General features: G+C 57.5%; 56 protein-coding genes (2 of these 56 only partly in view). 21 read left to right on the top strand and 35 right to left on the bottom strand.

Features of this window, described 5'->3' with window-relative positions; translation table 11 throughout:
- Both HY751_07380 and HY751_07385 read left to right on the top strand, forming a co-directional pair.
- Nucleotides 1-684, top strand: partial view of an ABC-2 family transporter protein gene (locus HY751_07380; protein MBI4666212.1) — the 3' portion only. 123 nt of this gene lie to the left of the window's left edge; the window shows 684 of its 807 coding nt (coding positions 124-807); its start codon lies off the left edge, out of view; the stop codon is at nt 682-684.
- A gap of 68 nt (nt 685-752) precedes the next feature.
- The gene (locus HY751_07385) at nt 753-1802 is read left to right on the top strand and encodes a mechanosensitive ion channel family protein (protein MBI4666213.1); all 1050 of its coding nucleotides are present in this window, start codon (nt 753-755) and stop codon (nt 1800-1802) included.
- Between the two features lie 7 nt (nt 1803-1809).
- Here HY751_07385 and HY751_07390 read toward each other — a convergent pair whose 3' ends face one another.
- The 7 genes from HY751_07390 to HY751_07420 form a co-directional block, all read right to left on the bottom strand.
- Nucleotides 1810-2661, bottom strand: a complete 852-nt coding sequence (locus tag HY751_07390; GenBank protein ID MBI4666214.1) for an ABC transporter ATP-binding protein — start codon at nt 2659-2661, stop codon at nt 1810-1812.
- 9 nt (nt 2662-2670) lie between these two features.
- Nucleotides 2671-3561, bottom strand: a complete 891-nt coding sequence (locus HY751_07395; GenBank protein MBI4666215.1) for a TauD/TfdA family dioxygenase — start codon at nt 3559-3561, stop codon at nt 2671-2673.
- Nucleotides 3562-3610: 49 nt separating this feature from the next.
- The gene (locus tag HY751_07400; GenBank protein MBI4666216.1) at nt 3611-4948 is read right to left on the bottom strand and encodes a methyltransferase domain-containing protein; all 1338 of its coding nucleotides are present in this window, start codon (nt 4946-4948) and stop codon (nt 3611-3613) included.
- A 25-nt stretch (nt 4949-4973) separates the two neighbouring features.
- Complete coding sequence (locus tag HY751_07405; protein ID MBI4666217.1) at nt 4974-5375, bottom strand: YbgC/FadM family acyl-CoA thioesterase; 402 nt, start codon at nt 5373-5375, stop codon at nt 4974-4976.
- Between the two features lies 1 nt (nt 5376).
- Nucleotides 5377-6150 (bottom strand): nucleoside triphosphate pyrophosphohydrolase, encoded by a 774-nt coding sequence (gene mazG / locus HY751_07410; protein MBI4666218.1) that lies wholly within the window; start codon nt 6148-6150, stop codon nt 5377-5379.
- A gap of 15 nt (nt 6151-6165) precedes the next feature.
- Nucleotides 6166-7131, bottom strand: coding sequence for a YpdA family putative bacillithiol disulfide reductase (ypdA, locus tag HY751_07415; protein MBI4666219.1), 966 nt, complete (start codon nt 7129-7131; stop codon nt 6166-6168).
- A 129-nt stretch (nt 7132-7260) separates the two neighbouring features.
- Entirely contained in the window at nt 7261-8610 is a 1350-nt protein-coding gene (locus tag HY751_07420) for an outer membrane protein transport protein (protein ID MBI4666220.1), read from the bottom strand.
- 358 nt (nt 8611-8968) lie between these two features.
- Between HY751_07420 and HY751_07425 the strand changes: the two genes are divergently transcribed.
- Nucleotides 8969-9199, top strand: coding sequence for a NifU family protein (locus tag HY751_07425; GenBank protein ID MBI4666221.1), 231 nt, complete (start codon nt 8969-8971; stop codon nt 9197-9199).
- Nucleotides 9200-9201: 2 nt separating this feature from the next.
- Nucleotides 9202-10329, top strand: coding sequence for an Mrp/NBP35 family ATP-binding protein (locus tag HY751_07430; GenBank protein MBI4666222.1), 1128 nt, complete (start codon nt 9202-9204; stop codon nt 10327-10329).
- 110 nt (nt 10330-10439) lie between these two features.
- Here the strand turns inward: HY751_07430 and HY751_07435 are convergent, their stop codons facing one another.
- The 10 genes from HY751_07435 to nifH form a co-directional block, all read right to left on the bottom strand.
- Nucleotides 10440-11330: an acetyl-CoA carboxylase carboxyltransferase subunit beta gene (locus tag HY751_07435; protein MBI4666223.1), complete on the bottom strand. Its 891-nt coding sequence runs from the start codon at nt 11328-11330 to the stop codon at nt 10440-10442.
- Entirely contained in the window at nt 11327-12850 is a 1524-nt protein-coding gene (locus HY751_07440; GenBank protein ID MBI4666224.1) for a 2-isopropylmalate synthase, read from the bottom strand. Before HY751_07440 ends, HY751_07435 begins: the two co-directional genes overlap by 4 nt.
- Nucleotides 12851-13103: 253 nt before the next feature.
- Nucleotides 13104-13988, bottom strand: coding sequence for an ADP-ribosyl-[dinitrogen reductase] hydrolase (gene draG, locus HY751_07445; GenBank protein ID MBI4666225.1), 885 nt, complete (start codon nt 13986-13988; stop codon nt 13104-13106).
- A gap of 5 nt (nt 13989-13993) precedes the next feature.
- On the bottom strand, nt 13994-14284 hold the full coding sequence (gene fdxB, locus HY751_07450; protein ID MBI4666226.1) for a ferredoxin III, nif-specific: 291 nt from the start codon (nt 14282-14284) through the stop codon (nt 13994-13996).
- Between the two features lie 24 nt (nt 14285-14308).
- Nucleotides 14309-14722, bottom strand: a complete 414-nt coding sequence (gene nifX, locus HY751_07455) for a nitrogen fixation protein NifX (GenBank protein ID MBI4666227.1) — start codon at nt 14720-14722, stop codon at nt 14309-14311.
- A 50-nt stretch (nt 14723-14772) separates the two neighbouring features.
- A complete protein-coding gene (gene nifN / locus HY751_07460) occupies nt 14773-16074 on the bottom strand; it encodes a nitrogenase iron-molybdenum cofactor biosynthesis protein NifN (GenBank protein MBI4666228.1) in 1302 nt (433 codons plus the stop codon).
- Nucleotides 16071-17426 carry a nitrogenase iron-molybdenum cofactor biosynthesis protein NifE gene (gene nifE / locus HY751_07465; GenBank protein ID MBI4666229.1) on the bottom strand — a complete coding sequence of 452 codons (1356 nt, stop codon included), beginning with the start codon at nt 17424-17426 and terminating at the stop codon, nt 16071-16073. The genes nifN and nifE overlap by 4 nt, the downstream gene beginning before the upstream one ends.
- A gap of 2 nt (nt 17427-17428) precedes the next feature.
- Entirely contained in the window at nt 17429-18958 is a 1530-nt protein-coding gene (nifK, locus tag HY751_07470; GenBank protein ID MBI4666230.1) for a nitrogenase molybdenum-iron protein subunit beta, read from the bottom strand.
- A 10-nt stretch (nt 18959-18968) separates the two neighbouring features.
- The gene (gene nifD, locus HY751_07475; protein MBI4666231.1) at nt 18969-20414 is read right to left on the bottom strand and encodes a nitrogenase molybdenum-iron protein alpha chain; all 1446 of its coding nucleotides are present in this window, start codon (nt 20412-20414) and stop codon (nt 18969-18971) included.
- A gap of 43 nt (nt 20415-20457) precedes the next feature.
- On the bottom strand, nt 20458-21339 hold the full coding sequence (gene nifH, locus HY751_07480) for a nitrogenase iron protein (GenBank protein ID MBI4666232.1): 882 nt from the start codon (nt 21337-21339) through the stop codon (nt 20458-20460).
- Between the two features lie 432 nt (nt 21340-21771).
- On the opposite strand from nifH, the gene HY751_07485 reads away from it, so the two are divergent.
- The 5 genes from HY751_07485 (at nt 21772) to HY751_07505 (ending at nt 27039) form a co-directional block, all read left to right on the top strand.
- On the top strand, nt 21772-22116 hold the full coding sequence (locus HY751_07485; GenBank protein ID MBI4666233.1) for a hypothetical protein: 345 nt from the start codon (nt 21772-21774) through the stop codon (nt 22114-22116).
- Nucleotides 22113-22568 carry a nitrogen fixation protein NifZ gene (locus HY751_07490; GenBank protein MBI4666234.1) on the top strand — a complete coding sequence of 152 codons (456 nt, stop codon included), beginning with the start codon at nt 22113-22115 and terminating at the stop codon, nt 22566-22568. Before HY751_07485 ends, HY751_07490 begins: the two co-directional genes overlap by 4 nt.
- Nucleotides 22569-22580: 12 nt before the next feature.
- Nucleotides 22581-23429, top strand: coding sequence for a peptidylprolyl isomerase (locus HY751_07495; protein MBI4666235.1), 849 nt, complete (start codon nt 22581-22583; stop codon nt 23427-23429).
- Nucleotides 23426-24934: a sigma 54-interacting transcriptional regulator gene (locus HY751_07500; GenBank protein MBI4666236.1), complete on the top strand. Its 1509-nt coding sequence runs from the start codon at nt 23426-23428 to the stop codon at nt 24932-24934. The genes HY751_07495 and HY751_07500 overlap by 4 nt, the downstream gene beginning before the upstream one ends.
- A 161-nt stretch (nt 24935-25095) precedes the next feature.
- Nucleotides 25096-27039, top strand: coding sequence for a PAS domain S-box protein (locus HY751_07505; protein MBI4666237.1), 1944 nt, complete (start codon nt 25096-25098; stop codon nt 27037-27039).
- A gap of 10 nt (nt 27040-27049) precedes the next feature.
- Here the strand turns inward: HY751_07505 and HY751_07510 are convergent, their stop codons facing one another.
- Nucleotides 27050-27547, bottom strand: coding sequence for a nuclear transport factor 2 family protein (locus tag HY751_07510; GenBank protein ID MBI4666238.1), 498 nt, complete (start codon nt 27545-27547; stop codon nt 27050-27052).
- The gene (locus tag HY751_07515) at nt 27544-28179 is read right to left on the bottom strand and encodes a TetR/AcrR family transcriptional regulator (GenBank protein MBI4666239.1); all 636 of its coding nucleotides are present in this window, start codon (nt 28177-28179) and stop codon (nt 27544-27546) included. Before HY751_07515 ends, HY751_07510 begins: the two co-directional genes overlap by 4 nt.
- Before the next feature lie 105 nt (nt 28180-28284).
- On the opposite strand from HY751_07515, the gene HY751_07520 reads away from it, so the two are divergent.
- Nucleotides 28285-29706: an aldehyde dehydrogenase family protein gene (locus HY751_07520; protein MBI4666240.1), complete on the top strand. Its 1422-nt coding sequence runs from the start codon at nt 28285-28287 to the stop codon at nt 29704-29706.
- Nucleotides 29707-29736: 30 nt separating this feature from the next.
- On the opposite strand, the gene HY751_07525 is transcribed toward HY751_07520, so the two are convergent.
- Genes HY751_07525 through HY751_07545 form a run of 5 tightly spaced genes read right to left on the bottom strand, consistent with a single transcriptional unit; the run spans nt 29737 to nt 34442 of the window.
- Nucleotides 29737-30063, bottom strand: a complete 327-nt coding sequence (locus HY751_07525; GenBank protein ID MBI4666241.1) for a hypothetical protein — start codon at nt 30061-30063, stop codon at nt 29737-29739.
- Between the two features lie 25 nt (nt 30064-30088).
- Nucleotides 30089-31276 (bottom strand): hypothetical protein, encoded by a 1188-nt coding sequence (locus HY751_07530; GenBank protein ID MBI4666242.1) that lies wholly within the window; start codon nt 31274-31276, stop codon nt 30089-30091.
- A complete protein-coding gene (locus tag HY751_07535) occupies nt 31273-31908 on the bottom strand; it encodes an MBL fold metallo-hydrolase (protein MBI4666243.1) in 636 nt (211 codons plus the stop codon). The genes HY751_07530 and HY751_07535 overlap by 4 nt, the downstream gene beginning before the upstream one ends.
- 22 nt (nt 31909-31930) lie before the next feature.
- Nucleotides 31931-32695 (bottom strand): peptidoglycan editing factor PgeF, encoded by a 765-nt coding sequence (gene pgeF / locus HY751_07540; GenBank protein ID MBI4666244.1) that lies wholly within the window; start codon nt 32693-32695, stop codon nt 31931-31933.
- Entirely contained in the window at nt 32685-34442 is a 1758-nt protein-coding gene (locus tag HY751_07545) for a radical SAM protein (protein ID MBI4666245.1), read from the bottom strand. Before HY751_07545 ends, pgeF begins: the two co-directional genes overlap by 11 nt.
- 62 nt (nt 34443-34504) lie before the next feature.
- Between HY751_07545 and HY751_07550 the strand changes: the two genes are divergently transcribed.
- Nucleotides 34505-35719: a tyrosine--tRNA ligase gene (locus tag HY751_07550; GenBank protein MBI4666246.1), complete on the top strand. Its 1215-nt coding sequence runs from the start codon at nt 34505-34507 to the stop codon at nt 35717-35719.
- Between the two features lie 506 nt (nt 35720-36225).
- On the opposite strand, the gene HY751_07555 is transcribed toward HY751_07550, so the two are convergent.
- Nucleotides 36226-36951, bottom strand: a complete 726-nt coding sequence (locus HY751_07555; protein MBI4666247.1) for a pyridoxine 5'-phosphate synthase — start codon at nt 36949-36951, stop codon at nt 36226-36228.
- A gap of 78 nt (nt 36952-37029) precedes the next feature.
- Between HY751_07555 and HY751_07560 the strand changes: the two genes are divergently transcribed.
- On the top strand, nt 37030-37656 hold the full coding sequence (locus HY751_07560) for a MarC family protein (GenBank protein ID MBI4666248.1): 627 nt from the start codon (nt 37030-37032) through the stop codon (nt 37654-37656).
- A 14-nt stretch (nt 37657-37670) separates the two neighbouring features.
- Here the strand turns inward: HY751_07560 and arsS are convergent, their stop codons facing one another.
- From arsS to rpsU, 4 genes are all read right to left on the bottom strand, one after another.
- The gene (arsS, locus tag HY751_07565) at nt 37671-38624 is read right to left on the bottom strand and encodes an arsenosugar biosynthesis radical SAM protein ArsS (protein MBI4666249.1); all 954 of its coding nucleotides are present in this window, start codon (nt 38622-38624) and stop codon (nt 37671-37673) included.
- Between the two features lie 29 nt (nt 38625-38653).
- Nucleotides 38654-38986 (bottom strand): carboxymuconolactone decarboxylase family protein, encoded by a 333-nt coding sequence (locus HY751_07570; GenBank protein MBI4666250.1) that lies wholly within the window; start codon nt 38984-38986, stop codon nt 38654-38656.
- 115 nt (nt 38987-39101) lie between these two features.
- Nucleotides 39102-40250: a DEAD/DEAH box helicase gene (locus tag HY751_07575; GenBank protein MBI4666251.1), complete on the bottom strand. Its 1149-nt coding sequence runs from the start codon at nt 40248-40250 to the stop codon at nt 39102-39104.
- Between the two features lie 78 nt (nt 40251-40328).
- Nucleotides 40329-40517 carry a 30S ribosomal protein S21 gene (gene rpsU, locus HY751_07580; protein ID MBI4666252.1) on the bottom strand — a complete coding sequence of 63 codons (189 nt, stop codon included), beginning with the start codon at nt 40515-40517 and terminating at the stop codon, nt 40329-40331.
- A 747-nt stretch (nt 40518-41264) separates the two neighbouring features.
- Between rpsU and tadA the strand changes: the two genes are divergently transcribed.
- A complete protein-coding gene (tadA, locus tag HY751_07585; protein MBI4666253.1) occupies nt 41265-43058 on the top strand; it encodes a Flp pilus assembly complex ATPase component TadA in 1794 nt (597 codons plus the stop codon).
- A 19-nt stretch (nt 43059-43077) separates the two neighbouring features.
- On the opposite strand, the gene HY751_07590 is transcribed toward tadA, so the two are convergent.
- From HY751_07590 to HY751_07605, 4 genes are all read right to left on the bottom strand, one after another.
- On the bottom strand, nt 43078-43470 hold the full coding sequence (locus tag HY751_07590; protein MBI4666254.1) for a hypothetical protein: 393 nt from the start codon (nt 43468-43470) through the stop codon (nt 43078-43080).
- On the bottom strand, nt 43460-43723 hold the full coding sequence (locus tag HY751_07595) for a type II toxin-antitoxin system RelE/ParE family toxin (GenBank protein ID MBI4666255.1): 264 nt from the start codon (nt 43721-43723) through the stop codon (nt 43460-43462). The genes HY751_07590 and HY751_07595 overlap by 11 nt, the downstream gene beginning before the upstream one ends.
- Nucleotides 43707-43919 carry a ribbon-helix-helix protein, CopG family gene (locus HY751_07600; GenBank protein MBI4666256.1) on the bottom strand — a complete coding sequence of 71 codons (213 nt, stop codon included), beginning with the start codon at nt 43917-43919 and terminating at the stop codon, nt 43707-43709. Before HY751_07600 ends, HY751_07595 begins: the two co-directional genes overlap by 17 nt.
- 134 nt (nt 43920-44053) lie before the next feature.
- Nucleotides 44054-44956: a DnaJ domain-containing protein gene (locus HY751_07605; protein MBI4666257.1), complete on the bottom strand. Its 903-nt coding sequence runs from the start codon at nt 44954-44956 to the stop codon at nt 44054-44056.
- A gap of 352 nt (nt 44957-45308) precedes the next feature.
- Here HY751_07605 and HY751_07610 point away from each other — a divergent pair, with 352 nt between their 5' ends.
- Both HY751_07610 and HY751_07615 read left to right on the top strand, forming a co-directional pair.
- Nucleotides 45309-45788: a DnaJ domain-containing protein gene (locus tag HY751_07610; protein MBI4666258.1), complete on the top strand. Its 480-nt coding sequence runs from the start codon at nt 45309-45311 to the stop codon at nt 45786-45788.
- Nucleotides 45789-45963: 175 nt separating this feature from the next.
- On the top strand, nt 45964-46302 hold the full coding sequence (locus HY751_07615; protein MBI4666259.1) for an RNA-binding protein: 339 nt from the start codon (nt 45964-45966) through the stop codon (nt 46300-46302).
- 53 nt (nt 46303-46355) lie between these two features.
- Here the strand turns inward: HY751_07615 and nadC are convergent, their stop codons facing one another.
- On the bottom strand, nt 46356-47246 hold the full coding sequence (gene nadC / locus HY751_07620) for a carboxylating nicotinate-nucleotide diphosphorylase (GenBank protein MBI4666260.1): 891 nt from the start codon (nt 47244-47246) through the stop codon (nt 46356-46358).
- Nucleotides 47247-47327: 81 nt separating this feature from the next.
- Between nadC and HY751_07625 the strand changes: the two genes are divergently transcribed.
- The 6 genes from HY751_07625 to HY751_07650 all read left to right on the top strand — a co-directional run bounded on the left by HY751_07625 (nt 47328) and on the right by HY751_07650 (nt 56530).
- A complete protein-coding gene (locus HY751_07625; protein MBI4666261.1) occupies nt 47328-48860 on the top strand; it encodes a radical SAM protein in 1533 nt (510 codons plus the stop codon).
- A 4-nt stretch (nt 48861-48864) separates the two neighbouring features.
- Nucleotides 48865-49992 carry a dTDP-4-amino-4,6-dideoxygalactose transaminase gene (gene rffA / locus HY751_07630; protein ID MBI4666262.1) on the top strand — a complete coding sequence of 376 codons (1128 nt, stop codon included), beginning with the start codon at nt 48865-48867 and terminating at the stop codon, nt 49990-49992.
- Nucleotides 49993-50085: 93 nt separating this feature from the next.
- Nucleotides 50086-52722: a hypothetical protein gene (locus HY751_07635; GenBank protein ID MBI4666263.1), complete on the top strand. Its 2637-nt coding sequence runs from the start codon at nt 50086-50088 to the stop codon at nt 52720-52722.
- Between the two features lie 193 nt (nt 52723-52915).
- A complete protein-coding gene (locus tag HY751_07640; protein ID MBI4666264.1) occupies nt 52916-53761 on the top strand; it encodes an electron transfer flavoprotein subunit beta/FixA family protein in 846 nt (281 codons plus the stop codon).
- On the top strand, nt 53758-54822 hold the full coding sequence (locus HY751_07645; GenBank protein ID MBI4666265.1) for an electron transfer flavoprotein subunit alpha/FixB family protein: 1065 nt from the start codon (nt 53758-53760) through the stop codon (nt 54820-54822). Before HY751_07640 ends, HY751_07645 begins: the two co-directional genes overlap by 4 nt.
- Nucleotide 54823: 1 nt before the next feature.
- A complete protein-coding gene (locus HY751_07650; protein MBI4666266.1) occupies nt 54824-56530 on the top strand; it encodes a 4Fe-4S dicluster domain-containing protein in 1707 nt (568 codons plus the stop codon).
- 93 nt (nt 56531-56623) lie between these two features.
- Here the strand turns inward: HY751_07650 and HY751_07655 are convergent, their stop codons facing one another.
- Nucleotides 56624-56818: the 3' portion of a hypothetical protein gene (locus HY751_07655; protein MBI4666267.1), read on the bottom strand. The gene runs 15 nt beyond the window's last position; 195 of the gene's 210 nt are visible here — the last part of the coding sequence; its start codon lies off the right edge, out of view — the gene reads right to left on this strand; it ends in the stop codon at nt 56624-56626.

Below are 56818 nucleotides of genomic sequence, written 5' to 3' on the forward strand. Positions count from 1 at the left end.
GGCGCGGTGCTGGTGGTGATGGACAAGTTTTCCGCCATCAACGGCTGGAACCTGGGGGACATGGCGTTCCTGTACGGCCTGCTCAGTTTTTCCCAGGGCGCCTCCATGCTCTTTTTTTCGCCCTTGAACTATTTTGAGGGGATGATCCAGCAGGGGCATTTCGACAGGTATCTTATCCGCCCCTTAAGCCCGCTTTTGCAAACACTGTCCTCCGGATTCGAGATAAGCTCGCTGGCCCATTTCCTTATCGGGTTTATAGCCCTCTATTTCGGTTCCACCCGGGGAGGGGTGGATTGGGACGCGACAAAACTGTTTTTCCTGCTCATGGTCATAGCCGGGGCGGCGCTTATCCATGGGGCGGTGCGGCTGGCGGTGTCGGCGGTGGCGTTCTGGACCATCCGCAACCGCTCGCTGGTGCATACCATCGTTTACAGCTCCAAGGAGTTCATCGTGTACCCCATATCAATCTACCGGGTGTGGATACAGGTGTTCCTCACGGTGGTCTTCCCCATCGCGTTCATCAATTTCTATCCCAGCCATTATTTCCTGGCGCGGGAGACTTCCGACATGCTGTTCCACCCGGCGCTCCAGTACCTAACGCCGGTCATCGGCGCCGTGGCGTTCTGGCTTTCGCACATGCTGTGGAAGGTGGGAATAGACCATTACCAGAGCGTGGGAAGTTAATCCGCCCGGGATTGGCTTAAAAGCCATCCCCCGGTGGTAGAATAGCGTCAAACAATATCAGCGCCAGAATGATGGAAAAACTGCTGAAAAGCCTGCTGGATGGGAATAGCGCCGCGGACCTGGCGCTGGCCGCCGCTATCATGCTGGGCGGCGCGCTGGCCATACGGGTCGGCGTCTCCATATACGAGCGCAGGCTTAAAAAACTCGTGCCCGTATGGGGGGATGAGCCAGCGAGGTTTATCGTGGGCGCCATCGAAAAAAACGTCACGCCATTCTTATACCTGACGGCCATATACATAGGCGTCAAAACCCTCGCCTTGCCCTCGCCGGCCGGAAGGTTTGTGGACGCCGCAGGTTTTGTGGCGCTCACCTTTTTCGGCGCCAGGCTGATTTCCGAGCTGGCGGTTTATTCGATAGAAAAACGGCGGATGGAACAAGGCGGCGAGATAACCGCAAAAGCCCCGTTTACCCCTTTGATCACAGCTGTCATATGGGCGCTGGCCCTTATCTTCCTGCTGGACAACCTCGGCTTCAACGTCTCCACCGTCATAGCCGGGCTTGGTGTTGGCGGCGTGGCGCTGGCGCTGGCTTCACAGGCGGTGCTGGGGGATTTGTTCAGCTATTTCGTTATCCTCATGGACAAGCCTTTCCTTGTGGGAGACGTGATCTCATTCGACGGGATGACAGGCGCGGTGGAGCGGGTAGGGATAAAAACCACCCGTGTGCGAAGCCTGGACGGGGAGGAGATAATTGTTTCCAACACGGCGCTAACTTCAGCGCGGGTGAAAAATTACAAGCGGCTGGAGCGGCGCAGGGTTTTAACCCGGCTTGGGCTTGTTTACACCACGCCTCCGGAACTGATGCGGCAAATACCGGAAATGCTCAAGGCTATCGTTGGGGAGCATGAAAAAACAAAATTCGAGCGCGCCCATTTTGTTTATTTCGGCGAGTCCGCCCTGATATTCGAGATGGTGTATTTCGTGGAAGACCAGGACTACCAGCTGTTCATGGACATTCAAAGCTCGGTGGGTATCCGCATAGCCGAGGAGTTCTCAAAGCGGGGCATATCTTTCGCCTATCCCACTCAAACGGTATATCTGGAGAAACGGGAGGGTTGATTGCGGCCTATGGCTGGGGCTCCTCCCCCACCTTTTTCCCCGTCATTTTTATAAACACATCCTCCAGGTTCACCCGGCGCACGGTGAACGCCCCCGGCTCCGAGGAGGCCGCTGAATTGGCGTCCCCCTTGGCCTTGAAATATTTCGTGCGTATCTCCCCTTCCACCAGTTCGTCCAGCGCCCAATCCCCAAGCCCAGCCATGAGGGCCTGGGGGGCGTCCACTGCCATTATTTCCCCCTCGTTCAAAAAAGCCACCCGTTCCGCCAGAAACTCCGCCTCCTCGATGTAATGGGTGGTCAGGAAAATGGTGGTTCCGCCCTGCTGGATTTTTCTTATGAGCGACCATATCTTCCGCCGGATGGAAGGATCCAGCCCCACGGTGGGTTCGTCCAGAAACAATATGCGCGGCTTGTGCATCAGCGCCCGCATTATCATGAGGCGGCGTTTGAATCCGCCGGACAGGTCCTTCACAGGGTCATCGGCCCTGTCCGCCATTTCGGCGTAATCCAGCAACTCCTCCGTCCGGGCGCTTATCTGCTTGCGGGGCATGCCGAAAAGCATCCCGTGGATAAGCAGGTTTTCCCGCACGGTCAGCTCCCCGTCCAGGTTAATGGCCTGGTTCACCACGCCGTTCTGCCGTTTGGCGTTGAGGGTGTCGGACGCGATGTCATGCCCGTTCAGCCATACCCGCCCGGAGCTGGGGGCGCAAAGGCCGGTGAGGATGTTTATGGTGGTGGTCTTTCCGGAGCCGTTAGGGCCCAGAAAGGCGAAAAGCTCCCCTTCGCGCACTTCCAGCGAGATGCCCTTTAAAGCCTGAAAGGAGCCATATTTTTTTGTGAGGTTTTCTATCCTTATCATGGCGCAAGGTCACGCAAGCCGGTTGAAAGAGCGGATGCGGTACAAAAGCCGTTTCGGCGCTTCCTGCCCGGTGGCGAAAGCGGACCGGGTGTGCAGGACGTTATTGCACAACAATCCCCATCCGGGCGCAAGCCTGGCGCGGAACATATAAGGATTCGGCCCAGCCAATATTTTCCGGATCGCTTCCACGGCCCCGCTGGTCATCACGTCATTTTTCCAGACAATGCTTTTCACCCTGTGGGTGTAACGCATGTACAGCCTGCCGTCCACCTGGTCCACGGTGAAAACCGGACCGGACTGTTCCGGCCGTACCGTAACGCCGTTTTCCACCCGGGCTGGAATGGTGAAAGCGTCTGGCCGCATGAGGGCCCGCACATGCTCCGGGTTCTCCTCGCGCAGGAGGATGTACATGACCTCATGGTCCAAAAGCTCGTTTTCTCCCCCTTCATCCGCCTGTTGGGCGCAGTGGAGAATCAGCGACCGCACCAGCCGCTCCACCGGGTTGTAATAACCGTCGGTGTGCCACTGGATGGCTTTTGAGCTGTACGGAATGTACTCGAAGGCTTTGCCCTCCCATTCCTCCTCGCTCCGGGGCGTAAGGGATGTAACCCCCTCATCGTCGGACTCCGGGTTGTGGTCGTACTCCGTGGCCCCGAACGACCGCATCATGGAGACGGGTATCCGTTTGTCGGCGCAGGTTCCTAATTGGCTTTGGTAGATGGCCATGTTGGCCCGGGAGAGCCGTTCCAGTATTGCGCCTTTTTCGGCGGGAGTGATACATCGCGGATCGGTTACGGAGACGATTAAATCCTCCACCCGGGCGGGATGGCGGGCCAGTTTTTCGTCCCGCCATTTTTCGTAGGCGGCCCGGTTCTCCGGATGGAAAGGGGAATTTTGCATATCACACAGCGTTCACCGGCCCTGTTTGGCGCCGGGACTCCCTCGAAAACTACTTGCGGGCCACCACCGCGTAATCGGTATGGCTGTAAAGGATACCGTTGAGTTTGTCCAGGTTGGCGTTGTATTCCACAATGAACGACGGCTCCACCCCGGATGGGAAATCCTCCGGCGCCACGGTCTTAAGACGCATGTGGGCCGGGTATGGATTCAGGTATTCAATACGGACTTCCGAGAACCCGATGCGCTCCAGCATGAACTGGACCGCCAGCGGATGCACAGGTTTGGTGTGGCTCATGTCCAGATAAAACGCGCCGCAGAAGGTGGTGAGGCACGTGGGGTTCACGGTTTCCGCCGCTATCTGGGCGCCGGGTTTCAGTTTGTCGTAGGCCAGCTTGAAAAACTCCCCCATCACATCCACGGGCATGTGTTCAATCACCTGCACCGCCGTGATTCCACCCAGCGAACCGCCCTGCCGGGATTTCAGGAATGATATGGCGTCCCCGCTTGTGGCGGAAAGCCCAAGGGCCGCGCATTCGGCCACCATCTCCTCGTTAATGTCCAACCCGGTGGCGGAAATGCCATTGGCGGCGAAAACCTCCAGAAGTTCGCCCCGGCCGCAACCGATATCAACCACATTTTGGGCGCCCTTGAACCAATGGGCGTAAACCTCCAGCCGTTTGCGGATTTCCTCACGGGAGCCGCGGTGGAGGTTTTCAAACAGGGTGTAGTCAAAAGATTCCAGTTTGGATTTTTCTTCCGCCACGTTTACCGCCGAGGGGGATTTTTTGGCGATATCCTCCAGCATATCCATCACCCGGTTTTTCAGGAACACACCCTGCCGGTCAAGGTCTTTCAACGCGCGGTCCAGCGAGGTCATTTTCTCCTCCAGCCGTTCCACTTTCAGCATGCGCCTGTCCATCTCGTCCAGCGCCTTCTCCGCCGCCAGCGTCCGCGAGGCCAGTTCCAGGTAACGGCGCCGCTGATAGGAAAGCTCCTGCTCGGCCCGTTGCAGAGTGTCACGCACCGCCAGGTTATAGTCCGACTGGCGCACGAGGGTTATGCGGATAAGGCGGTGGAGTGTTTTCTGATATATTTTCTTGAACAGAGTGACAATGTTCCCCGCCAGGCCGCCCCGGCCGGTCTGTATCTTTATGGGCCCCGCCAGGTCCCAATCCTCATGCAGGGCGCGGCTTCCCTGATGGCCGTCCAGCAGGGATACGCGTACAGGCTGGTCTGAAGGCTCAAACACCCTGCTCTTCAACCGGGTTAGCCGTTCCAGCTCGTCTTCGTTGTACAGCCCCGAGGCCATCTTTTGCCGGACACGCTCCTTGATGCGCTCCTCCAGCCCCGCAAACTCCCCAGCTTCCTGTTTCGTTCCGTTATCCATCACCTATCCCTTACGCTGGCCAATATCACTCGCCGGTTATCAATACCGGCGCAAGGCTTTCCTTAATCTCATGAGGCAAAGGCATGGGCCGCATTTTATCGTTAACACAGGCCATGTCCGTTTCGCCGGTGACGATCAACCTGCCGCCGCTGGCGTGGGCAATAAAATAATCGAAGCTTATCCTGGCGCCCTTAAGCTTTGTAAGCCGCGTCTCCACCGTTATGGCGTCGCCGTAAACGGCGGGGCTTTTATAGCTTACCTCGGCCCGGGTGACGGTGAAAAGCACGCCCTTGCGCATCCATTCGGACGGATCCACCCCGCGGGAGACAAGCAACCTGGTGCGGGCCCGCTCGAAATACTTCAGGTAATTGGCGTAGTATACTACGCCGCCGCAGTCGGTGTCCTCGTAATAGATATCAATGTCTATTTTAAACATACCTTTTCTTGGCCTCGTCCCACAGCTTGTCCAGCGCCTCCATGGGAGTTTCCGAAAGTTCCCCCCCGGCCTGCTCCAGCCGGGTCTCCATGTCCTGAAACCTGATGACAAATTTCAAAATCGTCTTGCGCAGAGCCTCCTCCGGGTCAACGCCGATATGCCTTGCCACGTTGGCCATGGAGAACAGAAGGTCGCCCAGCTCCATCTCCACCTTTTCATTCACATCCTCCTCGATGGCGGCGGAAAGCTCGGCGGCCTCTTCTTTTATCTTCTCGAACGCGCCTCGCCAGTCCTCCCAGTCGAACCCCGCCTCAGCGGCTTTCTTCTGGATCTTCACCGCTCGCATAAGCGCGGGCATACCCGCCGGGGCCGCGCCGTCCATTATGGAGGCGCGCCCCTTCTCCGCCTTCTTTATCTCCTGCCATTGGGTCATCACCTTTTCGGCTGTGTCCGCCAACGACTCCCCGAACACGTGTGGATGGCGGCGGATGAGCTTTTCGGATATACCCTCCAGCACGTCGTCTATATTGAACTCCCCCCGCTCCCCGGCTAACTGGGCGTGGAACACAACCTGCAAGATCAGGTCCCCCAGCTCCTCTTTCAAATGCTCCCGGTCGCCGGTATCTATGGCCTCGATAACCTCGTAGGCTTCCTCCACCATGTACGGTTTTAGCGACTCATGGGTCTGTTCCCGGTCCCATGGGCATCCCCCTTCGCCCCTCAACCGGGCCATGATCTCGCAAAGCTTGTCGAAAGATACTGACATGTTCAATCCGCCATATTACCGGATTATGAGTTTGCCGTGTTCCCGGCTGTTCTCGATAAACACCTTATTGTTGTTCAGCCCGGCCACGATGGAGCCGGCCACATAAATTCCAGGCACGTTCGTCTCCAGCGTTTCCGGATTATGGAGGGGGGCCAGGGTATACTGGTCAACCTCCACCCCGCACGATTTTAATAACGTTACGTCGGGGTGGTAGCCGGTAAGCGCGAACACGAAATCGTTGGGGATACCCTTAACCTCGCCGGTGGAGCGGTTCCTCACCATTATCCCCGCCGGATGTATCTCCGCCACCTCGCTCATGAACATGGCCTTTATCTGGCCCCCCTCCAGCCTTTTTTCGATATCCGGCCGCACCCAGTATTTCACGCTGTCCGAAAGAGACGGCCCCCGATGGATGATAGTCACCCTGGCGCCAGCCCTATACAGGTTTAGCGCCGCCTCCACGGCGGAGTTTTTGCCCCCTATTATGGCCACGTCCATGCCGCTGTAAGGATGGGCCTCGGAGTAATAATGGGAGACTTTCGCCGAAAAACCTTCGCCGTGGATATGGAGCATGTTGGGGTTGTCGTAATACCCGGTGGCGAAAACCACGTTACGCGCCTTATGCGCCCTCCGTTCGCCGTTGTGGCGCAGGGTTTCAACGGTAAAGCCGCCGTTCTCCCCCACCACCGCCGTAACCTTCTCGAAGGCGCTCACCTTCAACCGGTAATGGTCCGCCACGGCGCGGTAATATTTCAAGACCTCGGCGCGGGCTGGCCGGAAATTCTGGCTTATAAACACAAGTTCGCCAATTTGCAGAAGGTCCGGGGTGGAGAAAAAAATAAGGTCGGCCGGTAGGCTGTAAATAGTGTTGGCAAGACAACCTTTATCCAATACCAGGCAGGAGCGCCCAAGCTTTTCCGCCTCTATGGCGCAGGCCAGGCCGGCGGGCCCGGCGCCTATTATCACGTAGTCGTGGGTCATTCACCTAACCGCCTTTCCATCCGGGCCATTTTGCCACGGCGGCGCGGGATTGACGCCATAAAAAAAACGGCGGGGATTTTTAAAAACCCCCGCCGTGATATCGCTCCCGCCGAGAGGCGGGCTATAAAGTTACTTCGCGCCGTAGTTGTAGCTGATGGCCAAAATGAAGCTGGTCTCTTCCAGGGCGATTTTCGCGCCGGAGGTTTGCCCCATCAGGTCCCCACTGCCGGTGATCTCCTTCTTGAACGCCTTCACGTAGGAGAGCCCCAGGCCCCAGCCGTGGGCCAGCTTGAAGTCCACGCCCAACCCCAGATGGTCTTCCACGATGGCCGGGAATACCAGGTTGTTGAACACGTCCTCTTCCTTGATGGGGGAGTTGCCGTGGTTGTAACCGGCGCGCAGGGTGACTCCGTCTGTAGCCTTAAGCTCGGCGCCAACGGCTATCACCGAAACGTCATCCCATCCGAAAGCCAGCGGCAGGGCGCTGGCGGCGCCCACCATCTGCCCGGTGGTCTGGCTCACCACGGCGTAGTCGCCCTTAAGGTCTATGCTCTCGTGGGTCTTCTTGAAGTTGATCCACTTGTAATCCGCGGTGATCTTCAGGTTCTCCATGGGCTTTAAGGCCAGGCCAATGGCAATCTGTTGCGGGAAGTTCATCTTCATCTTGTACGTCCCGTCACCGCTCACGATGGCGGTGCCCTGCCCGGTGGGGAAGGCCACGTCGCCGGCGGAAAGGCGGTACTCCATATCACCGAAGTTCTGTTCGGATATATAGGTGGCGCCGAAGGAGATCATGTCGTTAACCTTGTACACGGCCCCGACGGTTACGCCATAACCCAACGTGCCCACAGCCCTTGAAAGGTCCGCCCCCATGTAGTTGGCGGAGTTGTTGGGGTCGGTGAACCAGTTCTTGAAAGCCATCTGCTGGTAGTCAATGTTCAACGCCACGCCCACCGAAAGGTTGTCGTTCACCTTTTTGGCCAGCGTAGGGGCCAGTTTCCAGAACTGGTATTGGCTGTAAAGGTTGGCTTTCCAGGGGGTGTAATCCCCATAGGCGGCGCTGAAAGGTATGGAGTTGATGGTGTCGTAATCCACGCCCATGCCGGACACCAGGAACATGCCGCCGCCGAAAACCAGGTCGCCAGTGTCATTCACCGGGCCAACCCAGCCTGCAGCCGGAACCAGATACAGGGGCGAGCCGCCCTGGTTGTCCTGTCCGCCGGCGCCTTTAAAATCCGCCGTGCGGGTGGGCATGAATCCCTCGAAGTTAAAATCCGCCTTTTTGTCGATCAACACCATGCCCGCCGGGTTGGATACCGCCGTTGTGGTGTCGTATGGAGCCGCGGTAACCGCGCCGCCCATGGCGTTTGCGTAGGCGCCCACGCCCATAAGTTGATGGCCGTTGGTGGCGTTGGCCTTCGGCGCCATAAAGGCAATGGCCGCCAAAAGAACAATCGCCCCGGATAAGAACTGCCTCATAAATTCTCCCTCCCCAAAAAGTTTACTAATTTCCCCTTAAGGCCTCAAGAAACATGGAAAGATGCTTTGCCAGAAACCGTAACCCCCTAACTAGTTGCAAATTATAGACAAATACTGCGCAACCCACGGAGCGGGGGTAAAATAAGCGACAAGATTGCCCTTTGTGGATTCCAAAATGTAAAAAAAGATTCACAATTAACGTAATTTTAAAGAATCTTTATGGATCAAGATTGAATCTATAAGAATACCTGAGTAAAACAGTATGACTTTGGTCCTGTCCTGTTGTACACTTAGGTGATAAAAAAAGACTGGGCATGTAACCGGTCATTAATAGATATTTTGATAAGGAGATACCCGGATGCTGGACAAAAATTCCATTGAATCTGCTTTGAACGACATCCGCCCGGCCCTGCTGGCCGACGGCGGCAACGTGGAATTCATAGACGTAAACGACGAAGGGGATGTGCTGGTGCGCCTTCAGGGGGCCTGCGCCGGATGCCCTTCGGCAACCATGACTTTGAAAATGGGCATTGAACGCGCCATACGGGAAAAAGTTCCGGGTGTCCGGAGCGTTCAGGCAATAATGTAAAAATGGCTGATAAAAAACAGGTTCTGGAAGCTTTAGCGAAAGTTCCATACCCCGGGTTTTCCAAGGATATCGTATCCCTAGGCGCCGTGCGTGATGTGGATGCCTCGCCGGATTCCATAGTAGTCTCGCTGAAAACCATTTCCGCCGACGATAGCGTTATTGACCGGCTTAAAGAGGCCGTTCGGGCCGCCTTGGCGGACATGGCCGGAAGGGCGGAGGTTTTCGTGCTGGTGGGTGACGAAGCCGCCGCGAGCAAAAAACAGGAAGCCCACACCCATGGGCATGGAGACTCTCCTTTTGTCCGACGCAAACTGCCCGGCGTGAAAAACATAGTGCCCGTGGTCTCCGGTAAGGGTGGCGTGGGCAAATCCACCGTGGCGGTGAACCTTGCGTACACCCTGGCCCAGCTGGGGAACAAGACGGGCCTTTTGGATTTGGACCTGTTCGGCCCCTCGGTGCACAGGATGCTCAACGCCCGGGCAAGCCTGGAGGTGAGCGGCAACCTGATAGTGCCGTTCGAGAGGGACGGGCTGAAAATAATCTCCATAGGAATGGCGCTGGAGGATGAGGAGGCTTTAATCATCCGCGGCCCCATGGTTATGAAGCTTGTGAACCAGCTTTTAAACCAGGTGAACTGGGGCGAGCTGGATTACCTTGTGGTGGACATGCCCCCGGGCACGGGTGACATACCCCTTTCGCTGGTGCAACAGCTGGATGTTACCGGCGCCGTGGTGGTCACCACCCCGCAGGACATAGCCCTGGTGGATGTGCGCCGGGCGGTGTCCATGTTCCAGCAGACCCAGACCAGCATACTTGGGCTGGTGGAGAACATGAGCCACTACGTTTGCGAAAAATGCGGCGACGTGGCCTATATCTTCGGCAAGGAAGGGGGGCAGAACGAAGCCGCCAAACTGGGGCTTCCCCTGCTGGCGCAGATCCCGCTGGTCAAATCCATCTGCGAGGAGGCAGACGCGGGCAACCCCATATTCGACCGCAAGAAAAGCCCGGAACTGGCCAAGGTGTTCGAACAGCTGGCCGGCAAGGTGAAAAGCCAGATAGCGGTGAAAGAAGAGCTTACGGCCGACCAGTGCGGAACGTTTGATTACTTCTCCCACACCGGCGGCGGGTGAGGCTAGTTAATTAACCCGGCCGTGCGCTGGGAATCAATGACCGGATTAAAAGCGGCCTTTGTAAAACGAAGGCCGTTTTTTTGAACCTGCATGAGCAGGGAGTAGGGATTTCACTCCGCCGTGTATAGCCCGCGTTTCTCCAGCCCGGCGCACATGCTGTCCAACAGGCGGGCGAGGGTGTCTTTCATGTCGTGCCGGTGGACCACCATGTCCACAAACCCGTGTTCCAGCAAGAACTCCGACCGTTGGAAACCTTCGGGCAGGGTTTCCCGGATGGTCTGGGCAATAACCCTCGGCCCGGCGAAACATATGAGCGCCTTGGGCTCGGCGATTATCACGTCCCCCAGCATTGCGAAACTGGCGGTGACGCCACCGCTGGTGGGGTCGGCCAATACTGAAATAAATGGAACCCCTTTTTCCGCCAGGGCGGCCAGGGCGGCGGATGTCTTGGCCATTTGGGCCAGCGAAAGCATCCCCTCCTGCATCCTGGCTCCGCCGGAGCAGGACACCACGATAACCGGCGCCTTGTTCGCGGCGCCCCGTTCGATGGCCCGGGTGATAAGCTCCCCCGCCACGGAACCCATGGAGCCGCCCATGAACTCGAAATCCATGGACGCAATCTCCACCGGCCTGCCGTTTATCTTGCCGGAACCGGCTACCACAGAGTCCCGGTTGCCGGTCTTCTTGAAAGACACCGCCAAACGGTCTTTATACTTCTTGCTGTCCTTGAACTTGAGCGGGTCGTTGGAATGCAGATTGGCGTCCTTTTGTACGAACGTCCCCTCGTCTATCAACAGCTCCACCCGCTTCTTGCCTGAAATGCGGTGGTGATGGCCGCACTTGGGACAAATGTTAAAGTTGCGTTCCAGCTCGGAGTTGTAAACAATCTCCTTGCAGGAGTCGCACTTGCGCCACAACCCCGCCGGGATGCTTTTGGTTGGGGCTTCGCCCTTCCCCGCCAGCTTCTCCAGCGGCTTTTTTACTTTGGTAAACCAGCTCATTTCCCGCCCATTTTCTTGTTTACCGCGCCCAGCCAGGCTTTAGCGGAAGCCTCAATAACATCGGTGGAGGCCCCTTTGCCCGCGTAAACCTCGTCGCCGATAGCAAGCCGCAGGGTAACTTCGCCCACCGCGTCCTTGCCCTCGCCCACCGAGCGTATATTATACGACAGCAGTTTGCCGGATACTCCGGTTATGCGCTCCATGGCGCGGTAAGTGGCGTCCACAGGGCCGTCGCCGGTGGAAGAGTCCGTCAGGGTATCTTTTCCCTTAAGAAGTCGCACCGTGGCCGTGGGGATGGCGTTGGTGCCGGAGGTGGACTGCATGGAGACAAGCTCATACACAGGTTTCACTCTGGCGGCCCGTTCCTCCCCCACGATTATCTCCAGATCCTCGTCGAATATCATCTTCTTCTTGTCGGCCAGCTCCTTGAACTTTGCGAAAGCGTGATCCAGCTCCGGGTCTGAAAGCCCGTAGCCGAGCTCCTCCAGCCGTTTCCTCAACGCGTGCCTGCCGGAATGTTTGCCCAGCACCAGCTTGCTTTTCTTCAACCCGATGGACTCCGGCGTCATGATCTCAAAGGTGGTGCGATCTTTAAGCATACCGTCCTGATGTATGCCGGACTCGTGGGCGAAAGCGTTCTCCCCCACTATGGCCTTGTTGGGCTGGACTGGCACGCCGGTGATGCTCACCAGCAGACGCGAGGTTTTATGGATCTCCTTGGTGTTCACTTTGGTGTCGGCCCCGAAAAAGTCCCGCCGGGTCTTGATGGCCATAACCACTTCTTCCAGCGAGGCGTTGCCCGCCCGTTCGCCTATGCCGTTCACGGCGCATTCTATCTGCCGGGCGCCGTTTTGCGCCGCCGCCAGGGAGTTGGCCACGCCCAGCCCCAGGTCGTTATGGCAATGGACGGAAATTATGGCGCGGTCTATGTTGGGGACGTTGGCCTTTATCTCGGCTATCAGCCCGCCGAACTCCTCGGGGATGGCGTAGCCCACGGTATCCGGTATGTTCACGGTGGTGGCGCCAGCGTCTATCACCGCCGCCAGGATGTCGTACAGGAATTGCCTTTCGGTGCGGGCGGCGTCCATTGCGGAAAACTCCACGTCGTCCACATGCCCCTTGGCGCGCCGCACGGCGGCCACGGCCATTTTCAACGCCTCCGCCGCCGACTTCTTCATTTGATATTTCAAATGTTGCTCTGACGTGCCGATGAACGTGTGGATACGCTTGCGTTTGGCAGGTTTCAGCGCTTCGGCGCAGGTGTCTATGTCCGCGTCTATGGCGCGGGCCAGCCCGGCTATCACCGGCCCCTCGATGGACTTGGCGATCTTCTTGACCGACTCAAAATCGCCAGGTGACGACCGGGGGAACCCCGCTTCGATAACGTCCACGTTCAGCCTGGCCAGTTGGGCGGCCAGCGCCATTTTCTCTTCTATGGTCATGGAAAACCCCGGCGCCTGTTCACCATCGCGCAGGGTTGTGTCGAATATGATTATGCTGTCTTTCGCAGGTCTTGCCATTGCGTTCCTATCCTTATATTTATCCTGCCGCCCGGCCCCGGGCATTAGCCCCGAGTGGCTGGCTGAACACGGAATACGACCGTTATATTAAAGTAAAACAGACGGTTTGTTAAATGTGAATGTATTATGCGCCTTGGGGCGCAAGAAGGGTAAGGAGCGACAGGCGGTTAAAGCTAGACTTTGAAAACAGGTTCATGAAGAATAATTTATCACCCATTATCCGGCGCGCGCAACTTTTTTCGCTAAACGGCCCTCATGGGAACGCAAGCTTCATCAAACCCTCCACCTGCTCTTCAATGCGCGTTTTCACGGCGGGATCCAGCTTTTTGAGCCACCTTGATGGTATGGAGTCCAGGCCGTAAAACGCCCCGGCCATCTGCCCCGCCAGGGCGGCGTTGGTATCCGCATCGCCCCCAAGGTTCACAACGCCGATAAGGCAGGATTCAAAATCTGTGGTATTGAAAAAATAGTTTAGCGCCACCCTTACGGTATGGACAATGTAACCGCTGGTGTCGGCTGTCTTGAACTTTTTCAGGTCAAACTCCGGGTAAAGCGTAACCCAGCCCCGCGCCAGCGTGTGGAGCGGAGCCGACTGGCCTTTTAAAATGGCCTGCCGGGTGATGTCCCCCAGCAGAAGGCAACCCACGTCCGACTGGGGATTGTTATGGGTGATGGTGGCCTGTGTGATGGTCCATTCGCGGAAAAGCCCGTCATCGTTCAAAGTGGCGATGGCCACCGGCAGGTTCCGCATGGCGGCCCCGTTCCCGGCGGACTGGTCTGAAGCCTCGGCCACGGTGGAGCCGTTTACTATATATCGCTGGATGCCCCGCCGCACCGTTCCGCCGATGTCCACCGGCTTTGAGCGCATCCATCCCACAAAAGCGTCGGCAACGGATTTGGCGTCCATCCCGCGGCGGGCCAGCAACGCGGCGCCTAGCGCCAGGGCCATCTCGGTGTCATCGGTGACCTTGCCCGGCTTGAGGCGCAACCAGCCGCCGCCAGTTATCTCTTTATGGATTCCGAAGGCCGACTGCACCTCCCTGGGCGTCATAAACTCGGTGGTGGCCCCAAGGGCGTCCCCCACCGCAAGCCCCAAGTAAGACGCCAGCGCCCTGCGGCGGACGTCTTCCCGAGTCATCGCCGTCAGGCCGCCAGGCCCGGCTTGAACGAATGGCAACCTTTCGCGCAGACCCTGGAGCATGCCTGGCAACCGATGCAAAGGCCATCGTTGGCTATGGTCATCACCATGGCGCCCTCGTCCTCGTAATCGTCCTCTTCCAACCCCAAAGACGCCCTGTCCACCAGGGTGAAAACCCCCTGCCCGCACACCTTGTAGCACCGGCCGCAACCTATGCAATCGGCGATGCTCATTTCGGTGAGGTACTGGGGAACGTAGCTTTCCCCGTTCTTTCTGTACGCGACGTTTGCGCTCATGGAAACCTCCAAATACTTATGCTGTCAGTCGCCGTCTTCTTCATCGAACCTGTCGAACCGCGACGGGTCGCTGGTTTGCGTTATCTTCCTTAGCCACGGCGGGGTGGGTCCGGAAAGAGCTGTCTTGACCATGTCCAATATGCCCGTTATAGAACGCTCGTCCCGCGCCACCATGGGCAGTATCTTCCTGTTGGTAAGCCGGGCCGCCGCGGAGCCGCCGATGGCCTCGCTGTAAACGATGTGGCATCCGGCCAGGGCGTCTATCTTGCCGGACAGTTTGTCGTCGTTTCCCCGCTCGTCCAGCTCGCCGCCATCGAAGGTTATCTTGCCGGCCTTTGATGTCCCGTCCGCCGAAACGTCGTATAAAAGGAAATCCCGCGCCCACCCGAAATGGTCGTTCACGCTCACTCCATCTTTGGTGGCGAACGCCACGCGAATAGCCCCCTGCCTGGGGCTTTCAACCGCCAGTTTCGCTATCACCTTCATGGTCACCTCCCCAATTCTTCCGTGGCATGCAGACTGGCCCGCAGAGGCGACATCCATGGCTCCGTATGCCCAGCGCCCGCCACAAACGCGTTGGCCAACTCCATATAAAGCCCGGCGGCGCCCCGGTAACCCATGCGGACGGTTTGCGGCTCACCGAGTTTGTCATATACCGGCATCCCGCTACGGACAGCAGGCAAACCCATCTCCCCGGCCATCTCCGCCACATGGCTGTTACCGATTAGAATATCCACCGGCTCCTCTGTAAGCTTTTCCCTGAACTCCTCCAGATCCGTAGCGTCGCCGAAACCGGACTTGATGGATACGGCCGTGGCCACTTCCACCCCCATGGATTTGAGCGCCTGCGCCCACCGGGTCACGAATTCAGGGTCGCCCGCCACGCCAGCCCGTTTGCCGTGAAAATAGAACTGCGTGTCCAGCAGGGCGTCCATAAAATATTTTCTTTGCTTCCGGTAACGGCTGGGAACGGAAACCCTGAATATTTCAGAGAGCATTTTATGAAACCCGTCCAGCTCGTCTATGGTGGCAAGACTGTCGTAATGGGCGGCGGGCAGGCCGTTTTCTTTGGCGAATGATTCCGCCAGCGGCTTCATGGAGCTTCCAACGGATAGCGTCAGGGCGGAGTCGGCCAATGTTTCGATCTCTTCAACGGTCACCCCGCCTATGGAGCAGGGGGAAAAATCATCATCGGCCAGATAGCCGTTCAGGCTGTCGCCCAGGTCCGGGAATATTACGGGTCGCAAACCGGAATCTTCGATAATGTTCCTTATCTCCTCCACCTCGCCGGGGGTCACATAAGGCCCGGCGAACACGGCCACCTGCTTTTTGCGGGGCGATGTCCGGGGTTTGGCCAGCGTCTTTATCATGGCCTCACAGGCTTTCACGTAGCCGGTCTCCAGCGAGCCTTCGAAATCCGGCGCGCCCACAGCCACCAATGGCAAGCCAGGGTTGGCCTCCGCGAATGTTTTTGCGATGCGGTTTATGTCCGACCCGGAAGCTTCCGTGACCCCGGTGGTCAGCAACCCTATGAACCGCGCCTCTTTCTTTACGTTCTCCATGGCTTCCAGAGCGTTGCCGTCGCCGCCCATCACCACGGTGGTGTGGGTTAGCGCCGTGGTCTGAAACGGCATGGGCTCACGGAAATGCTGGATGAACAGGATTTTCGAGAAGGCCGTACATCCCTGCGCGCCGTGCCACATGGGGATGGAGCCTTTTACCCCCATGAACGCCAACGCCGCCCCGGCGGGCTGGGAGAGTTTTATGGGGTTGCCCGAATAATGTTTCATAGCGGGTCTCCGAAAGGCTCTGGCGTCCGCGCCATACGGAACGCAGGGGATTCTATGGCGCCAGCCACCGCCCCGGCCAACCGCACATGCCCGTCGTACCCGGTGAAAGGGATGTGCCGCTCCTGGTTCACATCCACGAATGGTATCCGGGCTTTCAGCGCCGTGTACTGGTTCCTGCCACCGGCCAGCAGGATGTCCGCCCCGTGACGTTTGAACACCTCCAGAAGCTTTCTTGGCGCCCCTTCGCTGATAAGCTCCGCCTCTTCGCCCATGAGGTTTTTTATCCGCGCTTTGTCTTCCTCTGTGGATTTTTTGGTGCCCGTGGCTACCACCTTCATGCCCAGTTCCTGCAAGGCGCCCACGATGGACCAGCTTTTCACGCCACCGGTATAAAGCAACGCTTTCTTGCCGGAGAGCCGTTCCCTGAGTTTTTCCAACCTGGGCGCTATGCGGGCCGTCTCCTCGACAGCCAGCGCTTCGGCGCGTTTTATCAAGCCCTCATCGCCTATGAGCCGGGCAATGGTAATTAGCGCCTCCGATGTGTTGCCGGAGCCGTAGAACGAACCCTCGAAATACGGGATGCCGTATTTCTCCTTCATCCTGCGGGCCACGTTCAGCAGGGCGCGGGAGCACACCATCATATTCACATTGGCCCTGTGCATCATGGCAACTTCATGGAACCGGGCGTCCCCCGAGAGGGAACAGATAAGGCGTATGTTGAGCCGGTCCAGAAGCGGCAGTATCCCCCAAAGCTCCCCGGCGATATTGAACTCGCCGATGAGGTTTACGTTAAATGGGTGATATGTTACCGGTTCCCTTGTTCCTATCACATTCTTCAGAAGGCTGTCCCCCGCCAGCCTGTTGCCGAAATTTTTTGTCCCCGTGAAACCGGGCGCGTCAACCGGGATTACCGGAACTCCAGCCTTGGCCGACACGGCCTTGCACAGCGCCTCCAGGTCATCGCCGATCATGGAGGTCACGCAGGTCTGGTAAACGAATATGGCGGGTGGGCTGTATTTGGCCGCGATCTCCCGCACGGCCTTATATAACTTCTTCTCGCCGCCGAAGACCACGTCGTTGTTGTTTAGATCCGTGGTGAATGCCATCCGGTTCATCCTGGGGCCGCTGGAGAGCGACCCCCGGTTGTTCCACGTGTTGCCCACGCACCCGATGGGCCCGTGGACCACATGGGCCGCGTCGGTGATGGGCGCCAAGGTTATCTGCGCGCCATCGAAGGAGCATCCGCCCGCCGCCTTTCCAGGGGTTGGGCGGGGGCAGGATGCGTCCTTTTTCCCGGCGTTGTGGGAACACGCGGGCTCTTTATAAAGCTCCCTGATGGTGGAGAGGTTCACCTCTACCTCACGAAGTCCAGGTTGAAATCGCCTGCCTTGTTGTCCACGTCGTCCAACAGCGTGTTCACGGTCCACTGCAGGATGTTGATTATCCCCTGATAGCCGAAGGTGGCGTACCTGTGCAGGTGGTGCCTGTCGAAAATCGGGAACCCAAGGCGTATCAACGGAACTTTCATCTCCCGCGCCAGGATTTTCCCGTGGGTGTTGCCCACCAGGAAATCCACCGGCTCTGCGATCATAAGGGACCTCAGGTGCCACAGGTCCGCTCCGTGATGGACTTTGGCGTTTTTGCCGAAATCGCTTCCTTCCAGCTTTTTCTGCAATGCCCGGCCCCAGCGTTTGGAGCCATTGGTGACCACTATGTGAGCGGGCTCGGCTCCCATTTCCATGTAGAAATCCACCAGCGCTTCCACGTAAGAGGGGTCGCCGTATATGGCGAACCGTTTGCCGTGGAGGTAATAGCCGGAATCGGTCATTGCGTCCAGCGCCCTGCCGCGCTCGGCCTCCAGCGCCTTGGGGACCGGTTTGCCGGTGATCTCGCTGACTTTCATCAGCCAGTTGTCCACGCCCGAAAGCCCCAGCGGCACTATGGATGCCTCGAAAGGCTGGCCCCAGTCATCCTTCATCAGTGTGGTCACGGATTTCTCCACGCTGTCCGGCAGAAGGGCGAAGGTGGCTTTGGCGTTGCGCGCCTGGGCCACTTCCTCTATGGTGGTGCCGCCGTAGTACATGTGGTACTCGCCGTCCTGCGGTGTGTCCAGCGTTTCGCTGTTGTCGCCGAGGATGATGTAGTCCACCCCCATCAGATCCAGGATCCTCCGGATCTCGCGGATGTTGCCCACGGTGAACCCGTCGAACCCGGGGATGATGTTTATCTTCCCGTTGTCTTTCTCGGTGGCCTTCACGTTCTGGGCCAGATGGAACAGCATCCCGCGCATCATGTTGTCGTAACCGGTAACATGGCTACCCACGAAAGACGGCGTGTGCGCGAAGGGGATGGGCAGGCCGTCCGGAACCGCCCCTTCCTTGCGAGAGTTCTTGATGAACGCGTTGAGGTCGTCCCCGATGACTTCCGCCATGCAAGTGGTGGAGACGGCCATTATCTTGGGTTTGTAAAGGGCGTAGGCGTTTTTCAACCCCTCTATCATGTTCTTCTGGCCGCCGAACACCGCCGCGTCTTCCGTCATGGAGTCTGACACGGCCGCGAAGGGCTCCTTGAAATGCCGGATGAAATGAGAGCGGAAATAGGCCGCGCATCCCTGGGAGCCGTGGACGTAAGGCATGCACCCGTCGAACCCCACCGCCGCCAGCAACGCCCCCAAAGGCTGGCACGCCTTGGCAGGGTTTATGGTGAGGGCTTTCCTGTCGAAATTCTTCTTCAGGTAATCTTCGGAGCAGGTGTAGGCCCTCGTCTCCGCCAGTTTCTCCGGCGATGCGCCTTTCTCGAACTCTTTCTTCTTATCACGGGATACCTGGTACTCTTCCAGGTGGAAAAGCTCGTTGTGGTCCCGGACTTTCAGCTGTTCTGTCATGTTACGTCTCCTAGGCCTTGCCCTTCCAGGGCGGCGTTATCATCTTGTAAGCTGGCGCGTTCACCGCCATGTCCATGTCCCTGGCGAACACGCCGAAACCGTCGTATCCGTGATAGGGGCCCGAATAATCCCACGAGTGCATCTGGCGGAAAGGCACGCCCATTTTCTGGAACGTGTACTTCTCCTTGATGCCCGAGCCCACGAGGTCCGGCTTGAGCTTCTCCACGAATTTCTCGAACTCGTAGTTGGTCACGTCGTCGTATATGAGGGTGGCGTTCTTGGCCTCCTTTATGGTGCGGTCATAATCGTCGTTATGGCCGAACTCGTAACCGGCGCCGATAACCTCCATCCCCAAATCCTCGTATGCGCCTATCACGTGGCGCGGGCGAAGGCCGCCAACATAGAGCATCACTTTCTTGCCTTCCAGCCGGGGCCGGTATTGGCCTATCACCGCTTCCATCAGGGGCTTGTGCCTGGCTATCACCTTCTCGGCGTTGGCCTGGATCTTCGCGTCGAACCGGGCGGCGATGGCGCGGATGGACGCCTCTATCTTGGAGGGGCCGAAGAAGTTATATTCCATCCACGGAATGCCGTACTTCTCCTCCATGGTCCGGCAGATGTAGTTCATGGACCGGTAACAATGAAGGAGATTGAGTTTCGACTTGTGGACCGTCTGCATCTCATTAAGCGTGGCGTCTCCACTCCACTGGCCGATGACCCGAAGGCCCATCTCCTCCAGTATCAGCCTGCTGGCCCACGCGTCGCCGCCGATGTTGTAATCCCCCAGCAGGGTCACGTCGTAATCGGTGGTAACGTCCGGCTCGGCCTTGCCCAGGATGTGGTCCCGCACCGAATCGTTGGCTATGTGATGCCCCAGCGACTGGGAGACGCCCCGGAACCCCTCGCACCGGACCGGCACGATGGGCATGTTAAGCTCCACACTCATCCGCTTGGCCACGGCCTCTATGTCGTCGCCGATGAGCCCCACCGGACATTCGCTCATTATCGAGATGCCTTTGGCCAGGGGGAACATCTCCACAATCTCGCGCATCATCTGCTCGAGTTTTTTATCACCGCCGAAAACGATGTCCCTCTCCTGGAAATCGCTGGTTATCTGGAACACCACGAAATTGTCTATCCCGTACTCGCCCGATGAGTAGTTCCTGCGGGTGCCCCAGCTGTACTGGCCGCACCCGATGGGGCCGTGGGATATGTGCACCATGTCCTTGACAGGCCCCCACACCACCCCCTTGGATCCGGCGTAAGCGCACCCTCGGATGGTCATCACGCCCGGCAACGATTTGCGGTTGGCGGACACGCAGGAGCTGGCCGTATCCATGCTCTGGTCGTTAACGTAAAGGTGCTTCTCGCGGTCGGCCCGGGCCGCCTCGGGATACGCCGCCAGCACTTCGGTGATTATCTTCTGGCCGCTCTCAATGGTAAGCGGATTTGACATGTCATACTCCGTAGATGATTGTTGCTTTGTGACGCGGCCCGTTTTACGCCGGCGCGCCCGCCTCTTCCGCCGCGGTTTTGCCGATTATGGAGGTGTCCTCTTCCTCCAGGATGCCGTAGGTCATCAGCAACTCTTCCAGGTCGTCCATGGTGAGCGGGGTTGGCACCACCAGCTTCTTGTTCTCCACAACCTTCCTGGCCAGGGTGCGGTATTCATCGGCCTGTTTGCACTTGGGGTCGTACTCTATAACCGTCATCCTGCGAAGCTCCGCCCTCTGCACAATATTGTCGCGGGGGAGGAAATGGATCATCTGGCTACCAAGCCTTTCAGCCAGGGCGCTTATCAGCTCGTCCTCCCGGTCGGTGTTCCTGCTGTTGCAGATAAGCCCGCCCAGCCGCACCCCGCCGGAGTTTGCGTATTTGAGGATGCCCTTGGCGATGTTGTTGGCCGCGTACATGGCCATCATCTCGCCGGACACCACTATGTATATCTCCTGGGCCTTGTTCTCGCGGATGGGCATGGCGAACCCTCCGCACACCACGTCGCCGAGAACGTCGTAGAACACGAAATCCAGGTCGTCGGTGTAGGCGCCCTCTTCCTCAAGGAAGTTGATGGCGGTGATAACACCCCGGCCCGCGCAACCCACGCCCGGCTCCGGCCCGCCGGCCTCGGCGCAACGCACGCCGCCGAAACCCTCCATCATCACGTCCTCCAGCTCCAGGTCCTCCACGGATCCGGCCTTGGCGGCCAGCTCCATAACTGTGTTTTGCGCTTTGGAGTGAAGGATGAGACGGGTGGAATCCGCTTTGGGGTCGCAACCCACTATCATTACTTTCTTTCCCATTTCGGCAAGGGCGGCCACCATGTTCTGCGTGGTGGTGGATTTGCCTATCCCGCCTTTTCCGTATGTGGCGCACTGTCTCATATGTCTCACTCCTTCACGGTTTGGTTTCGTCGTATTGCCTGCCGGAACCCGATTCAATCGGCTTCGGTCAGGCACAACCGGCCATAAAGCAGACGCCGTGCCATTTGCTACGGTCTTTCGCCGGTGTATAAGCAACAGCCTGAATTAATGCGCCAATAAGCCACTGGCTGGATATTTTGCGCACCGGCGTACGGCAGTGGTTTGTAGGATTCTTGTCGAGTACCCTACAAAAGCGCCCCTCGCCGTCATCACCGCTTTTTTGGGTATGACTAAAAAATAGGCCCCTCCACAGGGGTGGCGCCCGTTTTGTGCGCATGGATTTTACGCAAATCCCTTCTACTGCCGCGTCTATGCCGTTTAGAAGAATGGCGCCCAAGTTGCTTTATGTATTTGTGGACATATATGTAATCAAGCCAACAAGGTTGTATGAGTTTGAAAGAAGCACTGGCTGATATGGAGACGGCGGAGGATTTCTTCTGTTATCTATCCGTCCCTTTCGACCCCGACAGGCTCAACGTCACCCGGACTCTTGTGCTTCGCCGGTTCCGGGAATACCTGGGCCAGATAGATGCATGCCATGGCGACGCCCCCGATGAAAAGAAACGGGAGTGGTACGCCGAAGCCCTGGCCAGGGCTTATGAGGACTTTGATAAATCGGTAACGCCGGAAAGCCGCAAATATCTTTACGCCCAGACCGGCGCGAAAACCTGCGCCTGCCATGGCTCCTGCTCCCAGATTCAGTCCCAGCCTGTGGAGATGGGGGATTTCAACAAATGAGCGTGGCGAAATTCCAGGTGGGCGATTGCGCCCGGCTTTTATACGACATCGTCAGCGACGGCACCGTTTACGGCATGAGACGCGGAGAGCTTATCCAGCGCGCCGGGGCCGTGGGCTATGTGAAACGCCAGGGCTGGTTCCTGGATAGCCTGGTGTACGACATTCATTTCATGGATGGCGACAAAATCATTGGGTGCCGGGAGCATGAGCTTCAGGAGGGGTTGAAGCCGTGGGCTCCCCCATTGTTCGCAAAGGGCGAGTTGGTGAAATCACCCCTAGGGCTTACTAAAAACGGTGTAGAGATGGCTCCGGCGGGCGCCACCGGGACCATTCGCGCGGTGCGGCACATGGAACCGCACGGGTACGTTTACGAAGTCCTGTTCGATAAAGCGGCGCCCGGGCTTTTGGTGGTGTCCGGAAGCCAGTTGGAAAATACCGGAACCAGGGTTTAACGAGGCTGTTTCATGGCTGACCGGGCGTTGGCTTACTTCAGGGGCGCTCCTGTTTGCGCCCGCCATGTCCGATACCAGCTGTATCTGGCTGGCGAATCCGGCATGCCTGCGGCAATCCGCCAGTTCGCCATTCAGAGCGGGATTTTAACGCTGGCGGGGGAATTAGGCATCGAAGTTGACGAAACCGGGGTGATGGCGAGGCTATCGGAGATGAGGGCCGGAGTTGAGATAGACATACTGCTTGCAACCTTGGGCATGAGCCTTGAGGAGCTTAAGGAAGAGATAAGGAGGGACATGGCCGTAGGCGCCTGGCTGGACAGCGTCTCTGACTCCACAAACGAAGAGGTGGAACGGTTTTACGAAAACCATGTGGCCGGAAGGGTGAAGCCCGCAATGGTACGGTTCCGCCACATATACATCACGAAGAACGACTCGTTCCCGGAAAACCGGCGCGAGGCGGCGATTGAACGGATGCTGGATATAGGGAACTCCAGCCTCCCTTTCGAGGAACTGGCGGAGATGTACAGCGAATGCCCTTCGGCGTTAAATGGCGGGGAGATGGGCTGGGTTACGGCCAAACATCTAAAGCCGGAACTGGCGGAACTCTTATTTTCCATGGAACCCATGGAGGAGCCCAGGATGGTGGAAACCGGTGATGGTTTCCATCTGGCCCAGCTTCTGGAAATCAGCCCCGTCAGGCCGTTGACCAGGGAAGAGGGGCTGGAAATGGCGGAAAAAGCGCTTAAGTCGGGGAAAAGGACCGTCAGCCTTGATCATGTGTTGAAGCTTGTCTCCAACGACCTGGTTTTTGTTGATGAGGCTATGGTTTCATCCGCCCGGGCGCTGGAGGCGCGAGAATGAACTCCGATCTTTCCACAATGGCGTTAAACGCCGTGTTCCGGGCTTCACAGTGCCTTGCCAAGCCTGGGGAACCAAATGAAACTCTCGGCGATTTGCTGGCGATCCTCGATGAGACCCTTGGATACACTCGCGGGTTCGTGGCCGTGTTGGAGCGGGATTCCGGCGATCTTGAGCTGGCGGCGGCCCATGGGATACCGCAGGACAAATGGAAAGGTGTCCGGTTCCGCAAGGGTGAGGGCATCACAGGCTTGATTCTGGAGACGGAAGCCCCCCTGGCGGCGCCCCGGCTTGGCTCCGACCCCAGGTTCCTCAACCGGCTTGGGCTGTTCGAGCCGGACTCGGCCATGGTGGGCGTTCCCATAATTCTTTCGGATGTTGTCATAGGGGCGTTTTGCGTTTCCATGAGTGTCTCCGAGCGTTACCGGCTGGATGACCATATAACCATAGTTTCCATGTTCGCAAACCTTGCCGGGAGCGTCGTAACCCAGCTTGTCAGACGCGGAGCCTATAGCGCCGCCGGCAGGGGGACATCAGAATCCCCAAAACCCTCGAGTGGCGGGATAGCCAGGCCTAAAGACATGGTTGGAGTCTCCAAAGCCATGGCCTTCGTTTTCGAGGCCATCAGCCATGCGGCGGCAAGAACCGCGCCCACGCTGATCCGTGGAGAACCAGGCACAGGCAAGGAGCTGGCCGCCCGGGCCATACACTACGCAAGCCCCCGCGCCTCCGCCCCTTTTGTGGTAATCAATTGCGCCGCCACTCCGGGAGCGTTGCTGGAGGCGGAGCTTTTCGGCGCGGGGCGGGACCGTCCCGGAAAGCTTGCGCAGGCCCATGGCGGCACGCTGTTTTTGGACGAGGTCGCCGAAACGCCCCCAGCGTTCCAGTCGGGCCTTATGCGCTTTTTGCTTGAGGGAAGTTACGAGCGGAGGGACGGGGCGTTGCGCGAAAACATGGATGTTAGAATGATAACCTCCACCAGCGCCGACCTGGAAAAAGCCGTGGCGCGAAGAAAGTTCAGGGAGGACCTTTACTACAAGCTCAACGTGCTTCAAATATTCATCCCGCCATTAAGGGAACGCAAAGAAGATATCCCGCCCCTTGTGGACCATATTTTGGACCGGCTAGGCAGGGAGTGCGGCGAAAGGCTCTCCATAACCCCGGACGCCATGGACATTCTCAGCGGATGCGACTGGCGCGGCAACACCAGGGAACTGGAAAACTGTGTCAGCCGGTGCGCCGCCCATTGCGCGGTCAACACCATTACGCGGGAGGACATTCCCTGCCATTACGGCCAGTGCGCAAGCAGGCTTGCCCGCCCCGGCGCCCGGTGGGAAGGCGATGCCGTGTCCGGAGCCGGACCGCTCACCGATGAACGGGAACGGATAATAGCCGCGTTGAAGAAAACCGGATGGGTGCAGGCCAAAGCCGCCCGTCTGCTGAAAATGACCCCGCGCCAGATAGGGTACAGGATCACCAAACTGAAGATAGATATGGAGAGTTTTTAAGCCGCGCCAGCCCGTCTATTGCCAATTCGGCCTCACCAACACCCCAGGCGCCTCTATCCGGAATTGGATTGGCGCAAATACTATCGCATAATGTTACAATTCCACTAGGGCGAAGTGGTAAACCTTTTTAGTAATCCGGCTTGATAATCTAATGATTGGCCATGGGCGACAAGAAAAACGCATCCAGCGAGCTTAGAAAAACCAACGACCTGCTTGAGAGGATATTCTCCACCTCCCATTTTCTGCTCGCCTATCTGGATAAGGATTTTAACTTCATCCGGGTAAACCGCGCCTACGCCCAGGCCGACGGCCACCCGGCAGAGTTTTTCATCGGCAAAAACCATTTCCAGCTTTTCCCCAACGAGGAAAACGAGCGCATTTTCCGCAAAGTGCTGGAGACGGGCGAACGCTACAGCGTGGAGGCCAAACCTTTCGAGTACGCGTTAAATCCCGAAAGGGGGATGACATACTGGGACTGGTCCCTGGAGGCGGTGAAAGATTCCACAGGTGAAAAAGTGGAAGGCGTTCTGCTCTCCCTGGTGGACGTTACCGGCAGAATCCGGGCGGAGGCGGAGCGGGTCAGGCTCGCCGCGGCTGTGGAGCAGGCGGCCGAATCGGTGATAATCACCGATAATGACGGGAACATCCAGTATGTAAACCCGGCTTTCGAGCGTGTGACAGGATATTCGAAAAGCGAGGCGCTGGGTAAGAATCCGCGAATTCTCAAGAGCGGCAAGCACGATTACGAATTTTACAAGGACATATGGGGCGCCATCACCAGGGGTGACACCTGGCGCGGCCGGTTCATAAACAAGCGAAAAGACGGAACGCTCTTCGAGGAGGACGCCAGCATCCGGCCCCTGCGCTCCCCGTCCGGAGCCATTACCAGTTTCGTGGCGGTCAAACGGGATGTTACCCGGGAGGCCATGCTGGAGAAGCAGGTCAGGCGCACCCAAAGGCTGGAATCCGTAGGTACCCTGGCGGGCGGCATAGCGCATGACTTTAACAACATTCTCACGGCCATTATCGGCTTTGCGGAGATGTCGCTGGCGGATATCCGGGAGGAAAACGAGCTTAAGGACAACATCCGTGAAACCCTGGCCGCCGCCATGCGCGCCCGGGAGCTCATCAAACAGATACTGACATTCTCACGAGATACCGAGCAACAGCTACGCCCCATGCAGTTGCAACCTGTAATAAGGGAATCGTTAAAACTCATCCGCGCTTCCACCCCCGCGATGATAGAAATTGCGGAGGAGTTGGACATGGACGCCGGGATGGCGCTGGCCGACCCCACCCAGATGAGCCAGGTGATAATGAACCTTTGCACCAACGCCGAATACGCCATGCGCGCAAAAGGGGGCACGCTTACGGTTTCCTTGACATCAATTGACGCGGACCAGGATTTCGCCAAAAACCATCTTCACATGAAACCAGGCCCTCACCTGCGGCTGACCGTAACAGACACCGGCGTGGGTATGGATGAGCGGGTTTTAGAAAGGATATTCGAGCCTTTTTTCTCCACCAAGCCCCACGGCGAAGGGGTGGGCATGGGCCTGTCCGTGGTTCATGGCATCGTGGTAGGGCATGGCGGCTCCATTACCGTTTACAGCGAACCGGGCGTCGGCACTTCATTTAACGTTTATCTGCCGGTGATAGGCAAAGCCGGGGAAACGGTAGAAACCGTAAAACAGCCGATTCCGGGCGGCGATGAGCGTGTTTTGTTTGTGGATGACGAGGAGTCCATAACCTCCATGGCCAAAAAAATGCTGGAACGGGTGGGGTACAGGGTTGAGGTGACCAACAAGCCGGAAAGGGCTCTTGAGTTGTTCAAGGCCAACCCTGATTTTTACGACATACTGATAACCGACCAGTCCATGCCGGACATAACGGGGGCGGAACTGGCCAGGCAGGTTATGGATATAAGACCGTCTCTTCCCGTGATACTCTGCACGGGGTTCAGCCATTCCATAACACCATATAAGGCCAAAGAGCTGGGCATCCGCGAATTCATCATGAAACCTTTCGCCGCCAGCGAACTGGCCCAGGCCATGCGAAGATCGTTAGAAGGCAAACCAGCCAAAAAAAACGGCAGGAAAAAATAACTTCATCCCCCTAACGGCCCCTCACCGCCATCTGGTATTTCGCCAGCGGTCCGGGTTCATCCATGGATCCGTGATGATGGAATTGCCTCCATGCGCCCTCGGGCTCATCCCACGCGAATAACCGTGTTGTCCTTATCGCAAGGGGCAATAACGCGCCATCCCATTGAGCCTCACCCCGCTCCCGCCCCATGAACGTTACCATGCCGCCGCCGTCCATAACCACGATGTCGTAAAGCTCCACCCAAACCGACACTTTCCCTCCCGCCAGATGATTGTACACACTGGATATTTCGTCCATACCCCGCATAACCCCTCCCACAGGGTTGTTCAACTGGGCCAGCGGGTCTTTGGCCCAGATGGCGCAAAGGATTTCCACCGAGCGGTTGTTGAAGGCGTAATAGAAAGTCTCCAGAGCGGCCACGGCGCCTTGCATACCTGTTGCGCTGGTTTCATCCATCCGGTTGGCGCTGGCGGGCCCGAAGGTTTCCGGTATCTTGAACAATTTCATTTCCGCCTCCCGGAGCTTTTGGCCGCTGGCCGCCTCCCGCTCAATACGGCCATCTCAAACAACTCCAGCAATCCATCCATGGCGTATTTCAGCCGTTTGTCGTCTTGATAAACCCTGGCCAGAACATACGCCCCCTGCACCGTGGCCATTAACGCAGTGGCCATATGTTCCGCATTGACCTTTTTGGACAACGAGCCCTGGGCCCTGGCGTTTTCCATCAGGCTCACAAGCCGTTCCCCCACATAATCGAAATAATCCGTCACCGGCTCCCGCGCCGCTTTTTCCCGGATTATCCCCTCATAGGCGAATCTGCCAAGCCTGCACCCGCGCTGGCCGTGCCGGGGGCGGGTGATATAACGCCGTAGCCCTTCAACGGGATTATCGGGGCCAAGGATGGCGTCAGCCTCCTTTTTCATCTCTCCGGCTATTGCCTCCAGCGCATGGCTTGCCAGCGCAAGCTTGGATCCGAAATGATGGTAAAAACTCCCCTGCCCCACCCCGGCGGCCTTTTGAATGTCCCGGGGGCTTACGGCCTCATAACCCCGCTCGCCAAAAAGCTTCGTGGCCGCTTCGGCCACCTTTTGTTTCCCGCTGGCGCCCATGATGTCGCTCCTTTGCCCATATATGTACATACTAGTAGGTACACTTTCGCCTGTCAAGTTCGGGTCCGGCCCAACTGGCTACCCTGTCCGGTTTTCCCTGATAAAATATCCGGATAGAAACAGGGGGTGCCGGACATGGACAATAAAAAAATCCTTATAGGCGGGCAATGGACCAGCACGGCCCGGACCATAGACGTGATAAACCCGTACAACCGCCGGCTGGTGGCCAGGGTTTGCGCCGCCGGGGAGCGGGAGGTGGACGCGGCCATACGGGCGGCGAAAAAAGCCTTTGAAACCGCCAGGTACATGCCCGGCCACAAGACGGCGGACATCCTGCGCAAAACCGCCGCGGGGATTTTGAAGAACCGGGACCGGCTGGCCAGGGCCATTGTGGCGGAAGCGGGCAAACCTGTCACCTACGCCCTGCAGGAGGTGGACAGGAGCGTGGTGACCTTCGAAACCGCCGCACAGGAGGCCACGCGAATGGATGGTGAGCTACTTCCCATAGACGCAGACCCAAGGGGAGAGGGGCGCTACTGCCTGGTCAAACGATTCCCAGTTGGCGTTGTGGCGGGCATTTCGCCATTCAATTTCCCGCTGAACCTGGTGGCCCACAAGGTGGCCCCCGCAATCGCATCACGCAACACGATCGTTCTAAAGCCCTCGTCCAAAACGCCTGTCACCGCGTTGATGCTGGGCGAAATCCTTATGGAGGCCGGTCTGCCCGCCGGACAGTACAACGTGGTACCCTGCTCCCGTGAACTGGGCGAAAAGCTGGCCACCGACAACCGGGTGTCCAAGGTGACTTTCACTGGTAGCCCCCCCGTGGGATGGAGGCTTAAGGAGATCTGCGGCCGCAAGAAGATCACCCTTGAGCTTGGAGGCAACGCCGCCGCCGTTATATGCGCCGACGCGGACCTTAAATGGGCCATACCAAGGATTGTGGCCGGGGCTTTCGGTTACGCCGGGCAGACCTGCATCAGCGTCCAGCGGATTCTCATAGAAGGCTCGATATACGAAAAGGCCCTGCGCGCTCTGGTAAAAGAGACAAAGGAAAAAGCCAAAACCGGAGACCCGCTAAAACCTGAAGTCATGACTGGGCCCATGATAGACGAAACGGCCATGGCTAAAACCGTAGCGCTGGTGAGGCAGGCCGTTAAAGGCGGAGCGAAGGTTTTGACCGGTGGCAAAAAACAGGGCGCCTGCTACATGCCCACATTGCTTGCGGATGTCAGGGATGACATGGGCGTGGTATGCCAGGAAGCTTTCGCTCCGCTGGCGGTGATCCAGAAATTCACCACCTTCAGCCAAGCCGTGAACATGGTGAACAATTCCCCCTATGGTTTGCAGGCGGGCATTTTCACCAGCGACATGGGCAAAGCCTTCACCGCTTTCGAAAAATTAGAGGTGGGCGGCGTGATAGTGAACGATTTCCCGAACTTCAGGGTGGACAACATGCCTTACGGCGGCGTTAAACTTTCCGGTTTTGGCCGGGAAGGGGTGAAATACGCCATCGAGGAGATGACGGAACGGAAGGTTCTGGTAATCAAACCCTGAACAGCGCCGGTGTCCGGGTTTACCGCGCCTTTAAGGCAAATCCAAAAGTTCCCGGGCCAGCGGCGGCAGATAGGCGCCTGTCACGTCCAGCGTCTTCAACTCCCGTGCAATTATTTTCCAGCGGGCTCCGGCCGGGAGGCGGCGGTCTATGATTATGGCTTTCCCACCTTTTATGACGCAAGAACCGGAAGATATGTTCACATCCTCATCCTTGAGCGTCTCGTAACGCACTTCCACTCCAAGCCTGCGGGCGGCTTCCTCCAGGCTCCTTACGGCCGCGTCATCGTTGACGGCGGTTTTTTGGGGAAGGAGGCCGTCAAAAAAACTTTTCTGGCCTTGGTCCTCGCCGCGCTCCATTTTTCCTCCGGGAAGCCTTTGGCGCTCACCTCACCGCCGGGTTCAGGCTTATTACTTTCCTTTGCATGCCGCTCACCTGCTCCTGGGTAAACGAGGCGGCGGCCCAGAACATCAGGTTATCTCCCCCGGCCTGCTGGCACTCTTCGGCGGTAACCTGCCCATCATGGTCGGAATCATATTGCGACGCGGGGCACTCGGGCGTGTCGGAAATGGGGTCAAACTGCGCCCCATCGCTTTCCGTAGGGTGGAAGAGCCCCAGGAAATGCCCAAGCTCATGGGCCATGGTGGCCCCCTGCAGGAGCAGGTGCGCCTCGGTCATGCGGGTCAACCCGCCCATCATGTTCACCGCCACGCCGGAATGGGCCGTTCCCTGGATCAACTGCGGGCCGGGTATGCCGCCTGCCATCCCCAGTATCCCGCCGCCGGACATGTGACGCACCAGGAACAGGTTCATGTAATCGTTACCAGCCTGAGAGGATAGCCTGAACAGCTCGTCCATATCATCCGGCCAGTCGTTGTTGTTGGCGTCGGTGGTCATGTCCATCAGCGTCAGTCTCTCGGCCTGGGATCCGGTAAGTTCTTTTATCTGGACATCGCCCACGGTAAATCCGGCCCCGGCCAATATCCGCTTGAACTCGTCGAGCATAACCGTAAGGTTTGGGTCTGAAGAGCCCGCATAATCGCTCATGGCCACGAGCCACACGTTCACGTTGATAACCGTTCCCGGCCCGTTCTTTACTATCGTATATATGGATACATCCCGTGGAGCCCCGTCCGGGCTGGCGTAATGGGTTATCTGAAACTGCCACTGGCCGGGAGTGAAGGAGTAATCCCCGCTATGGGGTACGGTGAAAGCCACCGCGCTTTGCCCATACCCCTGGGCCAGGTTCACCCCTATGGGGAACGCATTGGGGTCTTCCGACACCATGCGAAACCCCGAAGGGTCGGTGAGGTTTGATATATCCATGTCCGCCGTATCTCCCCCGTCGGCGATAATGGTGAGCGATCCTTCGCCGGACGGAGCGTCCACCGTATATATTCCGCTGGTGGCCCCGGAAGCCATGGATACGGTTTCCACCAGACTTAGGGTTACGCCGGAATCCACGGCGCCGCCTCCGGAAGACCCGCCGCCGCTACAACCGGCCATGAAAGCCGCGATCACGGCGAAAAACGCGAACCTGACTCGTGTCAAACCGGCTCCGGCAAGGGTCATCTAAAGGCTCCTGTAAGGAAGGGGTTGTATTTTTTCTCGTAACCTATTTCCGACGGTTCGCCATGCCCCGGGTACACCTTCACCTCATCGGGCAATGTGAAAAGCTTGGACCGGATGGAGCTTATCAACGCCTGTGAATTTCCGCCCGGAAGGTCTGTCCTGCCGATGGAAAGCCTGAAAAGCGAGTCCCCGGTTATTACCCCCTCGCCGAAATACAGGCACACGCCGCCTGGCGAATGGCCCGGCGTGGCCAGTACTTCAAAAGTGAGGCATGGGCATATTTCCAGTTTGTCCCCATCGCCAAACAACACGTCCGGCGGCGGCGAGGGCGCTATGCCAAGGAACACGGCCATGTCTTCCATGGACGGATGGGTAAGCATCTCAGCGTCATCCCGGCTTATGAGGATGGGCGCTCCTGTGGCCTCTTTCATCTCTTTATTGCCGCCGGTATGGTCCGCATGGGCATGGGTGTTTATGATGCTTTTCACCGTGAGCCCCATGCCGTCCACCTTGCGCAGGATCCTTTCCACGCCGTCCCCAGGGTCTATCACGGCGCAGGTTTTGTGGTGACCGCAACCGACGATGTAGCAGTTCACGTCCAGCGGCCCCACGCTCAGTGTTTCCAGCAACAGTTCCATGGCGCTCCTCCAGGGCTTAAGACAGGGCTACGGCGCTTAAAAACCGGCCCGTCACTTTCCCGTCCTTTCTGTACGAATAAAACCTGTGGTTTTCGCAAGCGGTGCATATTCCACAGTCCGTTATATTTCCATTTTCAACGCCAGCCTGTTTAAGTTGAGCAAGGTTGGCCCCGGCTATGTCCAGCATTCTTCCGCCGGAGCCGCCGCAACAGGAATGAAACCGTCCTGCGCTCTCCAAATCCACTTCATAACAACAGGCCCGGATGCATGGCCCTATGGCCGCCACAATATCCGGGGGAGCGCACCCGAACTTGTCGCGCATGATGTTTACCGTTTTTCTTGCGATGTGGAGCTCCGTGCTCCTTCTGCCAGCGTGGACTGCCGCCACAACTTTGCGCGTGGTGTCCACCAGCAGTAGGGGAAGGCAATCGGCGGTGCGCACGCCCACAGCCATGCCGGGGGTAGCGGTTATCACCGCGTCGGCCTCAACCACTTCCGGCGCGGGCCCGCCGTTTATAACCGCCACAATGTCGCCATGGACCTGTTTCGGCGTCCACAGTTTTTCCAGCCCGGCTGAAGCCAGTACCTTTCCGATGTTGCGCCGGACATTTTCATGGCTGTCGCCGCCGTTATAATCCGTATTCAGGCTATGGTAAGGGGCAGGGCTCACGCCGCCACCCCGGCCGGTCACAAAGTGCGGAAATCCGGCGGCGTGGATGGTCTCGAACCGGTATATATGCGCTTCCACCCCATCATACCTGGCAAACCCGTTAGCGTTCATCTTCCTTCACCCCAGGCGCGCAAACACCGTAAAACTCGCCGCACCGCCTGCACTCATCGCCCGGCGGCGGGCATTCGGGCATCATTTTGCCTTTCTCAAACCGTTCATGCTCGCGGAGGAGATAATCCTCCCGCAGGCCATAATCTATTATGTCCCAAGGCATGATTTCTTCAGCCGATTTTCTTCGGGTGGCGTAAAAATCCGGGTCGGAGCCCCATTGACGGAACGCCGCGGCCCAGTCTCCCCCGTTTTTCATCGCCATCTCTAAAGGCTCCGCCACCCGGCGGTCTCCCACCGAGAGCACCGCGTGGACCCGCGACTGCCGGGCCGATCCCAAATGGACCGTTAAATTGGGTATCCCCTCCAATCCTTTGCGCACGGCGCGCAGTTTGGCCTCCACGGCTTTTACGCCCTCGAACGGCTCCCATTGAAACGGCGTGAACGGTTTTGGAACGAACGCGTCCGCCCCCACCGATATGGCGCCGATCCTGCCCCGCTCCCGGCCACCGGTTATCATGACGTTATGGATTTTCGTGACCAGCTCCGGGATCATCAGGACATCGTCCATGGTCTCCCCCGGCAGGCCCACAAGAAAATAGAGTTTTATATTGAACGGCCCGGCGTGGGCTATTCTTCCCACCGCTTTTAGAATGGTTTCATCCAAAAGCTCCTTGTTTATCCTCAGCCGCAAGGCTTCCGCGCCGGCTTCGGGGGCCACGGTGATAGTGTGAAGACCTCCTGCGGCCAGGTTTTCCAGCATGGAGCTTGTGAGCCTGTCGAGCCGGAGGGAGGATACGGAAAACTTGCCCCCATGGGAAACTATATGGCCGAATATTTCTTCTATGCCCGGGTGGTCCCCCACGGCGCTTCCCACAAGGCCGATCCGTTTGCCCTCTTTTAAACCATCGTCTATGGCTTTTATGACGGCCTCGGTGTCCGCATGTCTGGTGGGGCGGTATGCGTATCCGGCGGCGCAGAAACGGCAATGTTTCCCGCACCCCTTGCCTATCTCAATCAAACGCATTCCGTGGAACGCGGCCCCGGGAGCGTCTATCACGCTCACATTGGGGTTTGTGACGGATCCTATATTCCAGAGTCTTTTGACCCGCAAAGGGAATCCATCCGCCACTTCAACACGAACTATTAACCCGTCATCGCCATAAACGGGCGTGTAGCCGGAAGGAACGTAAACCCCGGGAATGGAGGCAAGCGTTTTCAATTCCCATACCTCTTGAGAGGTTAGGATGTCAAACAATGGATTAAGCGCCTCTTCAGCCTCGCCTATCACCGCGAAGTCCAGAAACGGGGCCAGCGGTTCCGGATTCAAGGTCAGGCATATCCCACCGGCGAACACCAGCGGGTCTTGGGCGCTTCTGCGGCGAAGTGGTATTTTCGACGATTCCAGGGCTGAAAGGACGTTTAGATAGTCCGACTCGAACGTCACCGAAAAGGCCACCGCATCAAATTCGTTAAGCCTGCGGGATGTTTCTAAAGTCCTGATCTCCCCCGTAGCCTTTCCGTCCACAAAGGCCCGTTCGCACACCACATCGTCCCGGGCGTTGAGCATGGCATACACCTTCTGGAACCCCAGGTTCAACGAACCAACCTCGTAGGCGTTCGGATAAACCAGAGCCACGGAGAACCTGCCACCGTGGTCTTTTACAACGGCGCCCCGCTCCATCTGGCGGTTGGCCGACTGTTTTGCCCCGGCGCCCCGGGATCGCCCGGAGCGTTCATGTTTTGCCATATTTCCGCTGTTATGCTAATTTCTCATCTTCATGTTTTAGTTTATCGTACTCGAGAGCATAAATGCCCAAACCAGTTGAAGAACAGTTAAGCGAAATCCGGCGCGGCGCCGTGGAAATCATCGGCGAGGACGCGCTTCGAAAGAAGCTGGGAAAATCCATAGCCCTCGGCATTCCGCTCACCGTCAAAGCCGGGTTCGATCCGACAGCGCCAGACCTTCACCTGGGCCATACAGTGCTTCTGATGAAGCTCAAACAGTTTCAGGACCTGGGGCATCGCGTGCTGTTCCTCATAGGCGATTTCACCGGCATGATAGGCGATCCCACCGGCAAATCGGAAACCCGCCCGCCCCTTACCCGGGAGCAGGTTGAGAAAAACGCCGAAACTTACCGGGCCCAGGTTTTCAAAATTCTCAACCAGGACAAAACCGAGGTGGTGTTCAACAACTCTTGGCTGGGAAAGCTCACGCCACAGGAACTCATCAAAGTGGCGGCCCATTACACCGTGGCGAGGATGCTGGAGCGGGACGATTTTCAGAACCGGTACCGGGAGGGAAAACCCATCGCCATCCATGAGTTCATGTACCCGCTCCTGCAGGGGTACGACTCGGTGGCGTTAAAGTCCGACGTGGAGGTGGGCGGCACCGACCAGAAGTTCAACCTGCTGGTGGGGCGCGACCTGCAACGGGATTACGGACAGGAACCGCAGGTGGTAATAACCATGCCCCTGCTGGAAGGCACCGATGGCGTGCAGAAAATGAGCAAGTCGTACAACAACTATGTGGGCATAAACGAGCCGCCCAAAGAGATGTTCGGCAAGCTTATGTCCATACCGGACGCTGTGATGACGAGATATTACGAGCTTCTTTCATCCATATCGGCCAGCGATTTTGAAACTCTTAAAAAGGGGCTGGCTGACGGCTCGGCCCATCCTAAAACCACCAAGGTGGGCCTGGCGAAGGAAATGGTGGCCCGTTACCATTCCACCCATGACGCCGAGGAGGCATCCGCGGAGTTCGACCGGGTGTTCGCGAAAAAAGAGATACCCGGCGAAGTGCCGGTGCATACCGTGGCGTGGGACGAAACGGGCCACGCATGGTTGCCGAAAGTCCTTGTGGAGGCCGGGGCGGCCACAAGCACATCGGAAGTGATGCGGCTGATAAAACAGGGCGCGGTGACGGTGGATGGCGAAAAAGTGGCCGACCAGAATTTCAAACTTCAGAAGGGCGCCGGGAACCTGGTAAAAGTGGGCAAACGGAAGTTTGTGAAATTGGCGTAAGCAACGTTATCAATGACATTACTTGAATGGATTATCTTTCTTGTTACAAAACCGTTTGCATGCGTGATTAAATAACAAAAAAAGTATTTAGAGCCCCCACCCCGTCCCGTTTCGCGGCGGTGGGCGCCTGCTTTCCAGACACTTTCCATGCGGCCAAATGTCCACATCCAAAAACAACCAGAGGCTTTTCAATTCATTCTAATTTGGCACGGCCGTTGCTCCATTCAAGGGCGTGAGGCCCCGATGTGGAAGGGCCGAACCAGACGAGATTAGCGGGAAACGCCCAGGCGTTTCGAATAGGAGGTTGTAAAATGCAGGAAGCGCATGAAATTAAGGAAAGCTTGTTCGTGGTGGGGTTTGTGGGCGCTATGGGCATTCTTGCCTCAGCCTACTTTCTTATGATCACCATAGCTCTTTCCCTGTAATCGACAGGCTCCGTAGCAGGATCCTCAATAGGGCGGCTCCATTCCATAAGGGTCCGGGGCCGCCTTTTTATTTTCCGCGGATCAGGCCCCGGCGGAATTAATCGCGTCTATCATCTCCCGGGTCGCGGCGGAGAACCCGGTGATCACGGCGCGGGACACGATGCTGTGCCCGATGTTAAGCTCCTCGATGTTGGCTATGCGGGCCACGGGCGCAACGTTGGCCACGGTAAGCCCATGTCCGGCGTGGGTGGTAAGCCCCAGGGCTCCGGTCAGCGCCGCCGCCTTCTCCAGCTTGGTCAATTCCCCCTTCACCGCGCGGGCGCCTTTCGCCTCCGAATACGCGCCGGTGTTAAGCTCCACCGCGTCGGCGCCCAAAACATGGGATGCCGTAACCTGCCTCTCGTAAGGGTCAATGAACAGGGATACGATTATTCCTTTTGACCGGAATTTTCCGATGATTGCCTGGAGCCGCTTCTGGTCCCGCGTTACGTCCAGCCCGCCTTCGGTGGTTATCTCCCGCCGTTTTTCCGGCACGAACGTAACCTGGTATGGGCGCGTCTTCAGCGCTATCTTTACTATTTCCTCCGCCGTGGCCATCTCCAGGTTGAGTTTGGTGGCGATACCCTTTTTTATCCGCGCCACGTCCGCGTCCTGTATGTGCCTGCGGTCTTCCCTTAAATGTATGGTTATGCCGCATGCCCCGGCCTGCTCCGCCAGCAGGGCCGCCTCCAACGGGTCGGGCATAACGGTCCTTCTGGCCTGGCGCACCGTGGCCACATGGTCCACGTTCACGCAAAGTCTCGCCATTTCTTTTATTATCCCTACGGTATCATTCTGGAAAAACGGGATGATAACATATAATCCAGAGATTAAAACGAGGCGTCCATGACCGAACCGTTGATATTTTTCGTTAAGAGTTTCGTGGCGCTGTTCTCCGTTTTAGACCCCTTCGGGGCGGCCATAACACTATTGGCGCTGGCGCCGGGGGGCGGCGTGGCCCACAGGGCGGACCAGGCGTTCCGCGCCGTGCGCGCCTCGGCCATGGTAATGCTGGTGTTTGCCATCGTAGGAGGCCATATTTTCGCTTTCTTCGGCGTGTCGGTGGAAGCGCTTATGGTGGCCGGTGGGGTTATCCTCATGTCCGTATCCCTGAAAATGCTGGAAGGCGAATCCATCACTTACAGAAGCTCCCTGGCCGAGCGGGAGGAGGGCGAAAGGAAAGAGGACGTGGCGATAATCCCCATGGCGGTGCCAATCCTTTCCGGCCCGGCGGCCATCACCGCCGTAATGGTGTTCGCCAACCGCGCCGCAAACTGGATGGATTGGGTGGCCCTCCTGGCGGCGCTGGGATTATCGCTTGTGGGCACGTGGCTGATTCTCAGGAACAGCGAGAGGGTGGCGGCCTGGCTGGGGGCTACCGGCGTGCGGTTGCTTACCCGGGTGATGGGGCTAATACTGATTGCGATGGGGGTGGAGTTCGCCCTGTCCGGAGTGAAAAGTTATTTCCATTAGCGCGGGTTTATGCGTTAACCAGTAACCGCTCCGCCGCAGGTGAACCCGGATCCGGCGGCGCATGCGTAACAATGATCCCCCATGGCGATCGGCGCGCCCGGTTCCGGGGCATTTTCCATTTGGGACACATGGATTCTCTCCCCACCCGAGTACAACCCCTGGGCCAGGTTGAAGTCGCAATCGAAAAGATACCCTTCCCAATTCACCGACACCTGATAGCGGCACATGGCCCCTTCCAGGGCGCACCGGTTATAAAGCCCCGCCAGTTTGTTCAGGTAACCCGCATGGTTGCCGGAACTTTCCAGCCATTGGCCGAATCTTCCTAATGGAACGTTGGTAAAAGCCAACAGCCGGTTGAAAGATACGCCATGTTTGCGGGCAAGCTCCCGGCGGAACCGTGTTTCCATTTCGGACTGCGAAGAATGCAGGAACGCGCCCACGGGATTCACAGCCAGGTTAAGCGCCAGCCCCGAGCCTTCCACGCCATACCCCTGGCCGTTTAAATATTTCATGGCCCCGATGAACCGCTCGAAAAACCCGGGGCCCCGCTGGGCCTCCGCCTGAGCTGGTGAAAGTGATGGCAATGAAGCTGTTATCTCCACTCTGTGTCCACGGAAAAGCTCCACCAACGCGGGCCGCAACGGAAGCAGTAGCAGGTTGGAGCGTACGATTATCTTGGCCGCGTCCACGGCGGCCACTTCTATCAATCCCGGCAGGTTAGGATTCATCTCCGGGGCTCCACCGGTAATGTCCAGCGAATCGAACCCGCCCCGGCGGAAATAGCGGGCCACTTCAATTGCGGTCCCGGCGGACATCATCTCTTTCCGGCCCGGCCCGGCCGAAAGATGGCAATGGCCGCACGACAAGTTGCACGCCAGCCCCATGTTCACCTGCAGGGCCGTGGCGCGTCCCCGTTCAAGCCGGTGGCCGCTTTCAGTGATGAAAGTCTCGAATGCTACCGGACGCATATTTGTTTGGATGTCCAATGACGCCCCGCTTACATGGAGATTTTTTCGGCGGTGTTGCGCATCTGCACACCATGAACCAGCGAAGCCCCGCCCCGGATGGCCACGGAAACGTGTAATGCCTCGGTCATTTCTTCCATGTTGGAGCCTTTTTCCAGACACGCCTGGGTGTAGGCGTCTATGCAATATGGACATTGCACGGCGTGGGCCACCGCCAGCGCTATCAGCGATTTTTCGCGTTCTGTCAGCGCCCCTTCGGCGAAAACGGCCTGGTAATAGCTGAAAAACTTCTTGGCCAGTTCCGGCGCGTCCTTTCCCACATCCGGGAATTTGGGCAGGTCGGAAGGTTTGTAATATGTTTCCATTATTTTCCCCTCTAGCTTTTCCTTTTTACATTACATCGCGTTGAAAAAGGGGGCAAGCCAGAAAGGAATGACGGGAAAAGAGTGGCCGGAACCGCCTCGGAAGGCCAGCGAAAGGTCAGTTATGGGCGGCGCGGGCGAAATGCACTTTGTTCTTAAAATCGTCCAGCAGGTATTTCTGCTCGCCGGAGCAAAGGGTGATAGCCACGCCTGCCTTGCCCAGCCGGCCGGTCCGGCCTATGCGATGCACGTAGGTTGTGGGGTCGTCCGGCAGGCGGAAGTTCACCACGGTGCCGATGTTGTCCACATGGATGCCTCTGGCGGCCACGTCGGTGGCCACTAGTATCTGCACCTTACCCTCCTTGAACATCTTCATAACCTTGTCCCGGCGGTTCTGGCGGTAGTCCCCATGGATAGCCATAACGTTGAGCCCCTGGCGGCTAAGCCTGGCCTCCACCATGTCCACTTCGTTCTTGGTCCTGCAGAAAACTATCACCAGCCCCTCGCTCTCGTTCTCGATGACGTTGATGAGCGACGTCATCCGCTCGGACGGATGGATGATGTGGAATATCTCTTTTATATTGCTAAGCTCCGCCCGGGTGTCCCGTACGCGGATTATCTTGGGCTCCACCATATGGTTGAAGGCTATCTGTAATACCCGGTTTTCCATGGTGGCCGAGAACAGGAAGGTCTGCCGCTCTTCGGGAAGCAGGCGAAGTATCTCTTCCACATCCTCCTGGAAGCCCATGTTCAGCATCTCATCGGCCTCGTCCAGCACCGCTGTTTCAACGTAATCCAGCAGTAGAGCTCCCCGGTCATAAAGGTCAAGCACCCGGCCCGGCGTGCCCACCACCACGTGGGCGCCTTTGCGCAGGTCTTGAATCTGCCTTTCCACCGACTTGCCGCCGACGATTTCCACCACCCGGGCTTTCTTGAACATGCCCATCTGGCGGATAGCGTCCCGGATTTGCGATGCCAGCTCCCTGGTAGGGGCCAGCACCAGCGCCTTGGGATAGTCTGGAGCGCGGTTTTTTATTTTGGCTAGTATGGGTATGGCGAAAGCGGCGGTTTTTCCGGAGCCCGTGCGGGCCTGGCCGATAATATCCAGCCCTTTTAATGCCGGGGGTATGGACATTACCTGTATGGGCGTGGGTTTTACGTAGCCCATTTTTTCGAGGGCCTTGTCCAACTCCCAACCGAGATTGAACTGGCTGAAAGACACTTCTTCAGCCTCCGGCTGGACGGACGGTGTTTCTTCCGGATTCATTTATACTCCGCCAGAATCAAAAGAGCCGGGGCCGCATTGCATAAGCGGCCCGGTTCAGGGGCTCGGCGCGTGAGGTTGTCAGGAAAAACTGCGCTGAACCTTTCTGCGCTTCTTCTCTGCCTCTTTCTGCTTTCGTTTTCGCTTGGCGGAAGGCTTTTCGTACGACCGTCGCTTTTTTAGCTCTTTCCAGAGACCATCTTTCAGCAACTGGCGCTTCAACGCTTTCAGCGCCTGATCAACCTGCTGGTTTAAGACCTTTACCTGCAATCAAAAACCTCCGTTTTGGCCCGAGTTCCTAGAAACCTTGCGGCTTGTTATCATTATAAGCGCGCAAGCGGCGGCTTTTTAAGCGCCCCCGTCCGGCGTGCTAGAACATATAAAAACACTAAGTTTATGCGCTGGGCCGCAATAGGTCAAGCTGTTTTTATCAATTTAATATTACACCCTTTTCCCGCCACCTCCGGCGCCAATTCGATTCGCGCCCCCATGTAATGGTTATGGGAAAGTGTAACTATGGATGTCTGGGATTTCGCTTTAATGCGGCAAGGCGGGGGTGGCGGCCCGTTGAACAGGCTCCGTGAGGTTCCCCCAGCGGTTGTTCTTGTCGCTTCACCGTGGCCGCCTAGCCACAACTGCTTCGCCGTGGCCGCCCTTTAACCGCTTCACCGTGGTCGCTGACCCCGGATTCCTTTTTTCGCTTCGCCGTGGTCGCCCGACCACGGATTCCTGTGCGGAGTGAAAAAGACCGGGGCGACCCCGGTGAAGCGCAACATTTTATTGCGGCCCGTTCCATGTCACCCTTCGATAAACTCGCGGTGAGCCATTTTTCATCCCGGCCAAGCGTAGCGCGAGCCGGGATCAGGGCCTCAATCCGGATTGGCGAAGTCCGGATGCCGGATCAAGTCCGGCATGACAGCGTCCCCCCTCTTGTCATGGCCCGTCGAACCATGAAAGGCGCCATCATCCGCGCAACCCTTGGTAATCCGGCGTTTATGATAAAATCCTCTTCAAACCATGAGTGTCATCAACGATGTCCGCAAGCTGGCCCAGCTTCTCCTGCGAAAGGGGAGGATAGACCGGGCCGGGTATGAGCGGATTTTGGCCAACCTGGCGGAACCGGAAAAACCGGCGTCCAAACAATCCAAAGGCTCCGCCCCCAACCGCCAGCTAAAACAGGGCGACGGCGAGGCGGTAAGGCTTATAAGCTCCCTGCGGCTCAAAATCCCTGGCGCTGGCGCAGTATTAGGAGAAGAAGACATAGTGAAGGCCGTGGCCGAGGTTTACGGGCTAGCCTACCGCAAGCTGGACCCGCTGGAGCTGGACATGGAGACGGTCACCCGCGCCATACCAAAACCGTTCGCGTTAAAACACATGGTGCTCCCCCTGTTCGAGCGGGACGGCGAGCTTTCCGTGGCCATTCTGGATCCGGAAAACACCGAGACCATAGACGGCGTGGCCCGGGCCACCGGCAAAGCCATAAAGGCATATCTTGCCACCCCGTCGGACATCACCAAGATCATCCACGAGTTTTACGGGTTCAAAGACTCGCTGGTGAAAGCCGAAGAGCAGATGCGGAGCAAGGCGGTGGACCTTGGCAACCTCGAACAGCTCAACCGCATCAAACGGCCCGACCAGATACAGTCCGACGACGAGCATATAAAAAACGCCGTGGAGTATCTTTTCAACTACGCGTTCGACCAGCGAGCGTCCGACATACACATAGAACCCAAGCGGGAAACGTCGGTGATAAGGTTCCGCATAGACGGGGCGCTAAACGACGTGTACTCCATACCCAAAGGGGTGCATCCGGCCATGGTGTCCCGCATAAAGATGCTGGCGCGGATGAACATCACCGAAAAACGCAAACCGCAAGACGGAAGGATTCGGGTGGAGCATGGCGCGGGCACTTCGGAACTGCGCGTCTCCAGCATGCCATCGGCGTTCGGGGAGAAACTGGTGCTGAGGGTGCTTCAGCCGGAACTTTTGTTGCGGGATATGGACACCCTGGGGCTTTTCCCGGAGGAGCTTATCCGGGTGGAGACTTTCTTGAACCAGCCCCACGGGGTGATACTGGTCACCGGCCCCACCGGCTCCGGCAAGACCACCACGCTTTATTCGGCGCTTAACTTCCTTTCCTCGCCGGACAAGAACATCGTGACCATAGAAGACCCTATAGAAACCATCTGCGAAAATTTCAACCAGACCGCCGTACAGCCCGGCATAGGGCTGACCTTCGCGGCGGCCCTTCGGGCCATTTTAAGGCAAGACCCGGACATAATAATGATAGGCGAGATACGGGACCAGGAAACCGCCGAGAACGCCATGCAGGCGGCGCTAACGGGCCATCTGGTGCTGTCCACCCTTCACACCAACGACACCGCCTCGTCCATCACCAGGCTCCGCGATCTGGGGATAAAACCGTACATGATAAACGCTGGCGTGCTGGGGATAATCGCCCAGCGGCTGGTGCGGGTGGTGTGCCCACACTGCGCCAAAACCGTGGATACGCCATCCACCAAACTCAAGCAGTACGGCATCACCATCTCGCAGGAAAAAGTCCCACTGAAGGAAGCCAAGGGTTGCGAGGAATGCCGGTTCACGGGCTATTACGGGCGTATGGGAGTTTACGAGGTGATGGATATGGACGACCATGTGCGCCAGATGACGCAGGAAGGCCAGTCCGCCAACGCCATCCGCAAATACGCACTGGGGCACGGCATGACGGCGCTTCGGGAAAACGCCGTGCGGGCCATGATAAACGGAGTTACCACCCTGGCGGAGGTTATACAGTTGGGAAGGTATTTATAAAGCGGACTTGATCCGGCGCCTACCACAGGCTCCACGCCGTCTTCCCGGTTTCGTATATCGCGCCCCAGCCTATAAGCGGAGAATAGTCCGCCACGAAATAGCGGTATTCCTTCCCATCGGGCGGAGGCTCGCCATTCACCAGCGGCTTCACCCGTATCACCGGGCGTTTCCTTAAAAAGGTTTTCACCTCCACATCGTCGAGGGAAACGGTTATCTTCTCCACGCCGGTAAGGGCGCCCTCGGCTTTCTGGCGCTCGATCTCCGCCATGTAATAACTCCCCGCAAGCTGGGTCTTTATCACATCCAGCGCATAGGGCATACCGGCGCTAAAGCTTGCGTGATAGTAGAGAAAATACAGGGGAACCATGGCCAGGGCCGCCACGGCCTTCCATCCGGTGAGTTTAACGTTCATAAACGTCTTTCCGATGTCCTACCGCCAGTACCAGCACAATGATTTCGCGGTCAATCAATTGGCAGATGACCCTGTAATCCCTTACGCGATACCGCCAAAAACCTTTCTTATCTCCCGCAAGGGCTTTGCCATGCCTCCGGGGTTCTTTGGCCACACGGTCTTCAAGATGATCGAGAATGGCGGATTGAATGGCCCTGTCCAGCTTAATAAGCTGTTTGCGGGCCGACTTGGTGAATTTAACGTTCCAGTCCAAGCTCTTTACGCAGTTCGGCGATGCTGGTCACCGGCTCGCCACGCTCCAGCGCCGCCAAGGCCGCAAGATAATCCTCACGGTCCTCAAGAAACTGTTGCACGGCTTTGCGGACGTAGTAGCTTTTCGACCGGCCAGTTTTCTCTGCCAGTTTATCTAGCCGCTTCTCGGTTTTTTCGTCCAGACGAACGGATAGCATTTATACCCTTTGGCAAGCAAGTAATACAATGTAATACATCATATTATAGAGAGGCGGCATGGTCAAACTCCATTGAGTAGCGAGGGGCCGCCTGGAATCCGTATCTCTAAAGATAACCGGTAATCGGCGGGATATTACGCCGGAGTGCTCATGGAAAGGCCCATACCCTCCAGCAGGTCCTGCATGGCAAAACCGGTGCGGCGGGTTACCGCCGAAAGCCTGCGGACTTTCTCCGCGGGGATGGCGCTGTTTTTTATTATCTCTTTCTCCGTATCGTCCCGCCCGAACAGGCCGGTTATGTAATACATCACCGGCGATGGGGTTTTAAGGTGCCTGTCCAGAATTTCGTGCCCAAGGGTTCCCGCCGAATCCAACGCCATAAAGGCCGCGCAACAAACCTCCTTGTTCATGGAGGTAAGATAGGGCGCGATGGCGTTGAGCGCCCCGCGGCTACGGGTTTGGCCCAGCACGCAGAGAAGCTCCGCCAGGGTTTTCCCGTAGGTTTTGGAAAGCCTGGGAGTGGCGAAAGATTCAAACCTCGCCCGGAACCGGCTGTATATCTCGTGGGCCGACTCTATTTGATCCCATGGATTGGTGGATTTGTCGAACCTGTGTACAAGCTCTTCAAACGAGAGGGTGTAAACCGTTTTCCTGTCCGTCCAGGCGGAACCGGCCGCATCAGCCGCGCTGTTTTGCGGTTTTCTGTGCCCGCCCATGAAATCCATTATCTTCGAGCCTGTCCGCCCGGTGAACCGTTTCCACGCGCCCTGGGCCTGCTCCGCCCCCGCGCCGGAAGTGGTCTTCTTAAAGTTGGCGAAAACCTGTTTCCGCTTGGCTTCCTTCAAGGCAAGGTTGTAGGCGGTAACTATTTTTTGGAATTTCTCCGTGTCCGACAGGCCGGAAGTGGTGTCTGGATGGTAAAGTTTGGCGGCCCGGCGGTAGGACTGTTTTACGACTTCAACACTGGCGTTCTCGTCAACGGCAAGAAGCTCCAGCGCCTGCTTAAGGGTCATTTCCTGACCATCATCGTAATACATGGAAGTCCCTTACATAAATTGCCATTAATTATATGACAATAGATGCTAATTTACAGATAAATTAATGTCAACGTCAATTTAATGACGGACAATATTTTTCTGCGAGCCTGTCTCTCCACAATTACAGCGATTTTCGTGCCACCAACACGCGAAACCAACTGTAATATTACTCCCGCCACCCCCAGCCGTCAAACACGCCGGGCGTAACGCTCTTCACGTATCGTTCATCCGCCACAAAAACTTTACCCCGTTTATCACCAAAGCCCCCCTTGCGGCTTTGAAACGCCGCGCACACAATATAAACGGAGAGGCGGAGGGTTATGTTTGGCCTATTCGCCGTTACGAAAAATCAATGTTGGATAAAAAACTGAAAAATTATTATCTGATACTGGGCTTAAACCCGGGAGCCACCACGGCACAGGTAAAACGGGCCTATAAAAACCTGGCCTTTGAGCTTCATCCGGACAGGGCCGGAGAAGGGGGAGCGGAGGCGTTCCTGCTGGCGCGCGAAGCTTACGAGACGTTAAAAGACAAGAAAAGCCGCGCGGTTTACGACCGTCTGTTATTGGATACGGGGTATGGCGCCGCCACGATCCCAGGCCAGCAAAGGCCCAAGGGGCAGGCGGTACACAACATGGCTTTCGTCACATCCTACTTGAAGCGGAAAGACATCTACTCCCATAAGCTTTCCCCGTTTCCCCCACCCAAGATAACTGCGCCTTCGAGACAATGCCTGGTATGCCACGGCAGGGGCGTTGTGCGGGACATGTATGAAATGATAAAGACCTGCAAGACCTGCGAGGGGACGGGAAGAAGGAACTCCGCAAGATGACTTTTCAGGGCCGCCGTAAAATCCTCTCCCGGCCCGGCGCAGAGGCGTTAGATAACCAATGTCAATTTAAAAACTTTCTAGGTGAAAAACTGTAATTGTGTTAAATTTACGAGATGCCATTAGCGCTCGGCCAAAGCGCAAGGCATCGCGTGTTAATTGCTCTTGGAGACATAAAATGGAAAAGAAACTGTACGTTGGCAACCTGTCCTATAAGACCAGAGATGAGGAGCTTCGCACACTCTTTGCGGAAGCTGGGGGTGTTGTGGCTGTGAAGATCCTTACGGACAGGGAAACCGGCCGTTCCCGCGGATTCGGGTTCGTGGAAATGGAAAGCGAAGAAGCGGCCGAAGCGGCCATAGCCAAGTTTGACGGCTACAACATGGACGGCCGCAGGCTGAAGGTGGACGAGTCCCGCCCGCAGGATCGCGCTGGCGGCGGCGGAGACCGTGGCGACCGTGGTGATCGTGGCGGCCGTGGCGGCAACCCGGGGGGCGGCCAGAGACGCGGCAACTAACAAAAAACACTGCGTTTTACCGGCGCCGGGGTTTTTCAATCCCGGCGCTTTTTTTATGCCTTTCCGGCTGGTATCCGTTCCACCAGCAACGAAAGATCCGCCGCCGGGGCCGAATGGGTAAGCGCCCCCACGGAGATATAATCCACCCCGGCCCTGGCGTAACTTCCCACTGTTTTCAAGCTCATGTTGCCGGAAGCTTCAGTCTCCACCCTGCCGTCCACAAACCTCACAGCCTTTTGCGCCATCGCCGCTGTCATGTTGTCCAGCAAAACCATATCCGCCCCGGCATCGAGGGCTTGCCCCAGTTCCTTTAAATCCCTCACCTCCACTTCGACAAAACTTTTCGCCCCCAGCCGCTTTCGGGCGGCGGCCACGGCTTTGCCGACACCTCCGGCCCCGGCAATGTGGTTTTCCTTAATCAGCGCCATGGCCGAAAGGTCCCGCCGGTGGTTGAACCCTCCGCCGATACGGACTGCGTATTTTTCCATGTCGCGCATAAGGGGGGTGGTTTTCCGGGTATCCAGTATTTTTGTTTTCGCCCCCTTGATGGCGGCCACGAACTGGGAGGTGAGGGTGGCGACGCCCGACAGGTGTTGCATGTAGTTTAGCGCCACCCGCTCGGCGGTGAGAATGGCGCGGGCATGGCCCGTCACCTCCGCCACCAGCGCGCCCTTGGCGGCCACGTCTCCATCGCGCAGTAAACGCCGCGTTTTTATTTCAGGGTCCAGCCGCTTGAACACCGCCTCGAACAGTGGCAAACCGGCGATCACGGTTTTCCCCTTGGCCACCAGCCTGGCGGTCACCACAACGTCTTCCGGAATTGTGGCCAGCGTGGTAACGTCACCCTTGGGGGCGTCCTCCAGCAACGCCCTGTCAATGAGCGCCAAATCCAGCGGGAATTTGGGTTTTGCGCCCCCTTGGGAGGCGGCGGGATGGCGTTTCATGGGCATAATCCCCTACCGGTGTTTATAATGTATCCTTCGCCGTGTGCTAAATTATAAAGATATCCCGTAAAATTGGAATAGATGGCATCAAACAAGAACAGCGTCATGCTTTGCGTGCCGCCCCAGGGTTATTTCGCCGAGCGATGGAAGGAGTCCTCCATGCCGTCGCTGGGGGTGTTGTATATGGCGGCCTGCCTGGAGCGGGAGGGGATACCTGTACGCACCCTCCCCAGCCACGTGATGCGCATGTCCATCCCCGACATAGTGCGGACGGTGGAGGAAGATAAACCCGCCATCTTCGGCGTCACCGTCACCACCGAGAACCGGCTGGAGGCGTTCAACGTGGCCCGTGCCGTGAAAATGGCCAGGCCGGAAACTTTGGTGGTAACGGGCGGGCCTCACTGTTCAGCCACAGGGCTGGATACGCTTTCGCACATTCCTGAAATAGACGTGTCGGTCTCCGGCGAGGGTGAACACACCATAGTGGAGCTTGCCCGCGTCATGGAGCGCGGAGGTGGCGCAAAAGAGTTTTCGAAAATAGAGGGGCTTACGTTCCGGGACGACAGAGGCGCCATAATCTCCACCGGGCCGCGCATGAAAATACCAGACCTCAACAGCCTCCCCTTCCCCGCCAGGCACCTGGAGGACATGTCTCTTTACAATTTCAAGGTTGAGGTGCCGGGCAAAGGGATTTTGCCCGCGGCCAACCTTATGACCAGCCGGGGTTGCCCGTTCGACTGTAATTTCTGCGCCACACCCGTCAACTGGGGCCGGAAAGTGCGGGGGGTGGACGCGGAAAAGGTTTTGGCGGAGATAGAACATGTCGCCACCCGTTACGGCGCGAAGGTCATCTGGTTTTACGACGACACGCTAAACTACAATCCCAAACGGCTCGAAAAGATCTGCGACATGATGATAGAGCGCAAGCTGGGTTTGAACTGGTTCTGCGAGATAAGGGTGGACATCATCGAGCGGCCCCTGTTCGACAAGATGGTTGAGGCGGGGATGTACCATTTCGGGTTCGGGGTGGAATCGGCCAACCGCCGGATTTGCGACCAGGTCATCCACAAGAAAGCCACGCTCAAACAGGCGGTGGATGTAATCGGCTGGGCCAACGAGGCCGGAGTCACCGCCAACCCGTTCTTCATATTCAGCCATCCTACCGAAACCTGGGATGAGGCGCTGGAGACATTGCGGTTCGCCGAGTCGCTACGCGGAAAGGCGCAATGCTCCATGGCCATACTGCACGTATATCCGGGAACGGAGCTGTGGGACAGGGCCGTGGCCGAGCGTAAAATACCCGCCGATTTCACATGGACCTCCGAGGACGACCCGCGCATCATGGAGCTTCCCGAGGCGCAGGGGCGCATACCCTTGTACATGGACAAGCTTTCCTGGTACCAGATATCCACCATCATTTTCCGTTTCTCCCAGAGCGCCCTCAAGGTGAGCCTGTGGAGCAAGGTGGCAAAAGCGGCAAAGCGGATAAACTCCATGCGCAGGTTGTGGCAGTACACGGTGATGGGCGCGGCGCTGGTGTCGCTGAAACTTAAAAACCTCATGCGGGGCGCGCCGGAACCGGCCAAGCCCTCAACCCCGCCGGCGGCTTACTGATTAGATGATACCGTTCAATAAACCCCATGCCACCGGCAAGGAGCTGGACTATATCAAGCGCGCCATGGCCGAAGGCCAGCTTGCGGGCGACGGCGCCATGACCAAGCTTTGCAACGCCAGGCTCAGGGACATGACCAAATGCCACGCGGCCATGATCACCCATTCATGCACCGCCGCCCTGGAGATGGCCGCCATCCTGGCGGGAATCGAGCCGGGCGACGAGGTGATAATGCCATCGTACACTTTCGTATCCACCGCCAACGCCTTCGTCCTGCGCGGGGCCGTTCCGGTATTCGTGGACATCCGGGAAGACACGCTGAACATGGACGAGGGGAAAATAGAAGAAGCAATCACCCCTCGCGCAAAAGCCATCGCCCCGGTGCATTACGCCGGGGTTGGGTGCGAGATGGACGCCATCATGGAAATAGCCGCCCGGCGCGGCCTTGTGGTGATAGAAGACGCGGCCCAGGGGGCAATGTCTTCCTACAAGGGCAAACCGCTGGGAACCTTCGGCCAGATGGGGGCTTTAAGTTTCCATGAAACCAAAAACATCGTGTCCGGCGAGGGTGGCGCCCTGCTGGTGAATGACCCGGCTTTTACTGAACGGGCGGAGATAATCCGCGAGAAGGGCACTAACCGTAGCAAGTTTTTGAGCGGCCAGGTGGACAAATACACCTGGGTGGACATCGGCTCCTCCTACCTGCCGGGGGAAATAGTGGCCGCGTTCCTGCTGGCCCAGCTTGAGGAGGCCGAACGCATCACCCACGACCGGCTCGCAATTTGGGACACTTACCACAAGGCTTTTGAGGGGGGCGAGAAAGCGGGGCTTTTCCGCAGGCCGGTAACGCCAGCCCATTGCGCCCATAACGCCCACATGTATTACCTCCTGCTTCCGGATCCCGCCAAACGGGCGGACTTTATCTCGCATTTGAAGGAGAGCGGCGTTATGTCGGTTTTCCACTATGTGCCTTTGCACAGCTCTCCGGCGGGTAAAAAACTGGGCAGGGCCCACGGCTCCATGAAAAACACCATTGGGTTAAGCGAACGTATAGTGCGTCTGCCGCTTTGGGTGGGTATGGCCCCTACGGAGATAAACCGCGTGGTTGAGCTTGCGTACCAGGCGGCGCGGTAATTAGCAGGAGCCGTTATGCCTCTTGCCAAACCGGATCCTGGTCTGCCAACATGTCGGGTTTGAGCGATAGCTCCGGAAACAGCTTTTAACGTTATGAAAACCAGTAAAGACAACACCAGGGCAGGTTCCACCGCCCCTTCCCGCCGGAAAACGGGCAAAGAACCCATGATGGACAAGCGCGGCGTTCGCCATTTACAAAGCGCTTGCGAGGCTGAACTTACCCATCACGCCCAAAAATTCACCCGGGTCGCCCATACTGACAGGACTGCCCAGCGGCTGGAGCTTGTGGAGGTCGTTGAAAAATACAGCGACGACGGCCTGCTTGCATGGAACCGGGAAAGGATCATAGAAGAGGAATTCTCCCGCCGCTACGTGGCGTCCTTGGGAAAACCAATTACAGAAGCCGATTGCATAAAACGCCGGAACGAGGCCAAGAAACATTACGGCGCCGGTTGGGAACAGACCGTCCGCGCAGAAAACGCCCTGGAGCAACAATGTGACGCCATCCGGGAGAAGGCCCGTGAGAGCCTGGCGGATTCCCGGCGGAACCACGGCAATGAAAAGGGGTTCTCCAAAAGCGGATATGTGGTGATAGCCAACCGGGGAGAGATTGCCTGCAGGGTGTTAGAGCAGGCCCACGAGGCCGGGAAAAAGGTCATAGCCCTCCATGATGGCTCCGATTTCCCTTATGGCGGACTCCTTAACAACGACGACGAGGTTTTTTATGTCCCGGTCTATTGCGACCGGGGACGAAGGCCGGAGCCGGAACGGCTGGACATATGGTCCATGAAAGCCCTGGCGTTCATGCTGAAAAGCCGGGGCATTGATCTGTTCGAGGTGGTTGTCCATCCAGGCTGGGGATTCAACGCCGAAGATGACGCGTGGTTTACTGAAATGGAACGGCTTGGGTTCCGCATGGCGGGGCCAGGTTCGTCCATCATCCGGTTCCTGGGTAACAAGATAAACGCCACCGAGGTGGCGCGGCAGGCGGGCCTTTCCACCCCCCAAAGCTCCGGCAAGGTGGAAAGCGTGGGTCAGGCCATGGAATTTTTTACCGCCCACAAAGGCAAAATAAAAAACTTTCTGCTCAAAGACGCTCTCGGTGGCGGCGGATACGGTCAACTGCTCCTGCGAACCCCCTCCGAGATGGAGTTCCGCTCCGCCGTTGAAAAATTTCTGGACAAGTATCCGGTATTTTCCGTGGACCAGTTTCTTGACAAGACCAGACATGTAGAGTTTCAGTTCCTTTCGGACATGGACGGTAACGTTCTTTTCGGCGCCCCCAGGGACTGCACCCAGCAACGCGACCGCCAAAAGGTTATAGAAGAGACCGCCATCCTGGCGCGAGCGGTGGAAAAATCCATGCGCCAGCGGATCAGCGCGTTCCTGGCGGAAATTGCCCGCAGGACCGGCGGGCCGTACGTAGGGGCTGGCACCTTCGAGTTTCTGTACGAGCCGTCATCGGAAACCTTCTATTTTCTGGAGGTGAACACCAGGCTCCAGGTGGAGCACCCGGTATCCGGCCATCAGGATGGGGTGAACTACGTAAGGACCCAGTTGGATATCGCCGATGGATACAAGCTTAAATCCCAGCATGAGATGGATGGCTGGAACCTTGGCGGGCATACCATGGAAGCGCGGATATGCCTGGAGCGGATATTGAATGAGGACGAGCGGGCGTTCTACCTGAAAAGCGGGCACGACCGCACTTTCGGCCCCATAACCGGGGGGGTCGTAAACCAGTTTTCCATCCCGGAAATTCACGGTTTAAAAGTTTATTACGACCGCCGCATCCGGGAAGGGGTGGAATGGGCGGGCAAGTACGACCCCATGATAATGAAAACCGTGGTCCACGGGGAAGACCGCCTCCACGCCATAGAGCTGTTGAAAGAAACCGTGGAGAGGCTTGTGATAACCGGCCCGGGCATTTCCACCAACCAGGAGCTTATACTGGGCCTTCTGGATGAAGAAGAGTTTCTGGAGGGGAAAACGCTGGAGGACCGGAAAGGGGTGAAAAACGTCATCCTCCGTATGCAGATAAAGAATGAAACCGGCGTTCTGGCTAAAAAGCTACAGGAAGACGGAAAACATGGTGAGCTTAACAGGCTCTTTATCCAACTGGAGAAGCTAACCCCCCTTCAGGCCGACAGGCTGAAGGCGGAGTTGGCGGCGCTGGGGGCGGTGGAGGCGTTCAAGCTGATGCTTGTGGGCAAACGGGGCGGCGTTGTGCGAACCATTTTGGGGCGGCTGGCCAGCGCCCGGGGCAAAAAAACCATCCAGACCACCATTTACCCCCAGGGGTTCACCCTGTTGCTCAAATTGTTGCAGAGAGCCGGGGCGGAGCCATCCATGGTCATAAGGCATTTTGAAGACCGGAAAGCCATAGCCAAAAAACTGGAGGACGGGTTGATTGAGCACGACCCCGAGCTGTTTTACGAGCTGTTGCACTATCATAAGAAGGCATTAAAAGAGATGACCCGCCACCTGGCCCTGGAAAGCCATCACCGCGTGACATTGCGGGAGAAAAACGCCAAAGACAGGACCCTGCGGGATTTCCTGGGGGAGATGGAAGAAGCGCTATACGCCCGGCGGCGGGAGTTCTCCTCCCAATACAGCGCCCGGGGAGGGGTTTATTTCGACATCCCGGAGAAACTTTACCCGGTTTTCGAGACGCTTTTGGCAAGGGAAAGAGGCGAGAAGCCTGAGGATATGTTTATTATAGAAAGGTGATGGCATAAAGCCGCCGTCCATCAAGAACGGCCACTAAAAAGTTCATAAAAAATTCCCCTTTTCAATCACCTATTGATTATGTAATCATTACCAGCTATTTATGGTATCCCATTCCCGATATATTTACAGGGTTGATAAGTCCGCCTGAAGGCATGAAAATCCTGAAAACAGCGCAAGCGAGGAGCTTAGGTTGATGAGTGACGGTTACAGAATAGTAGTGCTCATAAAGCAGGTGCCTGACACCAGTTCCAAGGCCGGTGTGAACCCCGATGGAACTATAGACAGGGCCCGCGCAAAAAGGATGTTGAACACGTTCGACAAGTACGCCCTCCAGAAAGCCCTGGAGGTAAAAGCGGCCCACGGTGGCGAGGTTCTGGCCATAAGCATGGGGCCCCCTCCTGCCTTGGAGATACTTGTGGAAGCCTGCGAATACGGGGCGGATAAGGGCTACCTGCTTACAGACAGGCGCCTGGCCGCTTCAGACACTCTTTCAACAGCTTACGCCCTGCACAAGGCGGTGCAGTATCTTGGCAGGGTGGACCTGGTGTTCACCGGCCTGCAGACCACCGATGGCGACACGGCCCAAACCGGCCCGCAGATCGCCGAGCGGCTGGACCTGCCGCAGATAACTTACTGCGAGCGTCTGGAGATCGTGGATGGCAAGGCCCGCGTCCGGCGGGTGGTGGAGGGTGGTTACCAGTGGCTGGAAACCCCGTTACCAGCGTTGATAACCGTGGCCAACTCCGCCACAAAGCTCCAGCACAAACGGTTCGGCGGCGTTTACGCGGTGAAGGAGCTACAGAGACACAAGGAGCGGATGGATCAAACCGTTTTCATCGTAGACCTGGACAAGGTCGGGGCGGACTCGAACAAGGCCGGTCTTGTGGGTTCCCCCACCGTTGTGGGCAAAACATGGAAAATGGGCGAGATCGGCGGCAGTTGCGTGATGTTCCTGGGCGACTCTCCCAAGCATAACGTGGAACACCTGATGGCCCGCTTGAAGGAAGACAACCGCCATATAGAGGAGTTAATCCAGTGAGCAATTTGGCTGACGTTCTTGTTATAGCCGACCAGCTTCAGGGGGACCTTCAGCCCATAGCGCTGGAGCTTCTGGGCGCGGCCCGGGGCCTGGCGGAAAAACTAGGTGTGAAAGTGCAGGCTCTGGTTATGGGGCATGAACTTGGCGACATACCCCAACGCCTCATATGGAACGGGGCCGACGAGGTTTTCGTGGTGGACCAGCCCGAGTTGAAGGAGTACACCACCCTTACATACCGGCGCGCCACCATCTCCGTGCTGGAAGGCATGAGCAGGCCGCCCCACATAGTGCTTTGCGGCGCAACCACCATCGGGCGCGACCTGGCGCCCAGGATAGCCGCCTATTTTGAGACCGGCCTCACCGCCGACTGTACCGAGCTGGACATAGGCGAGTACGAGCATAAGGGCAAGGCCGACCCCTCGAAGGTGGGGACGTTCCATAACTGTCTTTACGCCATCCGCCCATCTTTCGGCGAAAGCCTGAAGGCCCGCATCATCGGGCCCTGGAAGAACCCGCAGATGGCCACTGCCCGCACCGGCGCCATGGTGCCCTGCGGCGAAGACACCACAAGGACCGGCAAGATAACCGTTATCCCGGTGAAGTTCGAGGATTCAGATTTCCGCGTGAAGGTCATAGAGACCGTCCGTGATGTCTCCAAGGCGGTGGACCTGACCGGCGCCCGGGTGATAGTCTCCGGCGGGTTCGGCCTGGCTTCGGCGGAAGGGTTCCGGCTGGTGGAGGATCTGGCCTCCGTATTCAAGAAATCCGCCGTGGGAGCCTCCCGTAAGGCGGTGGACGCGGGGTGGATACCCTACGCCCACCAGGTGGGGCAGACCGGCAAGACCGTGCGCCCAGCGCTTTACATAGCCTTGGGCATATCCGGCGCCATCCAGCACCGGGTCGGCATCACCCACAGCGATGTGATCCTGGCCGTTAATAAAGATGAGAGCGCTCCCATCTTCCAGTTCGCCAACTACGGTATCGTGGGCGACCTGTTCGAGATAGCGCCGCTCCTGAAAGAAAATTTCAAAAAGGCCTTCCCGGCCTCCAAGGAGGTGTAAGGTGTCCAGCAAGATTGAATACGACGTCCTTCTGGTGGGGGCAAGCCCCTCCAACCTGACTCTCGCTTTGAGGCTTGTGGAGCTGGCTTCGGCGCCCATACGCATCTGCATACTGGAGAAGGCCAAAGCCGTGGGGGGGCATTTGCTCTCCGGCGCTGTCTCCAACCCCAGGACGCTGAAAAAGATATTCCCCGACTGGGACAAAGGGGAGTTCCCCCTGGCGGGCATATGCAAGAACAGCTATCTTACGGTGCTGGGCGCCAAACGCCACGAGAACGTGCCCTACGCCTTCATGCCTTCCTATTTCAAAAAGGAAGGTTACGCCATCCTGAATATCTCTGAAATGGCCGCCTACATGGCCGACAAGCTCCAGGAGCGCGCCAAAGAGAAAGAAGGGGTGGTGGTGGACATTTTCCCCGGCTTCCCCGCCCAGTCCATCCTTTTCGAGGGTGACAGGGTTGTGGGCGTGAAGGTGGACAACACCGGCGACCCGCTGGCGGATAACTGTTACGCCAAGGTGACTGTGTTCGGTGACAAGGGTTTTGTGTCCCGCGATCTCATCAACAAGTTCAACCTCCGCAAAAACGGCCAGACCTACGCCGTAGGCGTAAAAGAGGTCTGGGAGTGCCAGAAGAGCTACGAGGGCGAGGTGTGGCATACAACCGGGTATCCCCTGGCGGCGGGCCATCTGGGCGGCGGGTTCGTATATGGCTGCAAGGATAACAAGCTCATCATCGGGCTTGTGATGTCGCTGGACTTCCCCGACCCCAACCTGCGGCCGCCGCTGGCCCTGCAGGATTACAAGAAACATCCTTTCATCCAGGAGATGATAAAAGGCGGCAAGCTGTTAAAGTATGGCGCGTCCATTCTCCCCGAGGGGGGGCAGTACGGCCTGCCCGAGCGGTTTGCGGTGGATGGAGCCCTGATGGTGGGCGACGCCTTGGGCACCCTGGACGTTAAAAAGTTCTCCGGCGTGGACAAGGCCATGGAGAGCGGCTACGTTGCCGCCGAGGTGGTGTGGGAAGCCATGAAGAAGAACGATACTTCCGCCACGGCCTTGGCCCCTTACCAGCAGAGGCTTATGAGCGGCTGGGTTGGCAAGGAACTTTCCGAGGCCCGATATTTCCGCCGGGCTTTCGCCGAATATCCGCAGATGCTCGGCTGGTTCATGCCCACTTTGCAGTCGAATATAGACTCCGGCATGGGCGTGATGACCGCCGGGTTCATGACAGGGCTTTCCAATCCGTTCGGGGCGTTGAAACTGTTGGGCGCCAAGAACATGATTGAAAACCCGGGCGAGGCGGGCTCGTGGTCTTACAAAAAGGACTACACGCACATCGTCCCGGAGTTTACGCCCAAAAAGGAGCTTTCCACCGGGTACGACGATGGCACTGTGTATTCCACCGCCGACGTGGTGTTTTACGCCCACACCCATTACGAGGAAGACAACAAGCACATCGACGAGTTCAACGCCGACACGTGCATGAAATGCATCGCCCAGTACGACCGCCACGGCAAAGACACCCCGTGCGTGGGGGACTGTACCGCCGAGGTTCACCAGACCATCGAGAAAGACGGCAAACGCCGCCACGCAATGGCGCTGGAGAACTGCGTACAGTGCACAACCTGCGAGATAGTCTGCCCTTGGGAGAACCTGCGGGTGAACGCCGCCCAGCACGGTTACGGCCCGGACTTCATGGGAATGTAGCTTCCTGCCCGCCAGCTTCTTATCATGGCCGCCGGAAATCCGGCGGCTTTTTTTATTTAGATCTTTAGCAAGCGATTGAAGCCGGCTTTGCGCTTATGCGCCTTTCTCGCCGCTCTGCTTTGACGGGCATTTCACATCGCCATAGGAGCAGAACACGCAACAGTCGCCCGGCTTGGGTTTGAGAGTCGCGCCGCAACTTAGGCAATCGTAAAAATGCTGGCATGCGTCCACCGGCATGGATTCTTTCCGGGTGAAACCGCAATTGGGGCAGGTTATCGCTGACTCCAG

The sequence above is a fragment of the Nitrospinota bacterium genome (assembly GCA_016208975.1).
Lineage (GTDB): Bacteria > Nitrospinota_A > UBA7883 > UBA7883 > JACRLM01 > JACQXA01.

Bases quoted from the DNA above. Each gene is read 5' to 3' on its own strand.
- HY751_07385 (MBI4666213.1), top strand. From the start codon at position 753: ATGATGGAAAAACTGCTGAAAAGCCTGCTGGATGGGAATAGCGCCGCG.
- HY751_07390 (MBI4666214.1), bottom strand. From the start codon at position 2,661: ATGATAAGGATAGAAAACCTCACAAAAAAATATGGCTCCTTTCAGGCT.
- HY751_07395 (MBI4666215.1), bottom strand. From the start codon at position 3,561: ATGCAAAATTCCCCTTTCCATCCGGAGAACCGGGCCGCCTACGAAAAA.
- HY751_07400 (MBI4666216.1), bottom strand. From the start codon at position 4,948: ATGGATAACGGAACGAAACAGGAAGCTGGGGAGTTTGCGGGGCTGGAG.
- mazG (MBI4666218.1), bottom strand. From the start codon at position 6,150: ATGTCAGTATCTTTCGACAAGCTTTGCGAGATCATGGCCCGGTTGAGG.
- ypdA (MBI4666219.1), bottom strand. From the start codon at position 7,131: ATGACCCACGACTACGTGATAATAGGCGCCGGGCCCGCCGGCCTGGCC.
- HY751_07420 (MBI4666220.1), bottom strand. From the start codon at position 8,610: ATGAGGCAGTTCTTATCCGGGGCGATTGTTCTTTTGGCGGCCATTGCC.
- HY751_07425 (MBI4666221.1), top strand. From the start codon at position 8,969: ATGCTGGACAAAAATTCCATTGAATCTGCTTTGAACGACATCCGCCCG.
- HY751_07430 (MBI4666222.1), top strand. From the start codon at position 9,202: ATGGCTGATAAAAAACAGGTTCTGGAAGCTTTAGCGAAAGTTCCATAC.
- HY751_07435 (MBI4666223.1), bottom strand. From the start codon at position 11,330: ATGAGCTGGTTTACCAAAGTAAAAAAGCCGCTGGAGAAGCTGGCGGGG.
- HY751_07440 (MBI4666224.1), bottom strand. From the start codon at position 12,850: ATGGCAAGACCTGCGAAAGACAGCATAATCATATTCGACACAACCCTG.
- draG (MBI4666225.1), bottom strand. From the start codon at position 13,988: ATGACTCGGGAAGACGTCCGCCGCAGGGCGCTGGCGTCTTACTTGGGG.
- fdxB (MBI4666226.1), bottom strand. From the start codon at position 14,284: ATGAGCGCAAACGTCGCGTACAGAAAGAACGGGGAAAGCTACGTTCCC.
- nifN (MBI4666228.1), bottom strand. From the start codon at position 16,074: ATGAAACATTATTCGGGCAACCCCATAAAACTCTCCCAGCCCGCCGGG.
- nifK (MBI4666230.1), bottom strand. From the start codon at position 18,958: ATGACAGAACAGCTGAAAGTCCGGGACCACAACGAGCTTTTCCACCTG.
- nifD (MBI4666231.1), bottom strand. From the start codon at position 20,414: ATGTCAAATCCGCTTACCATTGAGAGCGGCCAGAAGATAATCACCGAA.
- nifH (MBI4666232.1), bottom strand. From the start codon at position 21,339: ATGAGACAGTGCGCCACATACGGAAAAGGCGGGATAGGCAAATCCACC.
- HY751_07490 (MBI4666234.1), top strand. From the start codon at position 22,113: ATGAGCGTGGCGAAATTCCAGGTGGGCGATTGCGCCCGGCTTTTATAC.
- HY751_07495 (MBI4666235.1), top strand. From the start codon at position 22,581: ATGGCTGACCGGGCGTTGGCTTACTTCAGGGGCGCTCCTGTTTGCGCC.
- HY751_07500 (MBI4666236.1), top strand. From the start codon at position 23,426: ATGAACTCCGATCTTTCCACAATGGCGTTAAACGCCGTGTTCCGGGCT.
- HY751_07505 (MBI4666237.1), top strand. From the start codon at position 25,096: ATGGGCGACAAGAAAAACGCATCCAGCGAGCTTAGAAAAACCAACGAC.
- HY751_07510 (MBI4666238.1), bottom strand. From the start codon at position 27,547: ATGAAATTGTTCAAGATACCGGAAACCTTCGGGCCCGCCAGCGCCAAC.
- HY751_07515 (MBI4666239.1), bottom strand. From the start codon at position 28,179: ATGTACATATATGGGCAAAGGAGCGACATCATGGGCGCCAGCGGGAAA.
- HY751_07520 (MBI4666240.1), top strand. From the start codon at position 28,285: ATGGACAATAAAAAAATCCTTATAGGCGGGCAATGGACCAGCACGGCC.
- HY751_07525 (MBI4666241.1), bottom strand. From the start codon at position 30,063: ATGGAGCGCGGCGAGGACCAAGGCCAGAAAAGTTTTTTTGACGGCCTC.
- HY751_07530 (MBI4666242.1), bottom strand. From the start codon at position 31,276: ATGACCCTTGCCGGAGCCGGTTTGACACGAGTCAGGTTCGCGTTTTTC.
- pgeF (MBI4666244.1), bottom strand. From the start codon at position 32,695: ATGAACGCTAACGGGTTTGCCAGGTATGATGGGGTGGAAGCGCATATA.
- HY751_07545 (MBI4666245.1), bottom strand. From the start codon at position 34,442: ATGGCAAAACATGAACGCTCCGGGCGATCCCGGGGCGCCGGGGCAAAA.
- HY751_07550 (MBI4666246.1), top strand. From the start codon at position 34,505: ATGCCCAAACCAGTTGAAGAACAGTTAAGCGAAATCCGGCGCGGCGCC.
- HY751_07555 (MBI4666247.1), bottom strand. From the start codon at position 36,951: ATGGCGAGACTTTGCGTGAACGTGGACCATGTGGCCACGGTGCGCCAG.
- HY751_07560 (MBI4666248.1), top strand. From the start codon at position 37,030: ATGACCGAACCGTTGATATTTTTCGTTAAGAGTTTCGTGGCGCTGTTC.
- arsS (MBI4666249.1), bottom strand. From the start codon at position 38,624: ATGCGTCCGGTAGCATTCGAGACTTTCATCACTGAAAGCGGCCACCGG.
- HY751_07570 (MBI4666250.1), bottom strand. From the start codon at position 38,986: ATGGAAACATATTACAAACCTTCCGACCTGCCCAAATTCCCGGATGTG.
- HY751_07575 (MBI4666251.1), bottom strand. From the start codon at position 40,250: ATGAATCCGGAAGAAACACCGTCCGTCCAGCCGGAGGCTGAAGAAGTG.
- tadA (MBI4666253.1), top strand. From the start codon at position 41,265: ATGAGTGTCATCAACGATGTCCGCAAGCTGGCCCAGCTTCTCCTGCGA.
- HY751_07590 (MBI4666254.1), bottom strand. From the start codon at position 43,470: ATGAACGTTAAACTCACCGGATGGAAGGCCGTGGCGGCCCTGGCCATG.
- HY751_07600 (MBI4666256.1), bottom strand. From the start codon at position 43,919: ATGCTATCCGTTCGTCTGGACGAAAAAACCGAGAAGCGGCTAGATAAA.
- HY751_07605 (MBI4666257.1), bottom strand. From the start codon at position 44,956: ATGTATTACGATGATGGTCAGGAAATGACCCTTAAGCAGGCGCTGGAG.
- HY751_07610 (MBI4666258.1), top strand. From the start codon at position 45,309: ATGTTGGATAAAAAACTGAAAAATTATTATCTGATACTGGGCTTAAAC.
- HY751_07615 (MBI4666259.1), top strand. From the start codon at position 45,964: ATGGAAAAGAAACTGTACGTTGGCAACCTGTCCTATAAGACCAGAGAT.
- nadC (MBI4666260.1), bottom strand. From the start codon at position 47,246: ATGAAACGCCATCCCGCCGCCTCCCAAGGGGGCGCAAAACCCAAATTC.
- HY751_07625 (MBI4666261.1), top strand. From the start codon at position 47,328: ATGGCATCAAACAAGAACAGCGTCATGCTTTGCGTGCCGCCCCAGGGT.
- rffA (MBI4666262.1), top strand. From the start codon at position 48,865: ATGATACCGTTCAATAAACCCCATGCCACCGGCAAGGAGCTGGACTAT.
- HY751_07635 (MBI4666263.1), top strand. From the start codon at position 50,086: ATGAAAACCAGTAAAGACAACACCAGGGCAGGTTCCACCGCCCCTTCC.
- HY751_07640 (MBI4666264.1), top strand. From the start codon at position 52,916: ATGAGTGACGGTTACAGAATAGTAGTGCTCATAAAGCAGGTGCCTGAC.